At 64.1% G+C, this 56607-nt stretch carries 56 protein-coding genes and 1 tRNA gene (2 of these 57 running past the window's edge); 29 read left to right on the plus strand and 28 right to left on the minus strand.

The annotated features are described in order from the left end of the window. Positions 1–610 (minus strand): IS3 family transposase gene (locus ACVENA_RS06360; protein WP_257546647.1). Its coding sequence is split into 2 segments (ribosomal slippage): positions 1–260 and positions 263–610, totalling 1362 coding nucleotides (it extends 754 nt beyond the left edge of the window); the frame shifts between segments, so codons are not numbered across the junction. Between the two features lie 52 nt (positions 611–662). Then, positions 663–1616: a TonB-dependent receptor plug domain-containing protein gene (locus tag ACVENA_RS06365; RefSeq protein WP_449328069.1), complete on the minus strand. Its 954-nt coding sequence runs from the start codon at positions 1614–1616 to the stop codon at positions 663–665. Between the two features lie 136 nt (positions 1617–1752). Here ACVENA_RS06365 and ACVENA_RS06370 point away from each other — a divergent pair, with 136 nt between their 5' ends. From ACVENA_RS06370 to ACVENA_RS06380, 3 genes are all read left to right on the plus strand, one after another. Next, the gene (locus tag ACVENA_RS06370) at positions 1753–2385 is read left to right on the plus strand and encodes a TetR/AcrR family transcriptional regulator (protein ID WP_449328070.1); all 633 of its coding nucleotides are present in this window, start codon (positions 1753–1755) and stop codon (positions 2383–2385) included. A 153-nt stretch (positions 2386–2538) separates the two neighbouring features. Continuing rightward, positions 2539–3774 (plus strand): NAD(P)/FAD-dependent oxidoreductase, encoded by a 1236-nt coding sequence (locus tag ACVENA_RS06375; RefSeq protein ID WP_449328071.1) that lies wholly within the window; start codon positions 2539–2541, stop codon positions 3772–3774. Positions 3775–3777: 3 nt separating this feature from the next. Beyond that, complete coding sequence (locus ACVENA_RS06380; protein ID WP_449328072.1) at positions 3778–4092, plus strand: hypothetical protein; 315 nt, start codon at positions 3778–3780, stop codon at positions 4090–4092. Between the two features lie 68 nt (positions 4093–4160). Here the strand turns inward: ACVENA_RS06380 and ACVENA_RS06385 are convergent, their stop codons facing one another. Beyond that, positions 4161–5387 (minus strand): threonine ammonia-lyase, encoded by a 1227-nt coding sequence (locus ACVENA_RS06385; RefSeq protein WP_449328073.1) that lies wholly within the window; start codon positions 5385–5387, stop codon positions 4161–4163. Positions 5388–6038: 651 nt separating this feature from the next. Between ACVENA_RS06385 and rlxS the strand changes: the two genes are divergently transcribed. Beyond that, the gene (rlxS, locus tag ACVENA_RS06390) at positions 6039–7910 is read left to right on the plus strand and encodes a relaxase/mobilization nuclease RlxS (RefSeq protein WP_449328074.1); all 1872 of its coding nucleotides are present in this window, start codon (positions 6039–6041) and stop codon (positions 7908–7910) included. Positions 7911–7949: 39 nt separating this feature from the next. Here rlxS and ACVENA_RS06395 read toward each other — a convergent pair whose 3' ends face one another. The 6 genes from ACVENA_RS06395 to ACVENA_RS06420 form a co-directional block, all read right to left on the minus strand. Next, positions 7950–8111 (minus strand): hypothetical protein, encoded by a 162-nt coding sequence (locus ACVENA_RS06395; protein ID WP_449328075.1) that lies wholly within the window; start codon positions 8109–8111, stop codon positions 7950–7952. An 85-nt stretch (positions 8112–8196) separates the two neighbouring features. Continuing rightward, a complete protein-coding gene (locus tag ACVENA_RS06400) occupies positions 8197–8379 on the minus strand; it encodes a hypothetical protein (protein ID WP_449328076.1) in 183 nt (60 codons plus the stop codon). A gap of 162 nt (positions 8380–8541) precedes the next feature. Then, entirely contained in the window at positions 8542–9222 is a 681-nt protein-coding gene (locus ACVENA_RS06405; protein WP_449328077.1) for a hypothetical protein, read from the minus strand. Between the two features lie 50 nt (positions 9223–9272). After that, positions 9273–9899 carry an RES family NAD+ phosphorylase gene (locus ACVENA_RS06410; RefSeq protein ID WP_449328078.1) on the minus strand — a complete coding sequence of 209 codons (627 nt, stop codon included), beginning with the start codon at positions 9897–9899 and terminating at the stop codon, positions 9273–9275. Next, the gene (locus tag ACVENA_RS06415) at positions 9899–10615 is read right to left on the minus strand and encodes a hypothetical protein (protein ID WP_449328079.1); all 717 of its coding nucleotides are present in this window, start codon (positions 10613–10615) and stop codon (positions 9899–9901) included. Before ACVENA_RS06415 ends, ACVENA_RS06410 begins: the two co-directional genes overlap by 1 nt. A gap of 73 nt (positions 10616–10688) precedes the next feature. Beyond that, positions 10689–10985: a hypothetical protein gene (locus ACVENA_RS06420; RefSeq protein ID WP_449328080.1), complete on the minus strand. Its 297-nt coding sequence runs from the start codon at positions 10983–10985 to the stop codon at positions 10689–10691. A gap of 86 nt (positions 10986–11071) precedes the next feature. On the opposite strand from ACVENA_RS06420, the gene ACVENA_RS06425 reads away from it, so the two are divergent. From ACVENA_RS06425 to ACVENA_RS06445, 5 genes are read left to right on the plus strand one after another with little or no spacing between them, the layout of a single operon-like run. Continuing rightward, positions 11072–11920, plus strand: a complete 849-nt coding sequence (locus tag ACVENA_RS06425; RefSeq protein WP_449328081.1) for a hypothetical protein — start codon at positions 11072–11074, stop codon at positions 11918–11920. Beyond that, the gene (locus ACVENA_RS06430; protein ID WP_449328082.1) at positions 11913–12383 is read left to right on the plus strand and encodes an SDR family oxidoreductase; all 471 of its coding nucleotides are present in this window, start codon (positions 11913–11915) and stop codon (positions 12381–12383) included. Before ACVENA_RS06425 ends, ACVENA_RS06430 begins: the two co-directional genes overlap by 8 nt. Before the next feature lie 35 nt (positions 12384–12418). Further along, positions 12419–12709 carry a TonB-dependent receptor domain-containing protein gene (locus ACVENA_RS06435; protein ID WP_449328901.1) on the plus strand — a complete coding sequence of 97 codons (291 nt, stop codon included), beginning with the start codon at positions 12419–12421 and terminating at the stop codon, positions 12707–12709. Then, positions 12597–12872 carry a hypothetical protein gene (locus ACVENA_RS06440; RefSeq protein WP_449328083.1) on the plus strand — a complete coding sequence of 92 codons (276 nt, stop codon included), beginning with the start codon at positions 12597–12599 and terminating at the stop codon, positions 12870–12872. Before ACVENA_RS06435 ends, ACVENA_RS06440 begins: the two co-directional genes overlap by 113 nt. Positions 12873–12875: 3 nt before the next feature. Next, a complete protein-coding gene (locus ACVENA_RS06445) occupies positions 12876–13322 on the plus strand; it encodes a nuclear transport factor 2 family protein (RefSeq protein WP_449328084.1) in 447 nt (148 codons plus the stop codon). A gap of 13 nt (positions 13323–13335) precedes the next feature. On the opposite strand, the gene ACVENA_RS06450 is transcribed toward ACVENA_RS06445, so the two are convergent. The 4 genes from ACVENA_RS06450 to ACVENA_RS06465 form a co-directional block, all read right to left on the minus strand. Beyond that, the gene (locus ACVENA_RS06450) at positions 13336–13611 is read right to left on the minus strand and encodes an SDR family oxidoreductase (protein ID WP_449328085.1); all 276 of its coding nucleotides are present in this window, start codon (positions 13609–13611) and stop codon (positions 13336–13338) included. Between the two features lie 172 nt (positions 13612–13783). Continuing rightward, positions 13784–14437: a hypothetical protein gene (locus ACVENA_RS06455; protein WP_257549432.1), complete on the minus strand. Its 654-nt coding sequence runs from the start codon at positions 14435–14437 to the stop codon at positions 13784–13786. Positions 14438–14445: 8 nt separating this feature from the next. Beyond that, a complete protein-coding gene (locus ACVENA_RS06460) occupies positions 14446–15708 on the minus strand; it encodes a NupC/NupG family nucleoside CNT transporter (RefSeq protein ID WP_449328086.1) in 1263 nt (420 codons plus the stop codon). 285 nt (positions 15709–15993) lie between these two features. Then, entirely contained in the window at positions 15994–16902 is a 909-nt protein-coding gene (locus ACVENA_RS06465) for a ribokinase (RefSeq protein WP_449328087.1), read from the minus strand. 79 nt (positions 16903–16981) lie between these two features. Here ACVENA_RS06465 and ACVENA_RS06470 point away from each other — a divergent pair, with 79 nt between their 5' ends. From ACVENA_RS06470 to fsa, 3 genes are all read left to right on the plus strand, one after another. Continuing rightward, a complete protein-coding gene (locus ACVENA_RS06470) occupies positions 16982–17977 on the plus strand; it encodes a LacI family DNA-binding transcriptional regulator (RefSeq protein WP_257549438.1) in 996 nt (331 codons plus the stop codon). Between the two features lie 182 nt (positions 17978–18159). Further along, the gene (locus ACVENA_RS06475; protein WP_449328088.1) at positions 18160–19104 is read left to right on the plus strand and encodes a carbohydrate kinase family protein; all 945 of its coding nucleotides are present in this window, start codon (positions 18160–18162) and stop codon (positions 19102–19104) included. 100 nt (positions 19105–19204) lie between these two features. Further along, on the plus strand, positions 19205–19855 hold the full coding sequence (fsa, locus tag ACVENA_RS06480) for a fructose-6-phosphate aldolase (protein WP_449328089.1): 651 nt from the start codon (positions 19205–19207) through the stop codon (positions 19853–19855). Between the two features lie 15 nt (positions 19856–19870). On the opposite strand, the gene ACVENA_RS06485 is transcribed toward fsa, so the two are convergent. From ACVENA_RS06485 to ACVENA_RS06520, 8 genes are all read right to left on the minus strand, one after another. Further along, positions 19871–21685 (minus strand): gamma-glutamyltransferase family protein, encoded by a 1815-nt coding sequence (locus ACVENA_RS06485; protein ID WP_449328090.1) that lies wholly within the window; start codon positions 21683–21685, stop codon positions 19871–19873. Between the two features lie 49 nt (positions 21686–21734). Further along, positions 21735–23075 carry an MFS transporter gene (locus ACVENA_RS06490; protein WP_449328091.1) on the minus strand — a complete coding sequence of 447 codons (1341 nt, stop codon included), beginning with the start codon at positions 23073–23075 and terminating at the stop codon, positions 21735–21737. Between the two features lie 5 nt (positions 23076–23080). Beyond that, complete coding sequence (locus ACVENA_RS06495) at positions 23081–25165, minus strand: TonB-dependent receptor (RefSeq protein ID WP_449328092.1); 2085 nt, start codon at positions 25163–25165, stop codon at positions 23081–23083. Positions 25166–25321: 156 nt separating this feature from the next. Then, the gene (locus ACVENA_RS06500; protein ID WP_449328093.1) at positions 25322–26545 is read right to left on the minus strand and encodes an FAD-dependent monooxygenase; all 1224 of its coding nucleotides are present in this window, start codon (positions 26543–26545) and stop codon (positions 25322–25324) included. Next, on the minus strand, positions 26542–27333 hold the full coding sequence (locus ACVENA_RS06505) for an alpha/beta fold hydrolase (protein WP_449328094.1): 792 nt from the start codon (positions 27331–27333) through the stop codon (positions 26542–26544). The genes ACVENA_RS06500 and ACVENA_RS06505 overlap by 4 nt, the downstream gene beginning before the upstream one ends. A 138-nt stretch (positions 27334–27471) precedes the next feature. Then, on the minus strand, positions 27472–28404 hold the full coding sequence (locus tag ACVENA_RS06510; RefSeq protein WP_449328095.1) for a LysR family transcriptional regulator: 933 nt from the start codon (positions 28402–28404) through the stop codon (positions 27472–27474). A 111-nt stretch (positions 28405–28515) separates the two neighbouring features. Beyond that, entirely contained in the window at positions 28516–29520 is a 1005-nt protein-coding gene (locus tag ACVENA_RS06515; protein ID WP_449328902.1) for a bile acid:sodium symporter family protein, read from the minus strand. A gap of 23 nt (positions 29521–29543) precedes the next feature. Then, positions 29544–30032 (minus strand): nuclear transport factor 2 family protein, encoded by a 489-nt coding sequence (locus tag ACVENA_RS06520; RefSeq protein ID WP_449328096.1) that lies wholly within the window; start codon positions 30030–30032, stop codon positions 29544–29546. 130 nt (positions 30033–30162) lie between these two features. Between ACVENA_RS06520 and ACVENA_RS06525 the strand changes: the two genes are divergently transcribed. Beyond that, positions 30163–30573 (plus strand): VOC family protein, encoded by a 411-nt coding sequence (locus ACVENA_RS06525; RefSeq protein ID WP_449328097.1) that lies wholly within the window; start codon positions 30163–30165, stop codon positions 30571–30573. A gap of 43 nt (positions 30574–30616) precedes the next feature. Here the strand turns inward: ACVENA_RS06525 and ACVENA_RS06530 are convergent, their stop codons facing one another. Further along, the gene (locus ACVENA_RS06530) at positions 30617–32356 is read right to left on the minus strand and encodes an N-acyl-D-amino-acid deacylase family protein (RefSeq protein ID WP_449328098.1); all 1740 of its coding nucleotides are present in this window, start codon (positions 32354–32356) and stop codon (positions 30617–30619) included. Between the two features lie 287 nt (positions 32357–32643). Between ACVENA_RS06530 and ACVENA_RS06535 the strand changes: the two genes are divergently transcribed. From ACVENA_RS06535 to ACVENA_RS06550, 4 genes are read left to right on the plus strand one after another with little or no spacing between them, the layout of a single operon-like run. Beyond that, entirely contained in the window at positions 32644–34818 is a 2175-nt protein-coding gene (locus tag ACVENA_RS06535; RefSeq protein ID WP_449328099.1) for a TonB-dependent receptor, read from the plus strand. Positions 34819–34841: 23 nt separating this feature from the next. Then, a complete protein-coding gene (locus ACVENA_RS06540; RefSeq protein WP_449328100.1) occupies positions 34842–36230 on the plus strand; it encodes a spinster family MFS transporter in 1389 nt (462 codons plus the stop codon). Beyond that, positions 36227–36622, plus strand: a complete 396-nt coding sequence (locus ACVENA_RS06545) for a nuclear transport factor 2 family protein (RefSeq protein ID WP_449328101.1) — start codon at positions 36227–36229, stop codon at positions 36620–36622. Before ACVENA_RS06540 ends, ACVENA_RS06545 begins: the two co-directional genes overlap by 4 nt. Before the next feature lie 19 nt (positions 36623–36641). Then, positions 36642–37166, plus strand: coding sequence for a VOC family protein (locus tag ACVENA_RS06550; protein ID WP_257549470.1), 525 nt, complete (start codon positions 36642–36644; stop codon positions 37164–37166). Between the two features lie 33 nt (positions 37167–37199). Here the strand turns inward: ACVENA_RS06550 and ACVENA_RS06555 are convergent, their stop codons facing one another. From ACVENA_RS06555 to ACVENA_RS06570, 4 genes are all read right to left on the minus strand, one after another. Then, complete coding sequence (locus tag ACVENA_RS06555; RefSeq protein ID WP_449328102.1) at positions 37200–37643, minus strand: MarR family winged helix-turn-helix transcriptional regulator; 444 nt, start codon at positions 37641–37643, stop codon at positions 37200–37202. Between the two features lie 190 nt (positions 37644–37833). Next, positions 37834–40206 (minus strand): TonB-dependent receptor, encoded by a 2373-nt coding sequence (locus ACVENA_RS06560; RefSeq protein ID WP_449328103.1) that lies wholly within the window; start codon positions 40204–40206, stop codon positions 37834–37836. A gap of 76 nt (positions 40207–40282) precedes the next feature. Next, positions 40283–42379 (minus strand): PEP/pyruvate-binding domain-containing protein, encoded by a 2097-nt coding sequence (locus ACVENA_RS06565; protein WP_449328104.1) that lies wholly within the window; start codon positions 42377–42379, stop codon positions 40283–40285. A gap of 126 nt (positions 42380–42505) precedes the next feature. Further along, positions 42506–43165 (minus strand): TetR/AcrR family transcriptional regulator, encoded by a 660-nt coding sequence (locus ACVENA_RS06570; RefSeq protein ID WP_449328105.1) that lies wholly within the window; start codon positions 43163–43165, stop codon positions 42506–42508. A 193-nt stretch (positions 43166–43358) separates the two neighbouring features. Here ACVENA_RS06570 and ACVENA_RS06575 point away from each other — a divergent pair, with 193 nt between their 5' ends. Genes ACVENA_RS06575 through ACVENA_RS06595 form a run of 5 tightly spaced genes read left to right on the plus strand, consistent with a single transcriptional unit; the run spans position 43359 to position 49455 of the window. After that, on the plus strand, positions 43359–44576 hold the full coding sequence (locus ACVENA_RS06575; protein ID WP_449328106.1) for an amidohydrolase family protein: 1218 nt from the start codon (positions 43359–43361) through the stop codon (positions 44574–44576). A gap of 32 nt (positions 44577–44608) precedes the next feature. After that, entirely contained in the window at positions 44609–45658 is a 1050-nt protein-coding gene (locus ACVENA_RS06580; RefSeq protein ID WP_449328107.1) for a DUF7065 domain-containing protein, read from the plus strand. A 56-nt stretch (positions 45659–45714) separates the two neighbouring features. Then, positions 45715–47424: a PEP-utilizing enzyme gene (locus tag ACVENA_RS06585; RefSeq protein ID WP_449328108.1), complete on the plus strand. Its 1710-nt coding sequence runs from the start codon at positions 45715–45717 to the stop codon at positions 47422–47424. Continuing rightward, positions 47424–48665 carry a cytochrome P450 gene (locus ACVENA_RS06590; protein WP_449328109.1) on the plus strand — a complete coding sequence of 414 codons (1242 nt, stop codon included), beginning with the start codon at positions 47424–47426 and terminating at the stop codon, positions 48663–48665. The genes ACVENA_RS06585 and ACVENA_RS06590 overlap by 1 nt, the downstream gene beginning before the upstream one ends. Positions 48666–48717: 52 nt before the next feature. Beyond that, complete coding sequence (locus tag ACVENA_RS06595) at positions 48718–49455, plus strand: SDR family NAD(P)-dependent oxidoreductase (RefSeq protein ID WP_449328110.1); 738 nt, start codon at positions 48718–48720, stop codon at positions 49453–49455. Between the two features lie 65 nt (positions 49456–49520). Here ACVENA_RS06595 and ACVENA_RS06600 read toward each other — a convergent pair. Further along, positions 49521–49616 (minus strand) — tRNA-OTHER (locus tag ACVENA_RS06600). Between the two features lie 213 nt (positions 49617–49829). Continuing rightward, positions 49830–50870, minus strand: a complete 1041-nt coding sequence (locus tag ACVENA_RS06605; protein ID WP_449328111.1) for a LysR substrate-binding domain-containing protein — start codon at positions 50868–50870, stop codon at positions 49830–49832. A 70-nt stretch (positions 50871–50940) separates the two neighbouring features. Here ACVENA_RS06605 and ACVENA_RS06610 point away from each other — a divergent pair, with 70 nt between their 5' ends. The 7 genes from ACVENA_RS06610 to ACVENA_RS06640 all read left to right on the plus strand — a co-directional run. Then, positions 50941–52446 carry a 2-hydroxymuconic semialdehyde dehydrogenase gene (locus ACVENA_RS06610; protein ID WP_449328112.1) on the plus strand — a complete coding sequence of 502 codons (1506 nt, stop codon included), beginning with the start codon at positions 50941–50943 and terminating at the stop codon, positions 52444–52446. Between the two features lie 19 nt (positions 52447–52465). Then, complete coding sequence (locus tag ACVENA_RS06615; protein WP_449328113.1) at positions 52466–53254, plus strand: 2-oxopent-4-enoate hydratase; 789 nt, start codon at positions 52466–52468, stop codon at positions 53252–53254. Then, on the plus strand, positions 53247–54047 hold the full coding sequence (dmpH, locus tag ACVENA_RS06620; RefSeq protein ID WP_449328114.1) for a 2-oxo-3-hexenedioate decarboxylase: 801 nt from the start codon (positions 53247–53249) through the stop codon (positions 54045–54047). Before ACVENA_RS06615 ends, dmpH begins: the two co-directional genes overlap by 8 nt. Continuing rightward, complete coding sequence (locus ACVENA_RS06625; RefSeq protein ID WP_449328115.1) at positions 54047–54256, plus strand: tautomerase family protein; 210 nt, start codon at positions 54047–54049, stop codon at positions 54254–54256. Before dmpH ends, ACVENA_RS06625 begins: the two co-directional genes overlap by 1 nt. Then, positions 54253–55173, plus strand: a complete 921-nt coding sequence (locus ACVENA_RS06630) for an acetaldehyde dehydrogenase (acetylating) (RefSeq protein ID WP_449328116.1) — start codon at positions 54253–54255, stop codon at positions 55171–55173. The genes ACVENA_RS06625 and ACVENA_RS06630 overlap by 4 nt, the downstream gene beginning before the upstream one ends. Beyond that, positions 55173–56219, plus strand: coding sequence for a 4-hydroxy-2-oxovalerate aldolase (dmpG, locus tag ACVENA_RS06635; RefSeq protein WP_449328117.1), 1047 nt, complete (start codon positions 55173–55175; stop codon positions 56217–56219). Before ACVENA_RS06630 ends, dmpG begins: the two co-directional genes overlap by 1 nt. A 113-nt stretch (positions 56220–56332) precedes the next feature. Next, positions 56333–56607, plus strand: the 5' end (the start) of a protein-coding gene (locus ACVENA_RS06640) for an acyl-CoA dehydrogenase (RefSeq protein WP_449328118.1). It continues 1474 nt past the right edge of the window; 275 of the gene's 1749 nt are visible here — the first part of the coding sequence; its start codon is at positions 56333–56335; its stop codon lies off the right edge, out of view.

The following is a 56607-nucleotide window of genomic DNA, read 5'->3' on the forward strand; positions in this document are numbered from 1 at the left end:
ATCTCGACGATCTGGTCCCGGATATCGTTGCCGATGCGATTCCACACCCGGCTCGGCGCCGATGGCCGATCCTCCAGCGCCTCCGGCCCGCCTTCGAGGTAGCGGTCATACCATCGATAGAAGGTCCGGCGGGGGATGCCGAGCTGGTCCAGCGTCCGCTTGGCGGGCAGATGCGACTGCTCGACGATCCTGATGATCTCGAGCTTCTCAGATGCGGGATACCTCATTCTTCGTCGCCCCCATCCGCGATCATGCTTTTTTTGAGCAGACGGTTTTCCAGCGTCAGGTCGGCCACGCATTCCTTCAGGGCACGGGCTTCGCGGCGCAGGTCGTGCACCTCGCCGGTGGTCGCAGCTCGGGCGGTATCGCCGGCCAGACGACGCTTGCCCGCTTCCATGAACTCCTTCGACCAGGTGTAATACAGGCTCTGGGCGATGCCTTCCTTGCGGCACAGCTCGGCGATGCTGTCTTCGCCGCGCAGCCCCTCCAGCACGATCCTGATTTTGTCCTCTGCAGAGAAGTGCCGGCGCGTCGCACGCCGTATGTCCTTCACCACCCGCTCAGCTGGGGCCTTCGGCGCCGATTTTTTCAAGGAGGATTTGGGCTTCATCTTCGTTCCTTCGTCACTACGACGAAGCCCAAATCCTCCTTAAATCACAACCTCAAATATGCGCCATTGGTGCTGACGGCGGACAGAATTTTCCGGTGCTCGCGACGCCGAAGCCATCGATGTTGGTGACCTGCCGCAAAAACGTCGCCGTGAGCTTCACCGCGTCGCTCGGCTGGACGAGCAGCGCGACACGCCCGCCCGTCACGCGCTGCTCGCCGATATGGTCTTCGTCGACCGCCTGGCCGTCGATCCCGAAGCTCGCCAGCCCGGCCTTGAAGGCCGAATTCGAGCCGGCGCGCTCGCGGTAATAGCCGCTGTCCATGAAGTCGTAGGCGACCGCGCGAACGGCGACCTTGTCGGTGACAAGTGGGATATTGATCATGCCGCGCAGTTGATAGTTGGTGGATCCGGTGCCTTCGGTGGTCGAGACGCCGCCGCCGACCATGCCCGCCACTGCGCTCGCATCGGGCGCCACCGGGATCGTTCGCACCGCCCCCCCGAGCGATGCATTGCCGAACGCCGTGCCTTGCGGACCGCGCAGGACTTCGACGCGCTCGATGTCGACGAGCTTGATGTCGATGTTGCTCGCCCCCGCGAGCCCGCCCGAACTCGACGTCGGCGTTTCGCCGAAGTAGGTCGCCACAGTGGTGCCCGAATTGGCGTTCTCGAACGACGGCGAGGATTCGATGCCACGGATGACAATGGCCTGACCATATTGCTCCGCGCCCTGGTTCACGCCGGGCAGGCCGCGAAGATAATCCTCCGACGAGACGAGGCCGCGCTTGCTGATGTCCTCGGCGCTAACGACGGAAATGCTCAGCGGCACATCGATCAGGCGCTCGGACCGCTTTTGCGCGGTTACGACAATGTCGTTCGATTGATCATCCGCCGCTGCCTTTGTCGGCGCGGGCTGTGTCTGCGGCTGGTCCTGCGCAGCCGCTGGCGTCGCGATGCCGATTGTGAGCGCCGCCGAACATAGCAGCCAAATCTTCGTCTTACGGTTCATCCTGCCTCTCCTCCCCTGGGCCGCTTTGCTTCGGATGAACAAAGACTGGCGCCGACCGACCGCCCTCTCTACGAATTGGTATCGCGGCCGAATCAAACCATAAGGCTGTCTATGTTTTGTGACAAGAGGGGAATCGATGGCCGACGCCGAGTCCAATAATCGCAAGCGACCGGCACCGCTTAGGCGGCCCAAAAGGCCCGACAAGGCGCCCAAGCGCGAACGCGGCGACTGGCTCGATGCGGCGCGCGACGCGCTTGTCGCCAAGGGTATCGACGCGGTGAAGGTCGAGCCGCTCGCGAAACAGCTCGGAGTGACCACCGGCAGCTTCTACCATCACTTCAAGAATCGCCGCGAACTGCTCGCGGCGCTGCTCGAGCATTGGGAGGCAACGAACAGCGGGCCGATCTACGAGGCTGTGGAATCGGCGGGCGGCGATCCCGACACGCAGTTCGATGCACTGTTCGAAACTTGGATGACCGAATCCGCCTATGATCCAATCTATGACTCGGCGGTCCGCGCGTGGGCGCATGGAGCTGACGAGGCGGCGGCGGCGGTACGCCGCGTCGACGATCTGCGCATCGCGCTCCTGAAGCGAATCTTCCTGCGCTTCGGTTATGACGAGGATCGCGCCTTCATTCGCGCCCGCGTCACCTATTTCCACCAGGTCGGCTATCAGGCCATGGAGATCAAGGAAACCGCCGAGCAGCGGCGTGCGCTGAGCGCACTCTATCGCGAAATTCTTGTGGGCGACCCTCCCGGTAAAACTTGATCCCCGCGAGCGTGCCAGTGACGTGCCAAAAGTGTTGCGCTCTCTACAAATCATAGACTAGTCTATGTTATGACTCGCTTGCCGAGCGGGCGACGCCTTCGTGCGTCTGCCGGTCGGCAGGAAGGCGAGCACGGGGAGGAGAGCCGGAAGTTTATGGGCAAGTCAGCCGACATCGTCATCATCGGCGCCGGGATTATCGGCATGAGCGCCGCCTACCAGATCGCACGGCGCTCGAACCTTCGCGTCGTGGTGCTCGACAAGGGCGAGGGCCCCGGTGAGGGATCGACCGGCGCGTCGTCCGCGGTGTGCCGGTTCCGCTATTCGCATGCAGAGACCGTGGCGCTCGCGCAGGCGGGGATCGGTGCGTACCGGCGCTGGAGCGAATTTCTCGGGACAGCCGAACCCTTCGCGCGCTTCCACGACATCGGCGTGCTTTGGATGACGAGCGAGGCCGGTTGGACGCGTGACGAGGTTGCCCGACTCGGTGCGCTCGGCGTTCGCACCGAGACGATCGACGATCAGGCGCTTGGCGAGCGCTATCCCGCGCTCAATCCGTGCATCGTCGCGCCCGACCTCGTCGGCGGAACGGCGCACGATTGCCGCGGCGGCGGCCTCCATCTCCTCGAATGCGACGGCGGCTACATGGACCCCGTCGACGCGCTTCAGGACATCATCCGCGCGTCGCGACGCGAGGGCGTCGAGATCCGCTTTCGTGCGCCCGTCGCAGATGTCGAGATGCACGGCGGCGCAGTCGCAGGCATTCGGCTCGCGGGTGGCGATACAATCGCTTGTGGTCAGGCCATCATGGCGGCCGGCCCCTGGTGCACAGATTTTCTTGCGCGCGAAGGTCTCGGGCGCTGGCCGCTTGAGCCGACGCGCATCCAGATCGTCCATATAGATCGTCCGGCTTCGGTGCGGGGGGAATTGCCGGTGTGCGTCGACATGCCGGGCGGCATCTATTTCCGTCCGCAGAACCGCGGGCAGCAGATTCTTATCGGTTCGGTGCTCGAAGAGGATGAGCGCGAGGCAATCGACGATCCCGATGCTTTTGCGACCTATGCCGACGATGCGTTCATTCATGCCAAGCTGCACGCGCTCCAGCACCGGCTCCGTCTTGACGATATTCGCGGACCGGTGCGTGGCTACAGCGGCCTCTACACGATCAACCGCGCCGACATGCACCCGATCGTCGGCGCGACGCCGGTTCCTGGCCTGTTCGTCGCCAACGGATGCAGCGGCCACGGGTTCAAGCTCGCGCCGGCGATCGGCAGCCTCCTGGCACAGGCGATCACAGGGGCGCGAGGCGACTTCGACACCAATGTAGATCCTGCGTTTCTCGCGTTCGAGCGTCCCCCGATACCCCTCGCGTCGATGAGCGTGCTGGCATAGCCCGTGTCTGATCAGGATGCAGCAGCCAGCGCCAAGATTCCGCGTGACCGGATCGTCCTGTTGCACATCGAGGCGACGCCTGTCGCGACGCTGTGCGGGTGTGTGCTCGACGCACTGAGGGACGCCGGGTTGCCGCCGGTCGATATCGAGCTTCAGCACGACGGGCGAGCGCTCGCAATCAACATGACTTTCGACGGTCGACGTGCCCTCCCGTCGACTGTGATGCTCCGCCGGCTCGACCGGCTTCCTGCGGTGAAATGGGTCGAAATGCGCGACCGGACCGGAGCGCCATTTGGTAGGCCGAACCGGGGGCGGTAATGCAACCGTTGAGGCGGGGGCACCGCGCGACGCGGCGATGCGCTCGACCTGTGGCATCCCTCGATGCCTCATCCCGCGCGCTTTACGCAGGCGTCGAACCCCTGTGCCTGCAAAGCTACGATCACCGCCTCGCCATGCGCGGCATCGGTTAGTTCCACGACGATATCGAGCGCCGCGCCCTTCGGGTTGAGCGCGAGGCTGAGGCGCTCGTGGCTCACATCGACGATGTTCGCGCCTTCGTTCGCGAGCGCGGTCGCGATCTCGGCAAGCGCACGGGGGCGGTCCGAAATCGGCACGTCGAACCGCATGAGCTGGCTCGAGCGCACGAGATCGCGCATGATCACCCTCGCGAACATGCGGCTGTCGATATTACCGCCGGTCAGCGGGATGCCGACCTTTCGCCCGGCGAACCGCTCCGGGTGCGACAACACGGCGGCGAGCGCGGCCGCGCCAGCGCCTTCGACCACTGTTTTCTCGACCGACTGGAGGAGTGCGACCGCCTGTTCGATCGCGCCTTCGTCGACGAGCAGGATATCGCGGATGTGCTGGCGGACAACCTCGCGCGTGAGGGTGCCGGCCTTCTTGACCGCGATGCCCTCCGCGATCGTCGGACCTGCTGTGGTCACATCTCCTTCGCCGGCCAGTGCGAGCAGCATGGAGGGATAGGCGAGGGCCTGGACTCCGACAACGTCGACATGCGGCGCCAGCGCTTTCACCGCCGTGGCAATGCCCGCGATCAGCCCACCGCCACCGATCGGCACGACGATCGTGTCGATCTCGGGCGCTTGCTCGAGCATTTCGAGCCCCACCGTGCCTTGCCCGGCGATCACCTGCGCGTCGTCGAACGGATGGATCAGCGTGAGCCCGAACGCGCGTGCCTGATCGGCAGCGATCGCCGTCGCTTCCTCGAATGTCGCGCCATCGACGATGACGATCGCGCCATGCTCGCGCGTGCGGCCGATCTTGGTCATCGGCGTACCGCGCGGCATGACGATCGTCGCCGGAATGCCGAGCCGGGCGGCATGATAGGCGACGCCTTGCGCATGATTGCCCGCCGACATCGCGATGACGCCGGCTTTCCTTTCGTCCGGCGTAAGGGTCAGCAGCTTGTTGAGCGCACCGCGCTCCTTGAAGCTGGCGACGAACTGGAGGTTCTCGAACTTCAGGAACAGATCGCAGCCCGCGATCCGCGAAAGCGTCAGGCTCGGCAGGCAGGGGGTGCGCATGATCGCATCGCCCATGCGCGCCGCGGCAGCGCGGATATCGTCGATGGTAGGGAGGGCCTGGTCGGTCATCCGATGTCCTTTCACTTGGATCGCATCGGGAGACGGCTGGTCAGCACCCGCGGGCAGGTTGCCAAATCGGCCGCATCGTCCCCGCCGACGGCAGGAACCACCACCTTTGCGGCTACGGCCGCGAGGTTGGCGCGGACCGCCTGTGCGGCCCGTCTCCAGATGCAGGCGCGCATCGCGCCCGCCGACAAGATGCGCGAACCGCGGATATCCGCACTCGCCGGGCAAAATCTCGCGGACCAGAGCCGGCAGGGCGGTGATAGCGTGCGGCGACCCTCGGGCGCGCGCGGCGCGTGGGATGCGAGAACCGCGGGAGCGGCCGGCTACGAACGCTCCCGCGGCCGGGACGGGTCATGGCGGAACGGGCCAGCAAGGGGCGGCCGAACCGACGGTCGTCCCCGCGCTCCGGAGTGTTGCGCGAGTCCGCATGAACCTGGACGCGATACAGCGATTCACCGCGTCCCCCGCCCCAAGATGCATCGGACCCCGATATCCGCATCGCCGGGCGCTGCTGCGCGCGATGGTTGCACACGCGCGTCGCGGCGCTAGTCTCGCGGATGCCGGCTGAAAGACAGAGCGTGCGCCCGGGATCGCCGCTCCGTCGCGTTGCTATGGAGTGAGACCAATGAGGACCGGATGGGCCTTGACCGGCATGTGCATCGCCGTGACCATTTCAGGCGCGGCCGCTTTGACGGCAGCCGGATCGGCCGCGGCGCGAGCGTCGCACGGGTGCTGCGATCGCGCGACCGCCTGGGCGCGTTCCGGTCGCGCCGCTGCATCGTCAAGATACGGCCCGTCGGACTTGGCGGGAAGGGCATGGGCGGGGCGAAGGCGCACCTTCGCTATATCCAGCGCGACGGCGTGACCCGCGAAGGCGAGCCCGGCCAGCTCTATTCGGCCGACAAGGACGCGGCCGATAGCAAAGCCTTCCTCGAGCGCTGCGACGGCGACCGCAGGCAATTCCGGATCATCGTGTCGGCCGAGGACGGCGACCAATATCCCGACCTCAAGCCGTTCGTGCGCCGGTTGATGAGCGAGATGGAGCAGGATCTAGGGACCAAGCTCGATTGGGTCGCGGTCGACCATTTCAACACCGGCCATCCGCACACGCATATCGTGGTGCGCGGCGTGAACGATCGCGGCGACAATCTGCTGATCGCGCGCGAGTATATTTCGCATGGCGCGCGCCAGCGCGCGATCGAGATCGCGAACCTCGACCTCGGCCCGCGCACCGACCTCGAGATTGAGGAGCGGCTTCGCAGCGACACCGGCGCGGAGCGGCTGACCGCGATCGACCGGCGGCTGATCCGCGACATGGGGACCGCGCGTCTCGTCAGCGCGAGCGATGCCGATCCCTTCCAGCAATCGCTTCGCGTCGGCCGCCTGCAGAAGCTCGGTCGCATGGGCCTCGCTTCGCATATCGGCGGCGACACCTGGCGGCTCGCTCCCGACCTTTCGGGCACGCTGCGCCGCATCGGCGAGCGCGGCGACATCATCCGCACCATGCAGCGCGAGCTGACCGCGCGAAACGTGGAGCGGGCCGCCGCCGATCGCGCCATCTACGACCCCACCGCCGAAGGTGCGGCGCCGATCGTCGGGCGCGTCATCATGCGCGGGCTCGCCGATGAGTATAACGACCGGCATTATCTGCTGGTCGACGGTATCGATGGCCGCACGCATTATGCCGAGATCGGCAAGGGCGAACTGGTCGATCCGATCCCCGAAAACGCGATTGTCCAGATCGCGCCGCGCAGCGGCGGCGTCCGGCCCGTCGATCGCTCGGTCGCCGAGGTCGCGGCGACCAATGACGGGCGCTACACGATCGACGCGCATTTGCGGCACGACGCGACCGCAAGCGAACGCTTCGCCGAAACCCATGTCCGCCGGCTCGAAGCGATGCGGAAAGCGTCGCACGTCGCCGAGCGCGAACCCGATGGAAGCTGGATCATCGCGCCCGACCACCTTGCCAGGGTGGAGCGGTTCGAGGCCAAGCAACTTCGCGACCATCCCGTTGCCATCGAAACCTTGTCGGCGCTGCCGCTCGACAAGCTGCCGTCGGCCGAGGCCGCGACCTGGCTCGATCGTGAGCTGGTCGCGGAGACGCCGACGCCGGTGCGCGATGCCGGGTTCGGCAGCGAGGTACGCGCCGCGCAGACGGCGCGGCGGCAATGGCTGGTCGCCGAACAGCTTGCCGAGGAGCAGGACGGCCGAACCGTCTATCGGCGCGGGATGCTCGCGGCATTGCAACGGCGCGAGCTCCTGCGGGTCGCCGGTCAGCTATCGGACGAGCTGGGCGTTCCGTTCGCGGAGGTGCGGCCGAACGAGCAGGTCAACGGGCGCCTGGTCCGCGCCGTCGACATGGCGAGCGGGCGGCACGCGCTCATCGAGCGGTCGCGGGATTTTACGCTGGTGCCATGGCGTCCGGTGCTCGAGCGCCATATCGGAAAGCCGGTGTCGGGTATCATGCGTGACGGCGGGATCAACTGGACGATCGGCCGCCAGCGCAGCGGGCCGAGCATTTCGTAAGCCCGTGCAAGTGCCTCGAATATCGTCCGGATAAGGCTCCTATGGGGAGACGGCCTCTTCGAGCGCGGCGCGAATGACATCGAGGGCGTTTTCCAGTTCCTCGGATCGCCACGTCTCCATGTCGGCCAGGCGATCGAACAACACGCCTTCGTCATCTTTCTCGACAAGCAATTGAAGCGCGATGCGCAGATTCTCATCCATATGCGAGTCCTATTGCGATCGGCTGACGGTCGGCGATCTGCGCGGATTAATTGCAGGTATTCTCGGGGCAGCGCGGAGACATCCGTCAGGTCGATGAAGGCCGCGCCGGTCCGTCATCGGCCGCCCGGCAGAAATCCCAATATTCGTCGATGTCCGCGAGACCGGGCTTCTTCGCCTTTCTCGAAACGTCCATCGCGAGCAGCATGAGACGCATCGTGTCGTCAGCATCGGGCACGGCACTCGGCTGATAGACAACTGGCAGGTTCATTGCGAGGATCCCAGTCAAAGCGCTTCCATCTCTCTTTTCGAGCGTGGCGATCGATTGCCGCCCGATCGCAGCGTCCGAGACGCTCAGACTACATCCCTGCGCTCCCAATGCCCAGCATGATTGGCAACATGGCAATGCGGCGACGCGGACGGAGGCTGAAGATCACGCCTTGTCCGGCCTCAAGCGAACAATCCCCTTTGCGCGGATCAGCTCGCGCGGATGCGGGAGCCTTACGTTCATTCCCGCGAGTTGTTCGTCGGTCATGCCAATGCAATGGCGATTGGGCTGGCCGGGATAGATTTCCGACACCGACGCATCGGTCAGGCCATGGATCGACACATAATAGACCCGCTCGAATTTGGGCGGCTTGGCGGTCAGCAGGCGGCGCACCCATTCGATCGCGAAGGGATCGAGCCAGAAACCCTGTTCGGTGACATAGAGAAGGAGAAAGCGGTTCTCGCCGCCCTGATGCCCGGACTTCTTCTCCACGAGCGCGGCCGCAAGCTTTCCCTTTTCCTGGGGCGGGAGCGATTCCGGCGCGGCCTCGAATTTCGGGCCATGCTCGGCGAGCGGGGCAAATTCCGCCAGCTCCATCAGCTTGTCGCCGAGCCCGGTCGAAATCGTGAAGTCGAGATCATTCTCGGCATTCTGCTTGGGCGGCCCGAACGGCTTCAGCGACGGCTCGCTCTCGCCCGCCACCCAGCGCTCGAAGCCCTTGACGAAGAGGTCGGCAACGAGTTGCTCGCGTTCGGCTTTGTCCGCCGGGAACTTGGTCACCAGCCATTCGGCACCGGCAGCGCCCATCTCGACGGGTCCATCCTTGCCCTGCGGTTTGTCGGTCATCGTCAAGGCCTTTCCACATCGGAGCCGAGGAAATGGGTGCGATCGGTCGGCTATGGCTTGGGCGCGGCGTCGGTGAACGCGACCTCGAAGCGATCGAGCACCGCTCCGATCCCCGGCGCCCGGTCGAGATCATATATGTCTTTCGCCGCGAGCTTGGCGACGGCACGATCGTAGATGGCGAGATTGGTTTCGTTGTTGAGCCGCGAGGGATAGACGATCCCGTCGACCGCCGCGGGATGCTCGTGGATCGCTACCGACCATTTGCGCGCGAGCGCCTGATTACGGCCACGGGCAACGTCGGTCGGAATCCCCATCTGCAACAGGCCGTCATCGCCAAGGTCGACGAGGCGCAACTGCTCGCGGACCGAGATTTCCGAATAGTGGCGATCGGTCAGCTCGCTTTCGGCAATCTCGATTTCGCCGACAAGTCCATCGCGCCGATCGCGCAGGATCGTCTCGACGAAACAGACCTTGAGCGATGCCCCGAGATAGAGAACGCCGAAGCGATTTTCGGGCTTGCGGCGGCGCGGGTCGCTGAACCGCGTCGCATTTTTCCCGAAGCCGAGCGGATCGGGATACGCCTTGCGGTGAATGCGGCCGAAAATCTCGCCGACGTCGATCGGCGCAAGGACCAGATCGACGCGGGCAAAATCGGGAGTCGGCGGCGAACCCGTCACTAGGAGAAATCGCCTCGCGCAAGGCTTTCGGCAGCGTCGAGCACCTTGTCGGCCTGGCCGCGCAGCAAGGCATCCCTGGCGGTCGCACCGCCGAGCACGTCATGCCGCTGAGTGAGGAAGCGATACACGCCCCACGGGCTCGGGCCGAGCAGCTCGAACAGCCGCGGCAAGGCCTCGATCGCATTGCCGTCGTCGTCGACCTGCCAATCGGGGAACCGGAACCCGCGCTTAGCACCGTCGAGCCCGAGCAGCTCATGGCGCTGGCGGCGCGCATTCACGGTCACGCGCGAGACGCCGAGGCGTTCGGCCATGTCGTCGGCGCTCAGCATGTCGTCGCCGCTCAGTATCTCGGCCGCGCGAATACGTCCGCGATCGCGCGCGCGGGCGAAAGCCTGCTCGCGCTCATCCTCTTCGGAGAGCGGAGCAGCCGTCGCATCCTCTTGCGGCAGCGGCGCGATCTCGGGATTGCCCTTGGCGTCGATGACGACGGTGAAGCCGCCCGATCGGCCGCTTTTCCGTGACCGGGCGATCCCGCGACCGAGCGATTCCACGACCGCCTTGACCACGGCCTCCATCGGGGAAAGGGTGGCGAGCGTTTCTGGCGCGATCGCGACGGCGAGATTACCCGCCTTCGCACGCGACTTGCCGAGGACGAGCTGTCCGCTGCCGGCGCGCTGCGCTTTCTCGCGCGTGGGGATGGGCTTCACATTTCCCATGGTGAGTCTCCTGTCGACCCAACATGGCGATGAATTGTAAATCCGTCAATCCCGTTAAGTTGGTAAAGTATGCTCAGCCGGTTCGGCCGATGGGACCGAGGTCATTCGGGAACAGGCACGCCTGGGCGCCCACCGGCCCTGCATCGTCATCGCTGCGAATCTCGAAGCAGCGCAGGCGATCCACGAGTTGCCGCGCAATCTGCCCAACCGCCGCATGGCGGCGGCGACGATCGGAATCGGTCAGGCCATCGAGCAGCGCAGGCGGGGCCGTGGAAAGCGCCACTTCGAGGTGCAGCGAAAGGGTTTCATCATCGACTCGGGACATAGCTCCGGCAAGGGAACAAAATAAGAACGAATAGTCAATCGCCATCGCGCTTCGCCGCGGCGAGCGGTGAAAGAGCGGGAGCAGGACAGCCTAGCGTCACTGTACGCGAAATGTGGATTCTTGCGGCGCGCATGGTCACCGGGCGCGGAACGAGCCGTGACTACAGCCGCGCCGACTGGTATTTCGAGGCGCTGTTCGCCAATCCGGCGCTGACCGCCGGGGGGATGCTTTCCCGCTCGCTCGATCCCGCCGCCTGCAGCCACCCCAAATGGGATAGCGAGCTCGAAGCTGGGCAGGGCGCGCTTGCCGGGGGCTGGTATATGGCGGCACCCCCGGTACCGCCCCAACCGCGCCTCGACAGTCAGGTCTTCGCATGGCTCAAGCGCGCCTTCTATTTCGAGCATGCCGAGGGGGATGCAGCGCTTGAGCTCGGAGACCCAGAAGCGGCAGAATTCATGATGCTTCTGGTCGGCGTCCAATCCGGGCGCCAATCAGTCCGCATGATCGTCGATGCAATCAATGCTGCTTATTGTCCGCCGCGATTTTCCGGTCGCGAGCACCATCTCTACCTCTGGTCTGGGCATCGCTTTCACGAGCAGCCGTCGCGGTCTTACGTCGCGAGCGAGCGGATCGCTGCCGACGATCTCCGACTCGAGATACCGAGGCTTCCTGCGACGACCACGGGCGCATTCACCTTCCTCGGCGATCACCTGATGCTCGCGCTGGCTGACGGGGGGCCACGGTTGCGCATCGATTACCCGCTCTTTCGCACGCTGCGCCGACTTGGCCGGGGTCTTCCGCGCAAGCTCGTCCCCGAGCGCGAAATGCATCGCCTGGATGCGTTTCTCGAAACGCTGACCAAGGATCGAGCAGGCGCTGGCGACACCATATGGTCGGTTCACCTCGAACATATGCAGGTTCTCCAGATCGGGCTCAGCCCCGACCGCAAGATGTTCGAATCGGTGCGCGCTCATGACTGACGCCTCGACCCCTTCGAACCGCGAATCCGCCGCGGCGCAGCGGCGCATCCATGGCGCCGCGCTTGGCTATCAGCCCATGCGGATGAAACCGGTGCATCTGGCCACCGGCTTCATTCGGGTTCTTACGCAGAAATGCTATCGCCTTGAAATTCTGAATAAAGCCTCCGTTCCTCGCGTCGCGCCCAAGCTGGGAGCTCGCGTCCCCGACGAATATGTCGCAGAAGTGCTGCTGCCGATCCTGGTCGGCGAGGGGCGGGTCAACGCGGTGTCGCCCAGCCTCGCGATGCACGCATCGCTGTCGAAGGTAACACCGCCGGGGCTGCTCGAGGAACTGACCGAAAAGGAAGCCTTCGGCCGCTATGCCGAGCCATGGGAGGTGGCGAACGTCATGCTGTTCCTTGCCAGCGACCTCTCTTCCTATATGGCGGGCGAAGTCGTCGCCGTGTCGAGCCAGCAGGCATGAGCGCGCGCGTCTTCGCCAACTGGAGCGACGACATCATGACCTATGTCCGTGCGAGCACGGGCTACAAGGCGGGCGGCTTCAACGCGCGTGCGGCGGACAATAACGGTTTCGATCCCGAGGATCTCACCTCCTACGAGATCGGGTTCAAGAGCGAGCTGTTCGACCGCCGCCTGCGCTTCAACGTCGCGGCTTGCCGAACTGCTCGAACGCTTCATGGCGGTGCGCAGCCAGGTCGGGGGACAGAATTTCATCGACGTTCGCTACGCCGATCTGCTCAGCGATCCGATCGGCGAGGGCACGCGCGTGCTCGAAGCTGCGGGGGTTGAGGTAACGCCGGACGTTCGGGCGGGGATGGCCGAATGGGTCGAGGCCAACAAGCGCGAAGATCGCGCGCCGCATAAATATGCCCTTGAAGATTTCGGCTTGGTCCGCTCCGATGTCGAACAGCGTTTCGCGGCCTACCGAGCCGCCTTCCTGGAGAGGACATAAATTGTGACCGAAGCCGTCAATCTCGCCGCAATCGAGGAAATCCGGTTGCTCAAGGCGCGCTACCTGCGCGCGCTCGATACCAAGGATTGGGCTCTGTTGCGCAGCCTGCTGACCGACGACATGGTCGGCGATTTCCGCGAGATGCCGGGCGAGACGGACGAATCCCTGTTGACCACCGGCGCCGACGCCTTCGTGGCAGGAGTCGCCGCCGCGCTCGAGCACGCCACGACGGTCCATCATGTCCACAGCTTCGAGATTCGTTTCACCGGCGCGCGCGATGCCGAGGGCATATGGGCGATGGACGACCATTTCTGGGCGGGCGAAGGGAGCGACCTTGCCGGTCGCTCGCACCACGGCTTCGGCCATTATCACGACTGCTATCGCAAGGCGCGCGGGCGCTGGCTGATCGCCAGGACCCGGCTCAGCCGCATCCGCGTCGAGCGCGACTGACGCGCCCGCCGGTTCATTCGGGCATCGGCGGATAGCTGGCGAGGAAGCCCGCGTCGGCGATGATTTCCTGCCCGTTGATCCCGCCCGAGCGCGGGCTTGCGAGAAACAGCGCGAGTTCGGCGATATGCTGCGGCAGCAGCAAGCCATCGGCGCCGGGAAGCGCGAGCGCGTCCGCGGGCTGGAGCGGCGCCTGATCGGTCACGCCGAGGATCGCGGTCGCGACCGGCCCCGGACAGATCGCATTGACCCGCAGTCCGCGCCGCGCAAAGCTCTGCGACGCCGAGCGCACGGCGCCGACGACGCCGTGCTTCGCGGCGCTAACCGGACGCTCCGTAATGCGCTCAGGTAAAGAAGCGCCATGGCGTCGTCGATCCCGGGATCGGTATCCAGGATGACCGTCTTTGTGTCTTCGGTCGCCATCGGAACTCCGCTCTCGCCTGATGATGTCGGCATCGGGCCGTTCAGTCGAACACGGCGCGGCAGACGGCTTCGCATTTGCCGAGGTCGAACCGGCCGTCGGTGCGAACGCCCGATTCCATGTCGATCCAATATTGCGCACCTTCCGGCGCTGCGATCGCATCGACGACGGAGCGGGCATTTTCCGAACGGATGCCGCCGGAAAAGCCGCAGAATGGACCCGAGGTGGCGGGCAGAGGGGGCCAGGCGTCCGGTGTTTTTCCCGTGCCGAAAGATGTGTCGAAGAGCCAATCCAGCCGTGTGTCGTCGGGGAAACGGTCGAGAGCTTGCAGCATGGTTCGGATCGTCCGCGACCGTCCGAAACCTATGCAGTTTTCGACCTGCTGCAGGGAACTGCCCGAAAAGCCGTGATTGACCTGAAGACGCTGAAATCGGGTGAGGTCGATCGTTGCATGGTCCGGCTCGTTCGCGATCAGGCCAGCCTGTTCGCCGCAAACATGGGCGGCAAAACGAAGCCCGGACGATTCGAGAAGGCGCGCACGGATATCGACGTCGGCGAAAAGCGGATCATCCGATTTCGCATCGTCGATCAATATGCCCCATTCGATCGGATAGTGCCGCGACAGCGTCTGCATATCGCTGATGAGCATTGCGGAATCGACACCCGTGAAAGCGACGAAGCTCGGTTTGGCAGACATGAAGGCTCCTAGAATAGAATGCTGAGCAAGCCGACGATCGTGCCGGTCATGCAGGTGGTGAGAAAGGCCGCGAGCAAGGCCTTGAGGCCGAGATCGACGATTTCGTCGCTTTTTTCGGGTGCCATGGCGGTGAGCGTGCCGATCAGGATGGCGACGCTGCCGAAATTTCCGAAACTGCACAGCGAATAGGTGGCGATCAGCGTGCCGCGCTCGGTCAGCGTGCCGGGCTTCAGGTCGGCCAATTGACCATAGGCGACAACCTCGTTGAGCGTCACTTTGGTGCCGAGCAGGCCGCCAACGGTCTGCAGATCGCTCATCGGGACACCCATCAGCCAGGCCACGGGAGCCAGCAGCGCCCCGAAGATCGACGTGAGCGTGATAGGCGCCCCTTGGTGGGGAAGGAGGGCCAGCAGCGCGTTCACGATAGTGATCGAGCCGACGAATACGATCAGCAGGGCGACCACATAGGCGGCGATCCGCACCGCATTGATCGTTCCGTGAGTCATGGCATCGAGGCTGCTCTTGTAGCTGCTCTCGAGCGGGATGCGCTCGGATGAGCGCACGACCTCGCTGGGGATCATGATCCGGGCCATGGTGATCGCCATCGGGGTGCTGATCAGCGAGGCCGTGAGGAGGTGGGTGAAGGCGTTGGGAATCTTGCCTGCGAGCATGGCACCCAAAAGGATCATCGAGGATCCGGCGATCACGGACAGGCCATCGACCATGATGATGAAGAACTCGCCGCGCGAGAGGCGCGGCAGCAGCGGTCTTACGAGCAACGGCGATTCAATCATGCCCAGAAAGATGCAGGCGGACGTCGATACGCCCACCGGTCCGCTGACGCCGAAGAGTCTGCCGAAGAGCCAGGCCGAACCGCGCACGATCCAGCGCAAGGGCCCCCAATGCCAAAGCAGCGCGGCGAGGGCGCTGACCAGCAGAACGGCCGGTATCACCTGCGCGGCAAAGATGAAGGTGGACGCCTGGGGGTTGGTCCGGACGAACGGCTGGGGGCCGCCTCCGAGATAGCCGAAAACGAACATCGCACCGCTTTCGGCGGATCGCTGCAGATGGTCGACGCCGTGTGCGACGCTGCCCAGTGCATCGACTACCTCGGGAACCTTCGTGAGCAACAGCGCGATCAAAATCTGCGCAACGAGCCCGCCAGCCATGGCGCGATAGTGAATTGCACGCCGGTTCTCCGAAAGGGCCCACGCGATCGCAAGGAATATGAGCAGGCCCAGGCACCCGCGGAGAAAGTCGGCATATGGCATATCGTCTCCCTGCTCCGAGGCGTTTTGCCGCTCGTTTCGAATATGCGGCGGCTATTCGTGAAACGTTTCATATGTCTTGATGCCAAAGATGGCAAGCAAACTCCGCTTCGGCGATCATGTCGTGTGCAAACAGCGTCGATCCTTCGCCCGCTCCTTGCCATCCGAACGCGCTTCAGGAGCCATGCCATGTCCTTGAATCAAGCATGCCGCCAATCTGGATTTTAGGTTGGGGATACTGAAACAGCGCCCCTATCGCACAGCCGGCATGACGCCGAGGACGAATTGTCAGCCGTTCGATACGGCTTCGATTTCGTCTTTCAGCGGCATGGCGGGTGCGGCGCCGGTCCGCCCGACTGCAATGCCCGCGGCGACATTCGCGCGGCGGACGGCATCGGGGACGGACGCTCCCTGCGCCAAGCTTGCCGCTAGCACGCCGCAGAAGCAATCCCCGGCACCTGTTGTGTCGACGGCGACCACGGGAGCGGCGGCAACATGAAAGGATGACCTGGAATCGACAAGCTGCGTGCCTTTGGCTCCCAAGGTGACGATCAGTATCTGATCATCGCGCACCATGAGCTTGCGCGCGGCTTGCTCGATCGCCGCGTCATTGCCGGCAGGGCAGGGGACACCGCTGAATTGCGCCAATTCATGTTCGTTTACGATGATAAGGTCGGCGTCCCCGAAAAGACTCCTGGCTGCTTCGATTGCCGGTGCCGCGTTCAGGATGGTTCTTGCCCCTGCCTGCCGACCTTCGCGCAGGAAGCCTCCTACAACCTCGATATCCATTTCGAGTTGGGCGAGCCAGACAAGCGCCTGCAAACCTGCCGTCGCCAACCGATCCGCGGGTACGGCCCGGTTGGCGCCGCTCGCGACGATGATGGAATTTTCGCCGTCTCGGTCGACGACGATATGAGCAACCCCGGTCGGCGCATCGGCAAGGGTTACGACCCCGTGCGTGAGAATATCTTCGCGCTTGAGAAAGCTCAGCAGCGCGTCACCGCTGGCATCGGCACCGACCGCGCCGAGCAAGCTCGTCTCGGCGCCCGCGCGCCGTGCCGCGACAGCCTGATTGAGCCCTTTGCCGCCGGGGCCGGTCGCGAAGTCGTCGCAGAGGAGCGTTTGCCCCGGGATTGGGAGCGCTTCGCAGCGAAACACGACGTCGAGGTTCAGGCTTCCCAGCACGGCGACATTCACGGAAAATCTCCTATGAAACGTTTCATTATCATTCACTGGATATAGCCGAACGCTTCGGATAAACAACGGCAAAACGCGGGTGTGGAAAGGGAAAAGATCGTTGGCAAGGAAACGGGCGACATTGAAGGATGTGGCTAAAACGGCGGGCGTATCGCTTGCCAGTGCTTCCTATGCGGTGAATCGCACCGGTTCGCTGGGCGAAGATACGCGCGCCCATATTCTCAAGGTTGCGGAGGAACTCGGCTATCGGCAAAATCTTGCCGCGCGGGCAACGCGAACGGGAAAAACCGGGGCGATCGGGGTGGTCGTGCCGGACATGACCAACCCATTTTTCCCCAGTCTGATCCAATCCATCGTTCAAAGAGCGCGGGCCAATGGATATAGCGTCTTCGTTACCGACAGCGAGGGTGATCAGGCGCAAGAGGCCGAGATCGTCCGCCAGATGGTCGATCGCGGCGTCGACGGCATCGTGTGGTTTCCGGTCAACGATGAAAACAGCATCGGCGCCGTGGCGAAGGACTTGCCGATCATCGTCATCGACCGGACGGTGGCTGGGTTTGAGTGCGTCCAGGCCGATTATGCGGAAGGGGGGCGCCTTGCAGCCGAATATCTTGTTTCGCGTGGTCATGAGAGGATAGGCGTGATTGCCGGCCCCATGGACGTGAAGAGTATGCGTGATCGCTGCGAAGCCGCCCGCGATGTGGCCGAACGGGCCGGAGCATTGGCCTTTTTCGTCGAAAATGCTTTCTCGCCCGAGTTGAGCGGAAGCGTCATCGAAGCGCTCGAGAGTCGCGCCGCCGACGCGGTGTTCTGTGGCGCCGATCTGATCGCGATCGGCGTCCTCAAACATATGCGCAAAGCCGATATCGCGGTCCCGCAGCAATGCGCGATCATCGGCTTTGACGATATCCCGTGGGCCGAGCATTGCACCCCCGCTCTCACCACGATCGAGATGCCGGTGGACGAGATGGCGGCAGAAGCGGTCGACGCCCTGCTGCGCAGGATCGAAGGCGAGGACGAAAGCAGCCGCCGGGTCGTTTTCGGGATCAACCTGATCACGCGCGAATCGGCCTGATATTTTCGACAACGCTGGGTTTTGCCGATATTTGACAGATAGAATGAAACGTTTCATTATAGCCTCGGATGGAAAGGATGGGGCCATGGTGAACGGGGGACGAAAGGCTTTTCGCGGGCGAGCGCGTTCGGCGGTTCCGGGGGCGGTCGGCGCAATGTTGCGCTTATCGATCCCGTCCGGCCGTGCTATCTCGGCGACGCCCCGCTGAGCGTTCGCGCACGGCCCTAAATTGCTCAGCGGAGTTTGAGGTTATGGAACCCAAAAAGGTCGTTGTTTCCGGTTATGCGACGCTCGACTATGTCGTTCAGCTTGCCGAATCCTTTTACGGCACCGGAACCGTTTTCGGCGAGCTCGGCGTATCGGGGGCATGGCCGAGGGCTGGTGGGGCGGCTCTTTATGCCTCTCGCAGGATCGCGGCTGCCGGGCACCGTGCATTCGCGCTGACCTGGGTCGGGGATGATGGCGATGGCGGCCATTATCTGCGGGCCTGTCAAAGGTCACAGATATGCTGCGATGCGATCGATCGCCAGCGAGCGACCAAAACGCCGCGCTGCATCCTGGTCTATCGCCCGGATGGAGATTATGGCTGCCTTCTCGATACCGGATCTGGCGATGGAGAACGCCTGTCCGAAAGGCAGGTCGAAATCATTCGTGAGGCCGAGCATATGTGCGTTGCGGTGGGACCGCCTGCAGCCACGAGGGCGATTGTTGAAATCTGTTCGCCTGCAATTCCGCTCAGTTGGATCGCAAAGCTTGATCTTCCCTCCTATCCGTCCGACCTCCGCGCCCGTCTCGCACAGCGCGCGAACCTCATATTTTGCAATGCGAGCGAGCGGGAATTCATCGAAGCGGCGTTCGAGGGATCCAGACCCGACAATCAGGTCATCATCGAAACGCTCGGCAGTGCAGGTGTTCTGATCGACGGTCCCGACGGTCGGCGGGTCTTGCCAGCCAATGCCATACGGGCTCACGATACGACGGGCGCCGGGGATACGCTTGCAGGCGAGGTGATCGCGCAACTCATGGGCGGACAAGTGTCGATCGATGTCGCTGTGGAACGCGGGATGAAGGCCGCCCGCGATTTGCTCGCGAGCCGCATTCCGGACCAAGGGCAAGAGATATTATGACCATCGTGAAACTTTGCGGCAAGGATGTGCTCGAGAGTTTCGGGTTCGCCGCTGCGGGTGGAAAAACGCCCTTTCATTCCGCCTTGCAGGAGACGGTCCCATGAAATTCTTTGCCGACACCGCCGAGATTGCCGACATTCAGGAGCTGGCCGCGACCGGGCTGCTCGACGGGGTGACGACCAACCCGTCGCTGATCGCCAAGTCGGGGCGCGACTTCAAGGAAGTGACGAAGGAAATCTGCGCCATCGTCGACGGCCCGGTGTCGGCCGAGGTCGTCGCGCTCGACCATGAAACGATGATGAAGGAGGCGGAGATTCTCCGCCGGATCGCCGACAATGTCTGCATCAAGGTGCCGCTGACGATCGACGGGCTCAAGACGTGCAAGGCGCTGACCAGCGACGGCACGATGGTCAACGTCACCCTCTGCTTCTCGGCGACGCAGGCGCTGCTGGCGGCGAAGGCGGGCGCGACCTTCGTCTCGCCCTTCGTGGGCCGCCACGACGACAATGGCTTCGACGGGATGCAGCTCATCGCCGACATCCGGCTGATCTATGACAATTATGCTTATGGCACCGAAATCCTGGTGGCGAGCGTGCGCCACGGCATTCATGTCCTGGAGGCCGCGAAGATCGGCGCCGACGTGATGACCGCGCCGCCGTCGGTCATCAAGGGGCTGTTCAAGCATGTCCTCACCGAAAAGGGCATCGAAGGCTTCCTCGCCGACTGGGCCAAGACCGGCCAGTCGATCTGACCTGCAGAGCGGCGTTTATCTCGCTATCGCATAGCCCTGCATGCCGCGTGGGTTCGCCGCGGCGCGCAACAGGCCGCGACCGTCTTTGAAATCATGGGCGCAGGCGGACAGCCGGCCTTCGGACCAAGGACCCCCGACCGTCAGCGCGTGGCCGCGTCGTCGGAGTTCATCGACCGTCGTTTGCGGAAAGCGACTTTCGACGATGAGCGACCCCGGGTGAACCTCGCGGGGCCAGAAGCTGGCGAACATATGCTCGGTGTGAAAAGCGGGCGCCTCGATCGCGGCCTGGAGCGGGCGGCCGTGCACGACATGCGCGAGCCAGAGTTGCAGCGACCATTGATCCTGCTGATCGCCGCCAGGAGTCCCGAAAGCGAGGTAGGGGCGCCCGCCCCGATAGGCGAGCGACGGGGTGAGCGTCGTGCGTGGGCGCACGCCAGGGGCGAGCGAGCCGGGCAGGCCTCCGGCAAGCCAGAACATCTGCATGCGCGTTCCGAGCGCGAAGCCCAGTCCGGGGATCGCCGGGCTCGATTGCAGCCAGCCTCCGGACGGGGTTGCCGAAACCATATTGCCCCAGCGATCGACAACATCAACATGACAGGTATCTCCGCGCTGATGCGCGTCGATGCCGACCGGCAGCGCGAGTTCCTTCGCCATCGTGGGTTCGCCGCCGCCGACAGCCGTTTCACCACGGCTGCCGCCGCAGGCCGGTGGCAGGCGGGGCGCGAGGCCTGCAGGCGCCCCCGGTCGCTGGTCGTGGCTGGCGGTGTCGCCGATCAGCGTGCGTCGCTCGGCCGCATAGGCTTCGCCGAGCAATGCCGTCAGCGCACCGTCTGGCATCGCCTCGCCGTACCAGGCATCGCGATCGGCCATCGCCAGCTTGATCGTCTCGCACACCGCATGAACATAGTCGGCCGAATCGAGCGGCATCGCGCCGATATCGAGGCCCTTGGCGATCTGCACGGCTTGCAGCAACGCCGGTCCCTGGCTCCACGCGCCGCATTTATAAAGGCGATGCTCGCCGTGATCGACGCCGATGGGACGTTCGATCGGAGGGCGCCAGCCCGCCATGTCATCGGCGCACAGCAGCCCGCGATGACGCCGGCCGCTCGTGTCCATTGCTTCGGTTCCGCGCATGAATGCATCGATTGCTTCGGCCACCGGACCTTCATACCAATAGGCGAGCGCCGCCTCGATCTGCGCCGCGCGGCCGCCGGCGGCGGCTTCGGCATGGGCGAGCAACCGGTCGTAGAAATCGGCGAGCAGGGGGTTCGCGAACAGCGATCCCGCCGCCGGAGGCACCCCGCCGGGCAGGTAGAGCTGGGCCGAACTGGTCCATTCGTCGACGAACAGTCGCTCGACCGACGCGATCGCGGCGACTGCTCCCGCAAGCACCGGATGACCGGTCCGTGCATAATGGATCGCGGGTTCGAGGACGTCGCGCAGCGCCACCGTCCCGAAATCGCGAAGCAGCACCAGCCACGCCCCGAAAGCACCGGGGACGCAGGCGGCGAGCAAGCCGGTGCCCGGGATCATGTCGAGGCCGCGATCGGCGAAGGCCGCGATGGTGGCGGCCGCCGGCGAAGGCCCCTGGCCGCAGATCACCGTGGGTTCGGGATCGCCCGCGCGAGCAGCGAGGATCGGTGCATCGCCGCCGGGGCCGTTGAGGTGCGGCTCGACGATCTGGAGCGTGAAGCCCGCGGCGACGGCGGCATCGAAGGCATTGCCTCCCATCTCGAGAAGCCGCATCCCGACCGCGCTCGCGATCCAGTGTGTCGAGGCGACAGCACCCACGGTGCCGCACAATTCGGGGCGTGCGGTAAATTCCGCCATAATTTCAGTCCTTTGAATGCATCACGTTCAGGGGAGGGGTGCCGGATCGCTATCCGGACTTGATCGGCTTTCCGTGCGCGATCGGTTCGTCGCGGCCGGCCACCCGTCCTGTTCGCAGGAAGGGCAGGAATGCACTGAGCCAGAGAAACGCCCAGAATGCCGCGCCGGCGACGAACCAGCCGAGCGCCGGGCCAGTCGCAGCATCAGTGCCGCCCATCCAGCCCTTGAGAAGGGCAACGCCGCTCGGACCGAGTGAGGCGCCGAGGGTGCCCGAGACGAGAAAATTGACCGCCACCGCCCGTGCGCTGAACATCGCGGGGAAAAGGGCCTGAAATCCGAAAACCCCCACGCCGACGAGCGCCCCGACGCCAAGCATGGCGAAAGCGAGGAAGACGATCGCGACAGTGCCGTCGGGCGCGTGCGCCGCGAACAACAAGGCGATACCGATCAGGACGCAGGCGAAGCGAAGCAGCCGGACCACCGATCCCGCGGGTTCGCTCGACCGAAGCCAGGGAACGGCGCGGCCGGCGATCAGCGCTCCTGCGCCGCCGCCGATCATGTAGACAGCGCCGAAAGCAAGGCCGGTCTGCTGTGTGCTCCAGCCATGATTGCGCATCAGCATAGCGGGGGCCCACGACATTACGGCGTAGACGATCGCGTTAAGCGCGATGCCTGCGGCGAGATAACAGACGACGGGTGCGCGGCGCTCGGATACGAAGGCCAGGAAATTGCGGAAGGAAGCCTGGGTCGATGGCGTGGCCGGCCGTTTCGGCTCGCGCATCGTCGTGACAAGGCCAAGCCCGACGACTCCGATCGCAAAGCTGCCGAGAAACAGAATGCGCCAGGGTGAGAGGCCAAGCGGCGGCGCGTCCATGGCGGCGAGGGCATCGAGCGCCGGGCCGCCGACGAGCATCGAGAGACCGCCGCCGGCATAGAGGCTGAACGCGATCCATGCGACCGCTCCGGATTGCTTTTCGGGCGGATAGATTTGCCGGATGATCGAGATCGCGGCCGGGGTGAGGCCGGCTTCCCCGATCGCGAGACCCATGCGCGCGACGAGCAGCATGCCGAAGCTGGTCGAGAGTCCGAAGACGAGCGTCATCGCATTCCAGACCAGCAGGCTGACGAGGATCACCGCCTTGCGATTGAAGCGATCGGCGAGGATCGCGACGGGAAAGGAGGCGAGGCAATAGACCGCCGAAAATGCCATGCCCTGCAACACGCTGAACTGAAGGTCGCCGATGCGCAGATCGCGCTTGATCGGTTCGACCAGGATGTTGAGCATCTGGCGGTCGAGAAAGGCAAGGATCGAGGCAAAGAACAGCACAAACAGCGTAAAGCGTGCGCCGCTGCGCCAGCCTGCGGACCCGGAGGGAGTGATGCCGGTCACCGGCATCACATTTTGAACGACAACGACGCGAGAATCCGCCGCGGCATCCCCGGCGCCCCGAGCCCTTCGCCGACGGTGAAGACGTCGGCGGTGAACTCGTTGTAATATTTCTCGTTGAAGAGATTTTCGCCGCGCAGGGCGATCTGCCACCGGCCCTCGGGGTCGCCGATCGAAACGCGCAGGTTGACGAGATCATAGGCCGGCTGGAACGACGTATTCTGGATGTTCCAATAGAATTTGCCGACATGGCTGTAGTCGCCGCGCAGTCCGAGTTCCAGATCGCTGGAAAGAGGCACGCGATAGTCGATGCTGGCGTTGGCGGTGAAGGACGGCGAATTTGGCACGGTCAGCCCATCGATCGGCACGAATTTATAGACCGCGGCCGCGTCGTCCCAGCGCGAGTGCAGCCAGCCTCCTGATGCCGCGAGCGTCAGCCCGTCGATCGGCCGGTAGGAAAGGCCACCCTCGATTCCATAGCTCACCGACGTGCCGATATTGGCGACCTCTTCGGCGATCGTGCCATCGTCGTTGACGAATTGGGTTTCGAACTGGCGGCGCTTGTAATCGATATAATAGCCGGCAAGCTCGAAGGAGAGGCGGCGATCGAGCACCGATCCCTTGATTCCGGCTTCATAGCTCGACGCCCGTTCGGAGCGATAGGCGCCGCCGGTGCCGGTGGTCACATTGACGCGGCCCGGTTCGCTGCCGATCGCATAATTGGCGTAGAGCATGACATCGGGGGCGATATCATAGGATAGGGTGAGTTTCGGAAGCACCGTCGTGTCGTTGACATCGACCGAGATGGGAACATTGTAATCACGGCCGGTGAACTGGCTTCGGGCCACGCGCAAGCCGGCCCCGATCCGGAAGGCGTCAATGCGATAGTTGGCGGTGCCGAAAAGCGCATATTGCCGTTCGATCGTGTCGCCATTGTTATAATCCTTGATGAACAAGGGGCCATCGGCGTCGGGGCCGAGGAGCAGGTCGACGTCGTTGGTGAGACCGCGATTGTCGATGGAGGCATAATAGGCCCCGACGAGCCAGTCGAAGGGGCCCCCGTCGGCTGAGGTGAGCCGCAGCTCTTCAGTGAACACGGTCGACGTGTTGCGATCGCCGGTGAAGGCGGTGACGGCGTCGGCCGAACTGTAATCGAGATCCCAGAGCAGGTCGTTCTTGCGCCGCGTCCACGACGTGATGTTGGTCAGCTCGACGCCCCCCATGTCCCAGGACAGGTTGCCGATGATGCCGTCGACGCGGCGCTTGTTCATCACATCCTCGCTATAGTCCGCCGTGCGCACATAGTCGGCACCAGAGGATGTCTCGGCGGCGGTCACATAGACGTTACCGCCGTTGTGGAGCTCGTTATGGCGATAGCTGAGCTGGATATCGACGGCGTCCGACGGCTGCCATCCGATGGCGATGCGCGTGCCCCATTCGGTGCTCGCGTCGGGATGGCCGCCTAGCAGCGTGTTGCGGACAAAGCCGCCCATATGATTGTAATAGCCCGAAACGCGGGCGGCGAAGTCATCGGCAAGCGGCGCGTTGACGGTGGCGAAGGCGTTGACGGTATCGAAGGTGCCATATTCGACCCGAGCCTCGCCGCCATAATCGGCCGTCGGCCTTTTCAGCACATATTTGATCGCGCCGCCGATATTGCTGCCGCCATAAAGCGTGCCCTGCGGTCCCTTGAGGATTTCGATGCGCTCGACATCTTCGACGGCGGCCGATTGATCGGTGAAATTCTGGACGTCGTCGATGTAGAAACCGACGCCCTGCGTATTGCCGAAGGCGCCGACGCCGCGGATCACGACATTGGGCTCATTGTCCTGGCGCCGGTTGAGGATGATGTTCGGAGTCTGCCGCCCGACGTCGTTGAGCGACGAAATGCCGGCGCTGCGGATCGTATCGGCGGTGATCGCGCTGATCGTTTCGGGAATATCGATCAGCCGCTCGTCGCGCTTGCGCGCCTGGACGATGATTTCATCGGGATAGATGCGATCGCTCTGGCCGGCGGCCTTGTCGCCGGCCTCCTGGGCCTGGACCAAATGCGGCGCCAGCAGAGCCGCGACGGCGGTGGCGTTCAGGATCATCGTTCGCTTTTGCATAATCATCCCCATCCCTTGGTTCGTATCTTTCCGGAAGGAGCTGCCCGCGGGCAACACGCCTCCGTGCCGTCGGGGACCATCCCCGCAGCCAGGCCTTGCTTGTTTCAATCTGCGATCTTCCGACGGCTTCGCCGCCGAAGATCACGCCATGGCCGGTGTCGGCGCCGGCGCCGGGTAATCCTCTATTTCCAATGCGCTGTTGAGCTGGCGAGACTTGCGCCCGACCAAGCCGAGCCGGGTCAGGATCGGCGACAGGTCCATCATGCGGTTGCGTGTCCAGATTTTCGTCCGGGTTGCCGGGACCATGATGTCGGAGCCGCCCAGCGCCGTGGCCTGATTGTCCTCGACGAACCGGCGTGCGGTGCGGTCATAGGCAGCGAAAGCGTCTTCATGATGCGTCTTGGTGGCAAGTTCGCCGGCGAGCACATAGGCACCGACCAGCGCCAGGCTGGTGCCCTGACCCGAAAAGAAGGACGGACCATAGGCGGCGTCGCCGACCACGGCGACGCGCCCGTTCCACCAGCGCGGCATGTGGATTTGCAGCATCGAGTCGAAATAAAGATCGTCGGCCGCTTCCATATCGTCCAGCAATTCGGGCACGATCCAGCCCTCTCCGGCGTAGCGGGCGCGCAGATCGCGGCGCAGGCCATCGACATCGGCATATTCGGCGGAGGCGGGTTTCGGACGGCGATAGGCGAGGAGGCCGTTCATGCGCTCGCCTCCGGTCTCATAGACAGAGGCCATCAGACCGGGCGCGTTGTAGATGACGGCCTCATGATCGAAACCGTGCCGATTGGGCAATGAAAAGCCGGCGAAGCAGGAGCCGAGATAGCTGTCGAACTGGGCTTCGGGGCCGAAAGCCAGCGCCCGCGTCGTCGAATGCAGACCGTCGGCGGCGACGACGAGGTCGTAACGCTCCTGTCGGCCGCTGCGAAAGCCGACGTCGATCCCGTCGACCTGGTCATCGATCACGGTCACGCAGTCGCCGAACCGATAGGCGATCCGGTCGCGGGTCAGATCATAGAGAAGGTTCGCCAGCACACCGCGCGGCACCTCGACATCGCGCCCGACGACGCCGCCGGTGATGTCTTCCTGCCGCAGACTCGTGATGACGCGGCGGGCGTTGCGAAAGGTCCAGCAGCGCGTCCGGATATGCGCGTCGCGGAGTGCGGGCAGCATGCCCATCCGCTCACTGACGTCGATCGCGGAACCGCGGATGTCGATCGCATAACCGCCGCTGCGAACCGTTTCGGCCCGCTCGACCAATGTGACCTCGAAACCATAATGGTCGAGCCAATAGGCGAGGGCGGGTCCGGCGATACTCGCGCCGCAGACCAATATCTTGCGAGCGGTAGGCCGGCTCACGCGCGCGCGCCTTGGGAGTGGGCAAACACGAAGTCGCGGATGAGGCGGGCGGTGCGCTCGCGATATTGCAGCGTGATGCCGTGGCGGCTCTCGGGCAATAATTCGAACCGCGCTCCGGGAATGGCGGCGGCCATCTGACGCGCTTCGTCGGCGTGCGCGATAGGGTCGTGATCGCCGCACAGGACCAGCGTCGGTGCCGTGATCCGATTCAACCGATCGGTCACGTCATGACCGTCGATCGCGGCGGCACGGCGGGCAAAGGCGCCAGATTCGCGGATGAGGAGAATGGAATCGAGCTCGGCCACCAGATCGGGCTCGTCGTCGATGGCATCGGGTGTAACGACCGCGGCGAGCATGAAGCGCCGCACCGCCGCCGGATCGTCATCGCGGATCGCGCTGAGATCGGGCGTATGGAAACGTGCGCGCTCCGACGCCGTTGCGCCGAGGATGAGGCTCTGAACCCGATCCGGAAAAAGCAGCGCGAACGTCATCGCGACCGCTCCGCCATAGGAAGCGCCGAAGACATGTGCTCGCTCGATCCCGCGCTTGGTCAGGAAGGCGGCCAGATCGCGGGCGTGATCTTCCATCGCATAGGGCCGCGGTTCGCACGGGCTGTCGGGCGAATCGCGCTGGTCGGGCGCAAGAGCGCGAATGCCGTCACCGAGCAGCGGCAGAAAGCTGCCGAATTGCCGGCGGTCGGCGTTGCTGCCGTGCAGCAGGACGAGCGGCTCGCCTTGCCCGGCCTCGTCGAAACATAATGTGACTGCGTCTGCTATGGCCTGTCTCATGGCGCAACCTCCAGTTACGGGCCGCCGCAGCGGCTTCGGGCGTCACCTCGGGGGCATGCATAGGAAGCGATGCGGCACGCTGTCCAAGACTGTCTTTTCATCGATGCCATGCCTGTGCGGTATGCAGGGATGAAAGCCTTATTCCTCTTCGCTATCGGCGCTTCGGGCGGTCGGCCAATCATTTTGCGCGATCAGTTCGGCGACGAGCGCGAGCAGCATCTCCTGTATTTCGCGGATCGCCCGAAACCCCTGCCGGTTCCAGTGGGTCGCAATGGCCCAGGAGGCCCGGAGCCCCGCGATGGGCACGAAGTCGAGCCGTTCGCTACGCCCGGGGCTCATCACGCAACTGGGGGCGATACCATAGCCGGCACCCCGCTCGACGAGGTCGCCGACGAGCGCGGAACTGTTGACCTCGCTTCGCACGACGAGCTTGCGCACGACTTCGGGAAAGGCATCCTCCATATAAGCGAGCGTGCTTTGCGGATAGCCGGCCATGATGAGCGGCAGGCCGACGAGGTCGGGTACCTCGACCTCCGCGCCGAAATCCGCTCGTCGATCCTTGGGGCAGACGAGGCAGAAGCTTTCGCTGACCAGCGGGATCATCATCACGCCGCTTGCCTCGGCGGTGTTGGAGATCAGCGCGACGTCGAGGTCGCCGTCGGCGATGCGGTCGCGCAGATAGGAACTCGACCCTTGCACCAGGTCGACGCGGCAGTCGGGATAGCGCGCGAGAAAACCGGCCATGACCGGAAGCAGCAATTTCATGTGGATCGACTGTGGCGCGCCGAGCGCGACCGTTCCTGAAAAATCGCCGCCTTCGGTGGCCATTTCGTCGATCAGTTGCCGAACCGATTCGAGAATGTCCGATGCACGCCGATAGAAGCGCTCGCCCGCGTCGGTCAGCGACACACCCTTGGCGTGCCGCACGAACAGGGCTTGGCCGATTTCATCCTCCAGCTTCGCGATCGAACGGCTGAGCGCGGGCTGCGCGACGTTGAGATAATAGGCGCCGCGTACGAAGCTCGTGGCATCGGCGACCGCCTTGAAATAGCGAATTTGCCTCAGTTCCATGGCGCGCATCTCCCCAGGCAATCAGGCCGGGGTAAAGGAGAGCCGTTCGCCCGACGCAGCCCGCTCCCCTGATAGCCTTTGCGCGAAGCAGGTCAAAATGGCCGCCAACAATCAGGCGTCCGCCAATTGTCGCCTGGCTTCGGCCACCTCGTCTTGCGGTTCGTCGTGCCTCGCATAATAGCGGGCCAGGATCGCGCATGCAAAAAGCTGGATCTGATGAAACAGCATCAAAGGCAGCACCGCGAGACCGACCTGGGACGCGGGAAAAAGAATGCCCGCCAGCGGCACGCCGGAGACGAGGCTTTTCTTCGACCCGCAAAATTGCAGCACGATGGCATCGGCCCGATCGAGCTTGAGGAGTCGGCCGAGCAGCCAGGTCGCGATCAAAACCGACACGAGCAGTCCGATACAGCAGGCCGCGAGCAACAGCAGTTCCGCGGGCGCGACGCTGTGCCACAGCCCTTCGATCACTGCGGCACTGAAGGCCGTATAGACCACGAGCAAGATCGAGCCGCGGTCGGAGGCCATCACCAGTTGTTTGTGCGCCGTCACCCAATCGCCGATCCTGGGCCGCAGCAGGTGTCCGGCAATGAAGGGCAAGAGGAGCTGGAACAGGATCGTGCGTGCTCCGCCCCACGACATGGTGACGCCGCCGGCGCGCATCATCAGGCTGGCGAGCAGCGGGGTCAACGCGATGCCGAGCAGGTTGGAGAAGGAGGCGCTGCATACCGCCGCCGCGACATTGCCGCGTGCCACCGATGTGAAGGCAATCGACGACTGCACCGTCGACGGCAGCAATGTGAGGAACAGCAAGCCCGCCGCCATCGTCGGGTCGAGCAGACGGGACAGGCTGATCCCGAGGCCGAGCAACGGAAAGAGGAGAAAGGTCGAGGCCAGAACCGCAAGGTGCAGTTTCCATGCCCCAGCGCCCGAGAGCAGCGCCTGGCGCGAAAGCTTGGCGCCCTGCAGAAAGAAGAGCAGCATGATCGCGGCGTCAGTGAGCATGTCGAATGCTCCGACACCCGCGCCATGCACAGGCAGCAGCGTTGCGAGCCCGACGGTCGCGATCAGCGCGAAGAGGAAGGGATCTATGGCGGCTTTCAGGTAACGGGACATTATCTTCCCTTCTCCACGCCCGATCAGCCGGCGTCCGGGGCGATCAGTGTGCTCTGGTGAAAGAAATTGCGCCATCCGTCGGCGTGCAGGCTGTAGAGCCGCACATGGCGCCCGGACTTGTCCCGGGTCGTGCCGTCGGTGGCCTCGAATCGATTCTCGAAGCAACCGTGAACGACAGCGAGATCGTCGATCAGCCTGACGTGATTTTCGGTGACCCGATAGTCGACATAGCGTCCGGCCCGGGAACAGACGGCCCCCAGATAGCCGGCCTTGTCGCGCAGCGCGCCGTCGGCATCTACGTGGATATAATGCTCGTCGACCATCGCCGCGAGCAGCGCGAGATCGGCCCCGACAATGGCTTCGGCGCGCCGGGTTTCGAGCACATCGATTTCCGATTCGATCGACGGCATGGCGGAATATCCTCCTGGACTGGATTCGGCCCGCGCCTTTAGCCTCGGTCGTCGGCGCCGCGCAAAGTCCGATCGATCATCGCCGCCATGCAGGTCCGGCATGAAGGCGGCCGCGATGATCGAGCCATGCCGCGTGGACATGGGCGTCATGACAAAAGACTAGTGGCATCGATCCTGCGGCAATGCCAATCAGGGGTGGATCCCGCCATTCGGGCCCGAAGGAACTTGCGCCATGGCCGATGATGCCTCCCCGTCTCTTGTCGCCCGATTGTCTCACGTCAATCTCGCCATCCGCGACGAGCAGGCTTCGCGCGATTTCTACGTCGGACTGCTCGGTCTGGAAGAAGTGTGGCGGATGCCACAGCCGCAGCCCGGCCTCTGGCTTCGGATCGGGACGAAACAGATCCATTTGCTGCGGCCTGTCGACGACGCCGAGCTTCCGCCGCAACGCATTCTCGACAGGACGCCCATGGCGCCGCATCTCGCCTTTTCGGTCGACAGCGTAAAGCAGGTCGCCGCGCGGCTTGAGGCGGCTGGCGTGCCGGTGGTGTTCAGCGAATTCATGGAAGGCCAGGCTTTCTTCACCGATCCTTCGGGCAATATCCTCGAAATTATCGAAGACGGCGACTCCGCGGAAGATTGAACCCGCGACCTGGGTGCGCCGAACACTCCCGATCGAGTTCCCGTCAGGCGGCGCGTTCGAGCGGCCGCGCAAGGGACCGCCGTACGAGCCGTCCCGGCAGTGCGCCGGTATGCTCGCCGTTCAGGTAGGTGATCTCGCCCGACACGATCGTCGCGACATAACCATCCGACGCCTGCTGCATCCGCTTGCCCCCCGCGGGCAGGTCATAGGCGACGCGCGGGACGTGCAGCCGCAGTGCGTCGAGGTCGATGACGTTGATGTCGGCCTTCCAGCCTTCGGCGATCCGTCCGCGATCCGCCATGCCGACGGTCGCCGCCGCCTTGCTCGTCAGTTCGGCGATCGCCAGCGGCAGCGGCAGGCGCTGGTCGTCGCGCGCGTCGCGCGCCCAGCGCTGGAGCAGATAGGTGGGAAAGCTCGCGTCGCAGATCAGCCCGTAATGCGCGCCGCCGTCGGCCAGCCCCATGACGGTGTTCGGATGCCCCAGCATTTCGCGCACGCTGTCGAGATTGCCGCCCGAATAATTCGCCGCGGGCAGATAGAAGACCGCGCGGCCTTCGTCGCCGAGAAGCAGGTCGTAGCTGTAATCCTCCAGCGATCGTCCCGCGGCGGCGGCCAGCGCTTCGACGCGGTCGTCGCGAGCGGGCTCATATTGGGGCGTGTCGCCCCACGGGCAGGTCGCGCGAAAGGCCGCGACGAGGTTCAGCGTGACCGGATTGCTGTCCTCGGGCTGTTCGGACAGGAGCTGGCGGCGGAAATCCGGATCGCGCATCCGCGTGACCCGCTCGGCGAGCGGCAGATGCGCGATCGCCCGGTAGCTCGGATGGCAGGAGAAGAGGTGCAGGCTGAAGTCGAGCCCGAAGAACATGCCGACCGGCCGCGGTGCAACCTGTCCGCGCATTTCGACGCCGTCGGCGGCGGCGCGTTCGAGCCCTTCGAGCATATGTCGCCAGCCGCCGCCGGGCTGACCCGCGACGTCGAGCAGCGTGAAGGAGAGCGGACGGCGGCCATGTTCGGCCACGGTCCTGAGCACATCGAACTCGACCCCGGCATCGCCGTCGGGCGCCGGGATGATTTGGAACACGCCGGCGTCGGCATCGGTCAGCCCGTCCATCAGCGCGCAAAGCTCGTCGACGTCGGAATGGAGACTTGGCGCGAGTTCGCCCGCCTTCGTGCGGTGCATCATGTTGCGCGAGGTGGTGACGCCGAACGCGCCGGCCTCGATCCCCTCGGCAACGAGCGCGCGCATCTTTGCCAGATCGTCCGCCGTGGGCGCCTCGCGGCGCGCGGCGCGCTCGCCCATGACATAGATGCGCAGCGCCGAATGCGGGATCTGCGCGGCGATGTCGATGTCGAGCCGCCGTTCGTCCAGCGCGTCCAGATAATCGGGAAAGCTCTCCCAATTCCAGGGGAGGCCATCGACCATCACCACTTCGGGAATATCCTCGACCCCCTCCATCAGCTTGACGAGCATCTCGCGCTGGTGCGGGCGGCACGGCGCGAAGCCGACGCCGCAATTGCCCATCACCACCGTCGTGACGCCATGGCCCGACGAGGGCATCAGCCGCTCCTCCCAGGTGACCTGGCCGTCATAATGGGTGTGGATATCGACGAAGCCGGGGGTGACGATCTTGCCCCGCGCGTCGATCTCGCGCTTTCCCGTCTCCGGCACATCGCCGACCGCGATGATCAGCCCGTCGCGGATGGCGACGTCGGCGGTGCGCGGCGGGCTTCCCAGGCCGTCGTGGACGGTTCCGCCGCGGATAACGAGATCGTGATCAGCCATGTCCGTTCCTCTTCCCGATTGCCGCTGTCTGCGGGTTGTCTTTTGCAACTGGTTTAGCCGATTCCCCGTCTGTCCGAAAGCCTGAACCGGAAGGGTCGGCCGCGCGCCGGGTCTCCGGGCAATCCCTTATCGTCAGTTATATTGACGTGTCGGCACGAAAAGTCGTCATTTTATTTGACAAGATTGGATTCATAGATAGCTTACTAATTAACCGTCGACGAAGATCGGCGGCACGACATGGGAGAGGGATGAATATGGGCAAGCGCTCCATTGCATGCTGTGCGTCGTTGCTGGCTGTCGTCGTCACCACCGGAGCTTCGGCGCAGGTCGAAACTGCCCCGGCGGAGCAAAGTGCCGGGTCCGCGGATCAGGTCGCCGAGATCATCGTCACGGCGCAGCGCCGCGAGCAGAATCTTCAGGACGTTCCGGCTTCGGTGACCGCGTTCGACAGCGCGAGCCTGGAGGCACAGTCGGTCCTCAATCTGACCGACCTCAATTCCAAGGTGCCGAACGTCGTCCTCGCGCCGGTGGGTGCCTATCCCTATGCCAGCGCCTTCTTCATTCGCGGCCTTGGTTTCGCCGACGTCGAATCGACCTTCGAGCCGTCGGTCGGGGTCGAGATGAACGGCGTCTATCTGGCGCGCAACAGCGGCGCGCTTCAGGATTTCTTCGACATCGAATCGGTCGAGATTCTGCGCGGACCGCAGGGCACGCTCTATGGCCGCAACACGATCGGCGGCGTCGTCAGCGTGCGGACCAAGCGGCCGGGCGATACCTTTGCGGGCGAGGGGCAATTGACCTTCGGCGATCGCGGTCGGGTCGAGGCTCGCGCGGCGCTCGAAACGCCGCTGGGCGACAATCTCGCGGTGCGCGCCTCGATGCTCTACAAGACCTACAACGGCTACAACTACAATGCGACGACCGGCGAAAAGGTCGGCGACAACGAGGTCTGGTCGGGCCGTCTGACGCTGGTCGCGCGGCCGTCCGACAATCTCGAAGCGACGCTCGTCGCCGATTTCGACCGCGAGCGCGGATCGGGCGCGGCGTTCCGCAACGCGTCGCTTCCCGGCGACGTCTATTATAATTTCAGCCCCGATACCGGCACCCCGACCCCGGCGGTTCCGGCGGGCAATTCGGACCCGACCGATCCCTATACCATCTATTCGGATACGCCGCTGTTCGCGGACCTCGACACCTGGGGGCTGGCGTTCAGCCTCGACTGGGCAGTCGGCGGCGCGAAGATCACCGCGGTCACCGGCTATCGCGAGTTCAAGGATCGCGTGCAGAGCGATTATGACGCGAGCGCCTTGCCCTTCTTCTCCGCGCTGCGCGATCAGAAGCACGAGCAGTTCAGTCAGGAAATTCGCATCGCGTCGGACGGCAAGTCGCGCCTCGACTATGTGCTCGGCGCCTTCTTCATGCACCAAAGCTACGACATCACCAATGCGCAGAGCGGGCTCATCTACGGCGGCGCGACGGTCCCGCAGATCGCCAGCCAGAGCAACACCGCCTGGGCAGGCTTCGGCCAACTCGACTTCCACGCCACCGATGCGCTGACGCTGACCGCCGGCGGGCGCTACAGCTATGAGAGAAAGCGCTTCACCAACCAGCCGCTCTTCTATCCGACATCGATGACCTATCGCGACAATTGGGACAATTTCTCGCCCAAATTGGGGATCAGCTATCAGGTCGATCCCGATGTCCTCGCCTATGTGACCTGGTCGAAGGGGTTCCGCAGCGGCGGCTTCAACGGCCGCGCGGCCAGCTTCACCTCGGCGGGCCCCTATGATGCCGAAACCGTGTCGAGCTTCGAGGGCGGGCTGAAGACCGAATTGTTCGACCGCCGCGTGCGCTTCAACATCGCGGCCTTCTCGTCGACCTACACCGACATGCAGGTCGGTACGCAGGGGCTGACCTCGGGCGGCGTCTATGAATCGATCGTCACCAACGCCGGCAAGGGGCGTATCGACGGCGTCGAAAGCGAATTGCAATGGGTCCTCGGCGGCGGATTCAGCATCAACGCGAACGCCGCCTATCTTAACGCGCGGTTCAAGGAGAATTTCACCGATCTGACCAGCGACGGCGTCGACAATCCGACCGACAACAGCGATCTGCCATTCGCCTATGCGCCGAAATGGTCGGGCAGCCTCGGGCTTTTCTATGACGCCGATGTCGGGATCGGAAAGCTGAACGGATCGGTCAACGCGGTCTATATGGACGATCTCTATACCAGCGGCGGCGCCGCCAACCGGACCAGCGACGTCCAGTTGCGGCCGAGCAATGTGCTGGTCGATGCGACGCTCGGACTGCAGAGCGAGCAGGGCTGGCGGATCGGTGTCTGGGTCAAGAACGCCTTCGACAAGACGGTCATCAACAACACCTTCGGCCTTGGTCCGCTCGGTTTTCTGCGCATCTATTCGCCGCCGCGCACGTTCGGCGTCGATCTGGGTTATAAATTCTGATGCTGGAATCGGGCGGCGGACCCGTGGAGTCTCCCCTGCCGTCGCCGGATTCCTGGACCGGCGCCGGGGCGGGGCAGGGGACCGCGATCGGCGTGCGCGACCGGCGCTATGCGGTCTTCATGCTGCTGGTGGTATCGACGATCGCCTTCATCGACCGATCGATCCTCAACACGGTGGGGCAGGCGATCAAGACCGATCTCCACCTCAGCGACACGCAGCTCGGTCTGCTCGGCGGCGCGGCCTTCGCGATCCTTTACGGCGTCCTCGCCATTCCGGTCGCGCGCCTCGCCGAACGCTATAATCGCGTGCGCATCATCGCGGTCTCGATGGCCGCCTGGTCGGCGATGACGGCGCTGTGCGCCGCTGCCAGCGGCTTTGGCGGGCTGATGCTGGCGCGGATCGGCGTCGGCATCGGCGAAGCCGGATCGGGGGCGCCCTCGCAGTCGCTGGTGGGCGACTATTTCCTGCCCGAAAAGCGTGCTTCGGTCTTCGGCATTCTCGGCCTCGCGACGCCGATCGGGATCATTCTCGGCGGGATCGGCGGCGCGGTCGTCGCCGAAAGCCACGGTTGGCGTGCCGCGTTCCTGCTGGTCGGGCTTCCCGGTATCGCGCTGTCGGCGATCGTTTGGCTGACCCTCAAGGAGCCGGCGCGCGGCCTCTCCGACGGCCGGATCGCCTCCGACGTCACTCCGCCGCTCGGCGCCGTGCTCCGGCGCCTTGCCGGAAGCCCCGCGTTTCGCAACCTCGTGCTGGCGGGAACGGTGGTGAGCTTCGTCGGCTATGCCGGCATGACCTTTGCGCATCCCTTCTTCGTGCGCAATTTCGACGTCGGCTATACCGAGGCGGCGATCGCCTTCGCGGTGATCAACAGTCTTTCGCTCGGCAGCGGCAGCGTGCTCGGCGGGATCGTCGCCGACCGGCTGGGGCGCCGCGACATCCGCTGGTACGGCTGGCTTCCCGCCATCTGCATGATACTCGCGGCCGCGACCTATATGCTCGGCTTTTCGCAGACGAGCTGGTTCTGGACGATCCTGCTCCTGACCCCGCCGGGCTTTTTCGCCGGCGTCTTCACCGGGCCGACCTTCGCCGTCACCAGCAACCTCGTCGAGCCGCGTATGCGGGCATCGGCGACCGCGATCCTGACGCTGACGATGAGCGTGCTCGGCATGACTCTGGGCCCGATCACCGCCGGCTGGTTCAGCGACATCTTCGCGGCGCAGGCTTTCGCCGGCGATTATGCTGCGCGCTGCGGCGAAGCGACGACGGCCGCGGCCTGTGCGGCGGCTTCGGCTCAGGGGCTCCGGACCGCGCTGGTCACGGTCTGTTCCTTCTATGTCGTCGCGGGATGGCTGTTCTTTCGCATGGCGGCTTACCTGCCGCGCGAGCTGGCTCATATGGAGAAAGGTCGATGACCGAGGCGGAGCAAATCGCGGCGGTTGCCGATCGCTTTTTCGGGGCGGTCGAGGCGGGTGACGCGAACACGGTCGAGGCCTGCTACGATCCCGCGGTGGTCATTTGGCACGGTCATACGCGCCAGGCGCAGGACCGGGCGGCGAACGTCGCGACGCTGACGCAGTTCATCGCGCTCACGCGCGAGCGGCGCTACACCGACCGCAAGATCCATATCTTCGACGGGGGTTTCGTTCAGCAGCATCTGCTTGTCGCGATCGCCAACGGCGGCGCGCGCCTCGAACTTCCGGCGGCGCTGATCTGCGCGGTGACGGGCGATCGCATCACCCGGCTCGAGGAATATTTCGACAATTCGGCCGTGATCGAATGGGCGAAGGCGCCCGATTTCGCGTGACGGCTTCAGGAGAGACCAGATGAAGACAATGGGGATCAATCACATCGCGCTGGTGGCGCGCGACATGGCCGAAACGGTCAAATTCTATACCGAGGTGCTGCAGATGCCGCTGGTCAAGACGGTCGAACTGCCGACCGGCGGCCAGCATTTCTTCTTCGATTGCGGGGGGGGATCGGCGGTCGCCTTTTTCTGGTGGAAGGATGCGCCGCCCGCAGCGCCGGGCGTCGCGTCGGTGAAGAAATTTCCCGGCGACGATAAGACCGCGGTCGGATCGATGAACCATCTCGCCTTTCATATGGAGGAGGACGAGCTGGAGGCCGCGATCGGCCGGCTGGTCGAGGCGGGAGTCGAGGTCATCCCGATGGTCGTGAACCACGACGACAGCGAGACGACGGTGAGCATGACGATGCACGACGGCGTGTTCATCCGCTCGGTCTATTTCACCGATCCCAACGGCATCATGATGGAGTTCGCCGCCAACACCAAGGTGTTCGGCCCCGAGGATGTTCGCCACGAACCCCAGCGCGTCGAGGCGGCCGCCTGATCAGGGGAGCGCAGCCGGCACAGGCAACCTGTTTCAGCGCCTGATCGTCACGACCGGCGGCTCGCCCCAATCGGCCTCGAACGCGCCGCGCAATGCGCGCACGCGGCGCTTGCCGATCCGCTGTTCTAGCAGCGCGCCCAACTGTTCGACGATCGCATTGGCGTCTTCGTGCATCTGCGCGCCGCGTTCGGCGAGCGTCACGATCTTGATCCGCCGATCCTCCGGGTCGGGTTCGAGGGCGAAAAAGCCCGCCTTGACCAGACTGCCGATCGTCGTGTGCACCGCCTGGCGCGACAAGCGAAGCGCCCGGGCGATATCGGCCGGGCGCCGCGTGCCGACGAGGACGTGCAGAATGACCATCGATTCGGCGCGCGTGACCGGCTCCCAGCCTGCGGCCTTGAGGCTGCGTTGCAGCGCGTCGTCGAACCATTCGAAGCCCTCGAGCAGGGGAGCGATAAGGTAGTTGGTCGACTGCATTCCCGGTGTCTATGCATAGGACTTGCCGATAGGCAAGCGGCGAGCGGATGCGGAAGCACGGGATGTCGAGAAGCGCCGGTGATGGGGCTTTCGGCACCTCTCTGCACTCGCCGCGATCGGGCCGCGCAAGGCAGCGGCGGTGCAGGAAAAGGCGGAGCAGGGGAATAAGCCGCTCCACCGTTCCCGAAGGTCAGAAGCGATAGCGCGCTTCGAGCGAATAGGTGCGCGGCGCGCCCGGAAGCGCCGAGTTGAACTGGAGCAGCGCCGCGAGCGGCATACCGCCGACATAATAGACTTTGTCGAAGGCGTTCTTGAGGTTGGCCGCCAGCGACCAGCCGGCCGCTTCATCCTCGATGCCGATCCGGAAATTGGCGATCGAATAGCCGGGCAGATGCGCGGTCGGGTTGAGGTTGCCCGACGCGATATAGAAGGTGCCGGTCTGCGAATAGAGGTCGCCGCGCAGCGATGCGGTGAGGCGGCTCGACACCGGCGCCGAAATCTCGCCATAGACGGTGCCCGACCATTCGGGGGTATCGGGCACCGTGCCGAGCAAGATCGTGCCGCCGAACGCCGGGGTCAGACCGTTGGTGAAGCGTGCGTGCGTATAGTTGAGATTGCCGCCGATCCGCAGCCAGTCGGTCAGGCGCACGTCGCCGTCGAGCTCGAACCCATAGACCTTGGTGCGCGGGACGTTGACGGCCAGAGAGGCGGGGCCGTTGATGTCGGCAAAGGCGTTTCGCTGCCCGTTCTTGATCCACATATTGTAGAGCGCGATGTTGAACCGCGCGGGCATGGTGCCGAGAAGGCCCTGGAATTTGGCGCCGGCCTCGACATCGGTGACGGTTTCGGTGCCATAGCTGTTGCCGTTCACTGTGGCGTCGCCGACGATCGGCGGCGAACTGCCGTTGAAGCCGCCATTGCGATAGCTGCGGCGGGTAACCGCATAGAGCAGGACGTCGTCGCTGATCTGGTTCTGCAATCCGAAGGTCCAACTGAGGTTGCGGATCGTCTTGCGCTGGTCGTTGTCCGCCACGCCGCTATCGATCTGCGCCGGGGTCGCATAGCTGTTGTCGATCGGCAGCGTCCGTCCGCGCACGGTTTCGCTGGTGTAGCGCAGCCCCGCCGTCACCCCGAACCCGCCGCCGAGTTGATAGGTGCCCTGGCCGTAAAAGGCGTAGCTGTTGTTATAGGCGACGTCCGAATTGACCGACAGCGGCGACAGGCCGAGATCGCCGAACACGTCGAGGAAGGTCGCCTGGCGGAACACGTTCGACTTCTCGCTCGATAGATAGAAGCCGAGGGCATAGGTGAGCCTGTCGGCGGCGAGCGTGCCGAGAAGTTGCAGCTCCTCCGACAGGATCGTCGTTCGCGTATGGCCGCCGGGCCGTCCGACTTCGTCGATTTCGCCGTCGCCCGCGACGCCGAAGGGCGAACCGTCGGTGTCGCCGCGAACATCGGTCTTCAGATGCGCATAGCCGATGATGTTCTTGAGCTTGGTCGTGTCGTTGAGATCGACCGATGTCGAGTTGGTGACGATCAGATTCTCGGCGCGATAGAAATTGGCGTCGTTGGTCGCGATCGTGAACGGCCCGCGCGCTTTCTGGATCGCCAGGAAGTCGGCAAGGCCGCCGGCGGGGATCGTCGGGTTGGTGTGCCGGCTGAGATAGCCGTCCCATGCACCGGGGCCGAAGACGAGATCGAGGCCGGGAGAATAGAAGAGAGACACCGCCGCCGCGGTGGGCTGCGTCGGATCGAGCGCATAGAGGACCGACTGGGTGCTGGTTCCGTCGGCCTTGTAGTAATCGACGACCAGATCATTCTCGAAGCCGCCCTCGCCGCGCCAGGTCAGGCTGCCGCGTACGCCATAGCGTTCGATCGAGCCGGGCCGCGACCCGTCGTAGAGATTGTGCTGGAATCCGGTCTGGTCGCTGTAGAAGCCCGCGACGCGCGCAAGCAACCGGTCGTCGACGATCGGCAGGTTCAGCGCGCCTTCGAGCTGCACCGTGTCGTAATTGCCGTAGCGCGCGCTGAGATAGCCCCCGAATTCATTGGTCGGCTTGGCCGAGGTGAACAGCACTGCGCCGCCCGTCGCGTTGCGGCCGAACAAGGTGCCCTGCGGTCCCTTGAGCACCTGGACCGATTGCAGGTCATAGAAGGAGGTCGCGCCGCTGCCGCCGCCGCTGTTGCTGCTGATCTGCACTTCGTTGAAATAGGGGAGGACGCCGGGACGGGTGCCGGTGAACTGGTCGACCGATTGCCCGCGAAGCGAGAAGTTCACTTCGTTCGAGGTCGCGCCCGCGCGCACCGACAGGCCGGGCGCGGCGAATTGCAGGTCGGCCTCCGACCGCACATTCTGTTCGGCCAGTTCCTGCATACCGACGACATCGACCGCGACCGGCGTGCGCGACAGGCTTTCGTCGCGGCGCTGCGCGGTGACGATGATGTCCTCATTTCCCGCTGTCGTTTTGCTGGCGCTGTCCGCCGTCGTCTGGGCGAGGGCCGGCGCGGCACCTCCCAGCATCGCGGCGGCCATCGCAAATCCGCTGATCCCGTGCCTCGGCATCGTCTCTCTCCCCAGGCTCCGCACCTTCGGGTGCGTGTTGTCTGTAATTAATTACTTACATGAGCAATTGCGCCTGTCAACCGGCTTCCTGACGGCCCTCGGCTTCGGCGCGGGTCATTCCCGCCAGGCGGATGAGATATTCGTGCAATTCGAACCAGATATTGTGATAGGAATCGATTTTCGGGGAGGCGAGATAGGGGGTTTCTCCCGCTTGTAACCGGGCGAAAGCCGCTTCAAGGCGGGTGCGGAAAAAGGGGAGCGGCCCGCGCGGCTCGATCGCCTCCAGCCACGCCATTGTGTCGCGGTGCAGCCCGGACATCCGGCCCAATATGGCGGCGTCATAATCGGGGTCGCTATGGTCGTTGAAGACCGGGGCGCCGTCTGACGGCCGCATCTGCCAGCCGGTGACGAGCGTCTTGAAATCGTCGTTGAGTATGTGAAACGCAGCGAGGCGCTCGCGCGCGGCGTCAAGTCCCATCGCATCCCTATGCGTCGCGACCATCTGATCGCCGCGTGCCTTGCCTGAGTCGGTCGCCTTGATGAAACGTGGCGACGAGGCATCGAGAAATTCGTCCAGCCCGGCGAGCTTCGCCGCCAGCGCGTCGCTGTCCAATCGCCCGATTTCGATCGCGGCATCGCGGGGACAGAATCCCTTCAGCGCGACGAGGAGGACCAGTTCGTCGTCGGACAGCGCCGACTGCGCCGCGCCGCTGCCACCGTCCGCGGGGCCATCCCGCCAGCCCATCATGACCACGGCCTCGGGCGTAAGATGCGTCTCGCAGGCAAGCGCACCAGCGAATATCTCGCCGGTCTCGCCGTCGATCGACAGGATCGCACCCTCGTCGATCCGCATATCGTCTACCAAAATGCCGCCTTCGACGAATTGCATCGCGTCCCAGCCGACCACTGCGGGCTTGCCCCAGCCGCGCGCGACCACCGCCGCATGGCTGGCGAGCCCGCCGCGGGAGGTCAGCAGCCCTGCGGCGGCGGCGATGCCTTCGATATCCTCGGGCGAGGTTTCGGGGCGCGCTAGAATTACCGCTTCGCCCTGCGCCACAAGGTTGACGGCGCGCTCGGCGCAGGTCACCAGCTTTCCCGAAGCAACGCCCGGCGACGCACCAAGGCCGGCGCCCAAGGCGCTTTCGTCGCCGGCAATGCGCCGCGAACGCGCTGCGGCGCCGAGCAGATGCCCGACCCTGTCCAACGCTTCGCTCCGTGTCAGGGGAAAGTCGGGGTCGAGCGCCATGTCGTGCGCGATCCGGATCGCCGCTTCGGGCGATCGCTTGCCGGGGCGCGCCTGCAAAATCCATAGCTTTCCAGATTCGATGGTGAATTCGACATCGACCAGATCGCGATAGTGACGCTCGATCGCGTCGAGGCAGCGGTCGAGCGCTGCGGCGGCGTCGGGCAGCCGGCTCGGCAATTGGGCAATGTCGATCGTCTGGTGGGCGCCCGATACCACGTCCTCGCCCTGCGCCTGAAACAGAATGTCGCCGAAGATCCGCGGTTCGCCGTCGGAGGGATTGCGGCTGAAGACCACGCCCGTCCCCGACATCGCGTCGCGATTGCCGAAGACCATCGCCTGGATATTGACCGCGGTCCCGGCGTCGTCGGCGATTGCCTCGATCCGCCGATAGGCTTTGGCGCGCTCGCTGTTCCACGACTGGAACACGGCCTCGATCGCCGCGCGCAACTGCGCGCGCGGCGCATCGGGCGGCGCGTGACCCACTGATTTGACGAAGGATTCGTGGAGGCGGTGCAGGCAATCGCGGGCGAAATCCTCGTCGCCGCCGCTACAGGCCGCGAGCCCCGGCACGATATCGGCGTTGAGCCCGACGTTGAGCACCGTGTCCATCATCCCCGGCATCGACGCTGCGCCGCCCGACCGGACGCTGAGGAGGAGGGGATTGACCGCATCGCCGAAGCGTCGCCCCAGCATCGTCTCGATCTGCGCGAGATGCGTCTCGATCGCCTCGTCGAACGCGGGCGACCAGCCCGAGCGCAGATAGTGCCGGCACGCGCCGGTGCCCAAGGTGAAGCCCGGCGGCACAGGCAATCCCATGGCGCGGGTCATGTCGGAAAGACTCTTGCCCTTGCCGCCCAGCAGTTCGAGGCGTTGGGCGTCCGACAGCGCGTGGGGTGCATCGAACATGAAGGCGATCGCTTCGCTCATCTCCGGCGATCCGTCACCGTCGAGCGCGCCGCTGGGCAGTCCGCCATGCCAGTCTCCTCTTCCCGGCCGATCTTGCTCGACCGGCTTTTATGTAAGCAAACACTTACTTCTGGAGGCCGGGATAAGTCAATCGGGCTTTCTGTCCGTGCCGTCGCCGCGATGTTCGAACAGCGGTAGCATCATCTGCGCGAGTTGCTTGGCGCTTGCCGCGGTATCGAGCCGGGTGCCGCGAAAATGCGCGTTGGCCGCGACGAAAAAACTGATCCCGATTCCTGCGATCGCCAGAAAATTCTGGTCGAGCTTGCTGCCGGGGGCATCCGACGGCATGGCGGTCGCGGTCCGCCGCGCCCAGCCTTCGATCAGCGGAACGATGCGTTTGGCATAGAATTCCGGGCCATAGCTGCCGCTGCCGAACAGCGCGATGCCCAGCAGCGGAAACACCTCGTCCATATGGCTGAGATATTGCTCCGCGCCGCGTTCGAGGAGCTGAAGCTGGGTTTCCGCATCGGCCGCAGTCGCGACCAACCGTCCCGCATGATTATAGGTTTCGAGCCAGCTTTCGAGCGGCTCGATCACCGCCGCGTCGAACAATTCTTCTTTCGAAGCGAAGTGGCGATAGATCAGCGCTTCGTTGATCTTCGCCTCGACCGCGATGTCCTTGGTCCGGGCGCCCGCATAGCCGCAGCGGATGAACACTTCGGTCGCAGCCGCCAGGATCGATTCGCGGCGTTCCGCAGATGAAATGCGGCTCGTCGCTTTCTTCGGCCGGGCTTGCGCTTTGGTCACCACCATCCCTCGATCTTCGGTCCGTGCAGTACGGCAAATAGCGTGATGGCGCCCCCGAATGCAAATCCGACCGGTTTCGGCGCCCGATCCCCCCAACCTTTGCGGAGTCAGGCCTGGCGCCAAGAGGATTGACGCTCCCCGAATCCAGATGTAAGCATTTACTTACTTATAAAGCGAGAGAGGAATTTCATCGATGTCCCGTGCCCCGCGCCTGATTTCGCCGGACGATCATCTGCAAGCGCCCGCACATCTGTGGCGGACGCGCCTGCCGGCGCGGCTTCGGGATCAGGGGCCCTACGTGAAGCGGATGACCGGCGCCGCCTATGATGCCGGCGGCGGCAATTTCCGCTTTCGCGAGACACCCGACGGCGCGCTCGGCGATGTCTGGCATTATGACGGAAAGCAGGTTCCGATCGTCAAGATCGCGGCGGCGGCGGGCTTCTATCCGCGTTCGTCGGTGAAGTTCGGGCCGAACACCTTCGACGAGATTCGCGAAGGCTGCTACAACGGCAAGGCGCGTCTCGCCGACATGGATCAGGCCGGTATCCTCGCCTCGGCCAATTATCCCAACATGTTCGTCATGTTCGCGGGCGAGCAATTCAGCTTCGCCTCGGACAAGCTGCTCGCGCTCGAATGCATCAAGGCCTATAACGACTTCGTGATCGAGGAATGGTGCGCGGGGTCGGGCGGCCGGCTGATCCCGATGGGGATCGTTCCGCTCTGGGACGCCGACCTCGCGGTCGCCGAAGCTCATCGGCTCGCCAAGCTCGGTTTCAAGACCATCTCCTTTCCCGAGGCACCGCATCGGAGCGGCCTGCCGTCGATCTCGTCGCGCTATTGGGACGGGTTGTTCGAGGCGATCGCCGATGCCGACATGGTGCTCTCGGTCCACATCGGCACCTCGCCGATGACGCTCGCCGCGCCCGATGCGCCGGCAGCGGTCGCGCATGTCGGCGCCTCCTATTATGTCATGCACTGTCTGATGGAGTTCCTCTGGTCGGGCGTCTTCGTGCGCTTTCCGCATCTTCGGGTCTCGTTCGCGGAATCGCAGCTCGGCCTCGTGCCCTACACGCTCGACCGCTGCGACTTCATCTGGGAGAATATCGTCATCGACGGCGTCGCCACCGTCGACCAGCGCGCGCTGCCCGAGAAGCCGTCGCATTACTTCCGGCAGAATTGCTACGTCTCCTATTTCCGCGACCCGGTCGGGCTGGAAATGACGCAGCATATCGGGATCGACAACATCATGTTCGAAACAGACTACCCGCATCTCGACTGCGACTGGCCCGATTGCCTGACCGAGGCTGAGCAGATGGTCGCCCATCTGCCCCACGATGCGCAGGACAAGATCCTGTTCGGCAACGCGCACAGGCTGTTCCGGCTCGACATCAAGGAACCGGCGCTCGCCTGAGCCCCGCGAACGGATCAAGACAGGAGAGGGCGATGAAGTTCACCGCGACCGAGCGGATGGCGCCGCACCATATGCCGGATGTGGACGAATATTTTCACAGGCCACCTGATCCGCTGCCCGAACGGTGGCAGGAAAATACGATGCTCGCGGCGTGGAACATCGACGAAGGGCACGGCTTTCTGGTTCATACCAAGCGCTGGCCAGCGAAGGGCGACCATGAGGCGCATATCATCGTTTTCGTCGACGGCGTCGCCTCGTCGGCGATCCTCCACCGGCCGACCGGCGACACCCTCCGCATCAACGATGAAATCCCCGAACTGCTGTTCGAGCCCGAGGTGCCGTGGAGCCGCTGGCGGCTGTGCGCCGAAATTCAGGGCGCGGGCGGCATCGGTCCGCACGGCTTCCTCGCGCATGCGCCCCGCGGCGATACGATCGGCGCGATCGATATCGTCATGGAAAGCGATCTTCCTATTGCCGATTTCAACGCCGCGCTGGCCGAATGGGCCGAGACGCTGAGCGCGGCGGGGTCGCATTCGCACAATTCGGCGCAGGCGCATTATGAGCAGGGCGGTCGTTGGCACGGCACGCTGCGCGTCGGCGGCCGGACAGTGAAGACCAGTGGGTTGTTCGTGCGCGATCATAGCTGGGGAGAACGCGTCGAGCGCGGGTTCGACTCCGGGGTGTTCTGGACGGCGTCGTCGCTCGATAACGGCAATATCTTCTGCAACGCGATCGGCTTTCCGCAGCCCGACGGTTCGGCGATCGGCACCGGCATATTGGTGAACCGCGACGGCGCGTTCCTGACCAACAAGGTCGGGGGGCGCTTCACCCCCGAGCCGGGCCTGCTCAGTTACGACCGATCGGAGTTGACGTTCGGGTTCGATACGCCGGTCGTGCTGACCGGCGAAACCCACGTCCACGTACCCAAATATCTGCCCGGGTCGGGCTTCCGCCGCTATGACAATAATGCGATCTCGCGGGTGCGGATCGGCGATCGTGTCGGCATGGGGTGCCTGGAATGGGCGGCGGTGCTCGAAAAGCATCAGGCCGACGATCTCGATCGCCTGCTCGAAGACGCATAAGAAACCGACCCGCCGACCGGCAAAATGCCGGCGACTGGATCGGGGGAGAGGATTGCATGACCGTCGATACGTGGCTGCTTCACGACACGCCGTCGAAGCGCTTCCCGATTTATACGCGTTCCAACGCGGCCGAAGTGATGGGCGCACCGGTATCGCCGCTCGGCTGGTCCTATGTCTGGCGCGAAGCCTTCGGTCCGGGCACGGTGCGCGGCTATGTCGATTTCGGCGGTTTCGACGCCGACGAGTTCGACGGGCCCGAGGATGTCTATGGGATCTTCGGGGGCTATTTCTACCTCAACATCTCGGTGATGTTCGTCGAGATGGAGCGGATGATGCCGGGTGGCGCGGCGCGCATGGCGGCGATGTTCGACAGCGGCCCGGGAATGCCGCCGCATATCGCTGAGGATTGGCACGCGAATGCCGCCTGCGGCGCGCGGGTCGCGGCGAACGTCGGGCGCTTCATGGCGGGCGAGGTGCATCCCGACCTGGACGTTCTGCACGAAGCGGCGATCGCGCTTCGCGCGGGGCGTCCCGATCTCGCGTCGATTTCGCCTGCCGAGATCATCGCGCGGCTGCGGTCGATCACGCCGCTCCTCGACCGCGCCGGATGCATCCATGTGCAGATCGGGCAGGCGGGCATGATCGCGATGGGCCAGCTTTCCGAGCTTCTGGCGGCCGTCGGCCGGGCCGGGGACGTGGCGCGGCTCGGCACCGGCATCGGCGATGTCGAGTCCGCCGACATCGCTCGCCGGCTTTGGACGATCAGCCGCCTGGTTCGCGGCTCGCCCTCGCTCAAGGCCGCTTTCGCGCCGGGCATCGATGGCGTGCTGGGTCGCATAACCGACCGCCGGTTTCACGACCTCTTCCGCCATTTCCTCTATGAGCATGGCGCGCGCGCGACGAACGAATGGGACCTGATTTACGATACCTATGAAACCGCGCCGCAAACCGCGCTGGCGTTGATCGACGCGATGGCGAAGCAGGGGGACGAAGCCGATCCCGAGGCGGCGCTGAATCGCAACGCGGCGCTGCGACGCGAATGTCTCGCCGATATTCGTGCGCAGTTTCCCGGTCAGGCCGATGCGATCGACGCCGCCGCCGCGGCGCTCGCGACATGGTTCGTCGCGCGTGAGCGGTCGAAGAATATGTGCGTCCGCCTGGTTCACGAGGCCCGGATGGGCTGCGAAGCACTAGCGGCGCATGGCATCGCCGTCCGCGCCCTTGACGAACGCGCGCAATTCTACATGCTGCTGTCGAGCGAACTCGATGCATGGACGTCCGATCCCGCGCGCTTTACGGGCACGCTGCGCCAGCGGCTTGCCGATTATCATGCGCTCGACCGCCTCGAGCCGCCCTTTTTCGTCAATGGCGAATGCCCGCCGATCGCCGAATGGCCGCAACGGGCTGTGCGCGACATTGCCGCAGCAGCCGATGGCGACCGGCTGACGGGCGTCGCCTGCTCTCCGGGACAGGTGACGGGACGGGCGCGGATCATCCTGGATCCCTCCGACCCCGGCGCGCTCGAACCCGACGAGATTCTCGTCACAACGAATACCAATCCCAGTTGGACGCCCCTGTTCCTCGTCGCCGGCGCGGTGGTGACCGAGTTCGGGTTGTTCAACAGCCACGCCAGCATCGTCTCGCGCGAACTGGGAATTCCATGCGTCGCGTCGGTCGACGGGGCGACCGACCGGATCAAGGACGGCATGCTGGTGTGCGTCGACGGCGCCGCGGGCACGGTGGAGATATTGGCGGGGGCGGCGTGATGACAGCGACCGGCGACGCCATCGTCTCGCCCTGCACCTATGCCGATCCGGGGGCGATGGACGCGCTTTTCACGCAGCTCCGCCGCGACGATCCGGTGCACCGCGTCGAGCATCCCGATTATCGCCCCTTCTGGGCGGTCACCAAATTCGCCGATATTCAGGAGGTCGAACGGCAGCCCGATCTCTTTCTGAATGCGCCGCGCACTTTCCTGCGCACTCTCGCCTATGAGGAGCGCGCCCGCGCGGCGACCGGCGGCAATCCCGCGCTTCTGCGTAGCCTCGTCTTCATGGATGCGCCCGATCATGCGCAATATCGCAAGCTCACGCAGGCGTGGTTCATGCCGGGGCGGATCAAAGTGCTCGAAGCCGATATCCGCCAGCTCGCGGCCGAGGTGATCGATGATATGGCCGACCGCGGTGGAGCCTGCGATTTCGCCGCCGACGTCGTGCCCTATTTTCCGGTGCGGGTCATCATGCGCATCCTCGGCGTGCCGCGATGCGACGAGCCGTTGATCCTGCAACTGACGCAGGAAATCTTCGGCTCGGACGATCCCGACGTGCAGGCGGCGCGGACGATGACCGCGAGCCTGGCCGATACGGTGAAGGTCTTCTCCGACTATTTCCGCGACCTGACCGCCGAGCGCCGCCGCAATCCTTCGGACGATCTCGCCACATTGTTCGCGCAGGCCGAGATCGACGGCCGGCCGATGGCGGACCATGAAAGCGTCTCCTATTATATTCTCGTCGCGACGGCCGGGCACGACACGACCAGTTCCACCACAGCGGGCGGCCTGCTGGCCTTGATCGAGAACCCTGATGCGCAGGCACAGCTAAGGGCCGATCTTTCGCTTCTGCCCGGCGCCGTCGACGAAATGGTGCGCTGGGTGTCTCCCGTCCGCCATTTCTTTCGCACCGCGACCCGCGATCATGAGCTGCGCGGCAAGGCCGTTCGCGCGGGTGACAGCCTGATGATGTGCTACCCCAGCGCCAATCGCGACGAGGAGATATTCGACGATCCTTTCGCGTTCCGGATCGATCGCCCGGCGAACCGGCACATCGCCTTCGGCTACGGCCCGCATCTGTGCCTGGGCATGCATATGGCACGGATGGAAATCCGCATCTTCTACGAAGAATTGCTGCGCCGCGTTGCCTCCGTCGAGCTGGCGGGCGACCCGGCCTGGCTCGCATCGACCAACGTCGGCGGGCTCAAGCGCCTGCCGATCCGTTTCACGCTCGCTTGACAGACGGGGCTCGTCCCGCCGATCAGGCAAAGGCGGCCACCGGGGAGGAACTATGATCGCCGACACCGATTTTTCCGGAAAGACCATCCTCGTCGTCGGCGGATCGAGCGGCATCGGCAACGGCATTGCGCACGGCTTTCGCGAACGTGGCGGGGCGGTGCATGTGTGGGGAACCCGCGCTGCGGCGTCCGACTATGATCCTGCCGACGGCTCCGATCTGGCCGGGCTCGGCTATGATGGCGTCGATGTTGGCGATCCCGTGGCGATCGAAGCTGCCGCGACGCCCTTCGACCGGCTCGACGTGCTTGTGCTGTGCCAGGGCGTCGTCGTCTACAAGCGCGGCGAGTTCGAGCGCGAGGGCTGGGACCGGGTCATGGCGGTCAATCTCGACAGCCTGATGCATTGCGCGCGTAAATTTCGCCGCCAGCTATCCGGGACCCGCGGTTCGATCGTCGTAGTCAGTTCGATTTCGGGTTTGCGGGGAAATATCGGCAACCCCGCTTATGCCGCGTCCAAGGCGGGCGCGATCAGCCTGACCAAGACGCTCGGCCAAGCGTTCGCCGCCGACGGTATCCGCGTCAACGGCCTGGCGCCGGGGCTCGTCGATACGAAATTGACCAAGGCCACGACGCAGCATCCTGATCGCCTGGCAGGCCGCCTGGCGGCGATCCCGCAGCGGCGAATGGGGACGCCCGAGGATATGGCCGGCGCCGCGATCTTCCTCGCGTCCCCGCTCGCATCCTACGTAACCGGCCATACGCTCGTGGTGGACGGCGGTCTCTCGCTCTAACACTGGCTGTACCGTCCTTCCGTTGCTGGAAGGACAGCGGGGTGTTATCCTAAGTCTCTGAAAAATGGTGGACGCACTAGGGCTCGAACCTAGGACCCGCTGATTAAGAGGCCCCAATTCTGGGGAATAAATCATTTTATTCGAGCAACTTAGATGCATCCGTTCATATTATTTGATGATGTGCAATACCATATCTGACACTGCTCAACCTTTGCCGACGTCACATATTCACTCACATTGTGCTACAGCGGTGATGTGGGCACAGATCTGTCGTCATCTTGCTTTTGGCCAATTGCGTGGTCGCAGGCATGTGAATGATCTGATAGGCTGAAGGCTTACCTTTGCGCTCGAGTTTTTATCCTCTAAGAAGAAAATCATGTAAAACTAGGATCTGATTGTCCGACAGTTTTAGCAGTTCTGACAAATTCTTCAATAATTGGCTTTTGATTATCTGCGCGTTTTATCAAGCAAAGATCAAATGTTGTCGTATCTTTCTCGGTAAATGGGGTATAAGTGACGCCTGGGATATTGAGGTTGCGAACGGAATCTACGCCTAATGCAATGCCAAATCCGCTCGATACTAATGAAACTGCCGTTACAACATCTTCAACATTTTGAGCAATATTTACAGAAACATTACGCTCATGCAGCATTCTGAGTAAGAAATTGCTGAATCCACCTGGCCTTTGAATTGGTGGATAAAATATTATCGGCTGATGATTTAAATCTCTCAAAGACAGATGTTGTTTTTTTGCAAGATGATTCTCTGTAGGAATTGCGGCAACCATTCGTTGGCTTGCGATCGTTTGCCAGAACAATCCCGGATAATCACTGAAAAAGCGGTTGAACCCCACATCGATGCGGCGTTCGGCCAACGCCTTTACCTGTTCCTCCCGCGACATGGTGTGGAGCGAGACCTCGACGTCGGGGAACTTTTCGCGATATGCTAGGACGATGCGCGGGATGAGGTCGAAAATGGCCGATCCGAAGACACCCACATCGATCCGGCCCATCTGACCCTGGCCGATCGCGTTTGCCCGCGTCGCACCCTGATCCACAAGTGCAAGAATATTGCGCGCATCGGCATAGAAGGCTTCCCCGGCGGCAGTGAGTGTAATGCCGCGGCTGTTCCGCTCGAGCAGGCGCACGCCCAGGATTTCCTCAAGTTGCTGAATCTGGCGCGTGAGCGGTGGTTGCGAGACGTTGAGTTCAGCCGCCGCGCGGCGAAAGCTGCGGTGCGTGACCACGGCCACAAAATACCGCAGGTGTCGCATATCTATGGATGACGAATAGCGTACCATCGGGATGCTCTCTCCGTTCTTCTTATCGCGTTGATAGCGCGAACGGCGTATCGTTGAAAGCCGCGCGATACGGGTGAGGTATCCCAAAAGCGCGGAAACGGTATTGGACCGCATCACGGCGCGGCTTTAACACGGTTGGGTTGCTGACCCGCTCCTAAGGATGCGGTGCAAGCGCCTGCGGAGGATGACCTTGAACGACCCTGTTGCAACCAGCGGCGCGCGCGGCGCATTACCGGAGATCCGGCATTTCATCGATGGCGAATATCGCGCCTCGATAAGCGGCAAGACATTTCCGAAGCATCGACCCTATGACGGCCGGCACATTCTCGACGTGAACGAGGGTGGGCGTGAGGAAATCGATGCTGCCGTAAGTGCTGCCCGCGCGGCACTGCATGGTCCATGGACGAAGATTTCAGTCGACGACCGCGCCGATCTGATGCGTGCGATCGCGGACGGCATCACCAAGCGGTTCGACGATTTCGTCAGCGCCGAGATGAACGATACGGGGCAGCCCATCTCGGCAATGCGCCATGCCTTCGTCCCTCGCGGCGCCGCTAACTTCAATGCCTTCGCCGATCTGGTGAAGTCGGTGTCGACCGAATGCTTCCACACGGAAACGCCAGATGGACGAGGAGCACTCAATTACGCGATCCGCAAGCCCAAGGGCGTGATCGGCGTGATCAGCCCCTGGAACGCGCCGTTCCTGCTGATGACCTGGAAAGTCGCGCCGGCGCTGGTCTGCGGCAATACCGTCGTGGTCAAGCCATCGGAGGAAACCCCGTCAACGGCGGCGCTGCTGGGCGAGGTGATGAACGAGGTCGGCGTGCCGAAGGGCGTCTACAACGTGGTGCATGGTTTCGGTCCCGATTCCGCTGGAGCCTATCTGACAGAGCATCAAGGCGTCGATGCGATCACCTTCACGGGTGAGACACGCACGGGCACGGCGATCATGCAGGCGGCGGCGCGGGGCGTGCGGGATGTGTCGTTCGAGCTCGGCGGCAAGAACAGCGCCATCATTTTCGCGGACGCCGACCTCGAAGCGGTCCTTGAAGGTCTCATGCGATCGGTGTTCCTCAACACCGGCCAGGTCTGCCTTGGCACCGAGCGAGTCTTCGTCGAGCGGCCGCTGTTCGACAGCTTCGTCAGCGCACTTGGCGAACGGGTTAAAGGCCTCAGGCCGGGGCATCCGGAAGGTGCTGGCACCAACTTCGGACCGCTGATCTCGCTCGAGCATCGGGAGAAGGTCCTCGGCTATTACCGTCGGGCGCAGGCCGATGGCGCCATCATCGTCGCCGGGGGCGGAGTGCCCGAATTGCCGGCCGAACTCGGCGGTGGTTCGTGGGTCGAGCCGACCATCTGGACCGGCCTGCCCGACGACCACCCGGTCATCCAGGAAGAGATTTTCGGTCCCTGCTGCCACGTTCGTCCGTTCGATACCGAGGAGGAAGTGATCGGCCTTGCCAACGATACCTCCTATGGCCTCTCCTCCGTGATCTGGACCCAGAACCTGTCGCGAGCCCACCGCATGGCCGCAGCGATCGATGTGGGCATTACCTGGGTGAACTCGTGGTTCCTGCGCGACCTGCGCACGCCATTCGGCGGCACCAGGCAGTCGGGCATCGGCCGCGAAGGCGGGGTACACAGTCTCGAATTCTACAGCGAACTGCGCAACGTCTGTGTGAAGCTCTGACATGGCCCTTGAAACCAACATGATCGAGCGCCTCGGCGACGAACTCTTCGAAGCCCTGTCCGAAAACCGGACCGTGCCCAACCTGCGCGACCGCAATCCGGGGATGGACATTGTCGACGGCTATCGCGTGCAGGAACGGATGATCGCGCGCAGGCTTGCTGCGGGGGAAACCATCGTCGGCAAGAAGATCGGCGTCACGTCCAAAGCGGTGCAGCAGGCAATCGGCGTTTTCGAGCCCGACTTCGGCCAGTTGACCTCGGCCATGGTGGTCGAGGACGGCGCGGCGATCGATCTCGACACGCTGATCCAGCCCCAGGCCGAGGGCGAGATTGCCTTCGTGCTCAAGCAGGATCTGATCGGCCCCGGCGTCACCGCCACCGACGTCCTGCGCGCCACCGACTATGTCACCGCGTGCTTCGAGATCGTCGATAGCCGGATCGACAATTGGGATATCCGCATCCAGGACACGGTCGCCGACAACGCCTCGTGCGGTATCTATGCGCTGGGGCGTGAGCGCTTCGATCCGCGGGATGTCGATCTGACGCTCGCGGGAATGGTTCTCGAGCGCAACGGCGAGCTTGCCGCTACCGGGGTCGGCGCGGCGGTGCAGGGCTCTCCGCTTAATTCCGTCGCCTGGCTCGCGAACACGCTTGGCCGCCTCGGCATTCCATTCCGGGCCGGGGAGGCGATCCTGTCGGGATCGCTCGGTCCGATGATCCGCATCGCCGATGACGATCGCCTGTCGGTGCGCATCGGCGGCCTTGGCAGCTGTTCGCTTTCGTTCATCCGGGGAGGCTGGAATGCTTGAGACCGCCACGATCCAGGCGATCGCCGATATCGTCGTCGGGGCGCAGGACGGCGCCCACACGATCACCAAGTTCACCGATGATCATCCCGAGATGACGATCGAGGACAGCTATGCCGTGCAGGACGAACTGCTGCGGCGCTGGCAGGCGCGGGGACGCAAGCTTGCCGGGCTCAAGGCCGGTCTGACGTCGAAAGCCAAGATGGACCAGATGGGCGTCCATGTTCCGAGCTTCGGCATATTGATGAACGACACGCTTGATTCCGACATGGGCGTGGTGCCGATGGACAAGCTGATCCATCCGCGCGTCGAGGCGGAAATCGCTTTCGTGATGAAGAACGCGTTGTCCGGCCCTGACGTATCGATCGAGCAGATCATCGCCGCGACAGATTTCGTTCAGCCGGCCGTCGAGATCATCGACAGCCGCTTCGAGAAGTTCAAGTTCGACCTCGTCAGCGTAGTCGCCGACAACGGTTCATCGGCCCGCTTCGTGATGGGCGGCCGCGCCCGCCGGCCCCAGGAGCTGTCGCTCGATACGATCGGGATCGTTTTCGAGAAGAATGGCGAAGTCGTCGCCACGGCCTCTTCCGCCGCCGTGCTCGGTCATCCGGCGCGGGCGATCCAGATGCTGGTGGCCTGGCTCTACGAACGGGGCCGTACCTTGCCCGCCGGAACGATCGTGCTGACGGGCGGCGCGACCGAAGCCGTGGCGGTCGCGCCCGGCGACTACATTTCCGCGCGGTTCCAGGATCTGGGCACCGTGAGCTTCCGCATGGGTCAGAAGGACGCCGAGTGATGCCGATCATATCCGTCACAATCGCCGAGGGTCGGCCCGTCGAGAAGCGCCGCACGCTGATCAAGGCGCTGACCGAAGCCACGGTCAATGCCTTCGATGTCCGTCCCGACCAGGTGCGGGTCATCATCAACGAAGTGCCACTCGAAAACTATGCCGTTGCCGGCGTCACGTTCGCCGAGCAGGCCTTACTCCCAGGAGCAAGCAAATGACGAAAATCAGGTGTGCCATCATCGGCCCCGGAAATATCGGGACCGACCTCCTTTACAAGCTCCTGCGTTCGGACCTGCTCGAGCCGGTGTGGATGGTCGGGGTCGATCCCACTTCGGATGGCCTATCGCGCGCAAAGGAACTGGGCCTCAGGACCACCGCCGACGGCGTGGACGGGCTGCTGCCGCATGTCGTCGAGGACAAGATCCAGATCGCGTTCGATGCCACGTCGGCCTATGTCCATCCGGAAAACAGCCGCAAGCTCAATGCGCTTGGCGTGCTCATGATCGATCTCACGCCCGCCGCGGTCGGACCGCTCTGCGTTCCGCCGGTCAACCTGGCCACGTTGGCTGACCAGGCCGTTATGAACGTCAATATGGTGACCTGCGCGGGGCAGGCGACAATCCCGATGGTCAAGGCCGTCAGCCGCGTTCAACCCGTCGACTATGCGGAGATCGTCGCGACGGTGGCCTCGAAGTCGATCGGTCCTGGCACGCGCAAGAACATCGACGAATTCACCCGCACGACATCGGGCGCCGTCGCCAGGGTCGGGGGCGCGAAGGTCGGCAAGGCGATCGTTGTCGTCAATCCCGCCGAGCCGCCGCTGATGATGCGCGATACCGTCTATTGCGAGACGGCCGAGGATCCCGACCAGGAGGCGATCACGCGTTCGGTCCGAGACATGATCGCCGAAGTGCAGAAATATGTGCCTGGCTACCGTCTGAAGAACGGCCCGACCTTCGAAGGCCGCAAAGTGTCGATCTTCCTCGAGGTTGAGGGCCTTGGAGACTACCTCCCCAAATATGCCGGCAATCTCGATATCATGACCGCCGCCGGAGCGCGCACCGCCGAGATGTTCGCGCACGAGATCCTGGACGGAACGCTCAAACTCAAGCACACCGTCGAGGAGGCCGCATAATGACACTCGAAGCGCAAGTCCGGGGCCGCAAGGTCAAGATGCATGATATGTGCCTGCGCGACGGCATGCACTCGATGCGCCATCAGATCACGATCGAGCAGATGATCGACATCGCCACGGGTCTCGACGAGGCCGGCGTGCCGCTGCTGCAGGTTACCCATGGCGATGGCCTCGGCGGCTCCTCGCTCAACTACGGGCGCGGCCTCCATACGGACAAGGAATATATTACCGCCGTCGCCTCGCGGATGAAGAACGCAAAGGTCTCGGTGCTCCACGTCCCTGGGATCGGCACGCTCGACGAGCTGCGCATGGCGGCGGACTGCGGCGCGAAATGCGTGCATGTCGCCTCGCATTGCACCGAGGCGGACGTCACCGAGCAGCATATCGGCCTCGGGCTCAAGCTCGGCATGGACACCGTCGGCTTCCTGATGATGGCGCATATGACGCCGACCGCGAACATGGTCGAACAGGGCCTGCTGATGGAAAGCTACGGCGCGCAGACCGTCTACTGCGTCGACAGCGCCGGCTACATGCTGCCCGATGACGTGACCGACCGTATCGCTTCGCTGCGCGCGGCGCTGAAGCCGGAAACCGAGATCGGCTTTCACGGCCACCACAATCTCGGGATGGGCGTGGCGAACTCGCTCGCGGCGGTCGCGGCGGGCGCTGACCGCATCGACGGTTCGGCCGCCGGTCTTGGCGCGGGCGCGGGCAACACCCCGCTCGAATTGTTCGCCGCCGTGTGCGATCGCCTGGGCGTCGAGACCGGGGTCGATACGTTCAAGCTGATGGACGTGGCGGAGGATCGGGTCCTGCCGATCATGCCCCGGCCGCCGCGCGCCGACCGGGATTCGATCACGCTGGGCTATGCCGGCGTCTATTCGACCTTCCTCTACCAAGCGAAGGACGCGCACAGGAAATACGGGATTTCCGCGCGCGATCTCCTGCTGGAGCTGGCCCGCAAGAAGATGATCGGCGGGCAGGAGGATATGATCGAGGACACCGCGCTCACCATGGCCAAGGAGCAGGGCCTGATCCCCGCATAATCGCACGGATTACCGGCCTGCCGACCCGCCCGCTGCCATCTCTCCCGGCGGCGGGCGGGTTTTGTTTGCGGGCGCGAAGCGCATGCATTTTGCCATCGACCAAGGATTGCCCCATGGATTTCTTCCCGCCCGTCGCCGAACAGATCTTCGCGCTCGAGCATGCCGCCGGTCTCGCGCGGATTGCAGAGCATGCGCGCTTCGCGGAAGCAACGAGCGAGACGGTCGCAGCCGTGCTGCAGGGTATCGCAGCGCTTGCGGCCGGGGAATATGCGCCGACCAATCGCGTGGGCGACACGGCCGGGCCGCGCTGGATCAACGGGCGCGTCGAGATGCCGGCGGCCTTTCATACGGCCTATCGTTCGTTCGTCGAAGGCGGGTGGGGCGGCAT

Source organism: Sphingopyxis sp. 550A (assembly GCF_053569535.1).

Coding starts and splice junctions, on each gene's coding strand:
- ACVENA_RS06365 (WP_449328069.1), bottom strand. CDS start 1,616: ATGAACCGTAAGACGAAGATTTGGCTGCTATGTTCGGCGGCGCTCACA.
- ACVENA_RS06370 (WP_449328070.1), top strand. CDS start 1,753: ATGGCCGACGCCGAGTCCAATAATCGCAAGCGACCGGCACCGCTTAGG.
- ACVENA_RS06375 (WP_449328071.1), top strand. CDS start 2,539: ATGGGCAAGTCAGCCGACATCGTCATCATCGGCGCCGGGATTATCGGC.
- ACVENA_RS06385 (WP_449328073.1), bottom strand. CDS start 5,387: ATGACCGACCAGGCCCTCCCTACCATCGACGATATCCGCGCTGCCGCG.
- ACVENA_RS06395 (WP_449328075.1), bottom strand. CDS start 8,111: ATGGATGAGAATCTGCGCATCGCGCTTCAATTGCTTGTCGAGAAAGAT.
- ACVENA_RS06400 (WP_449328076.1), bottom strand. CDS start 8,379: ATGAACCTGCCAGTTGTCTATCAGCCGAGTGCCGTGCCCGATGCTGAC.
- ACVENA_RS06405 (WP_449328077.1), bottom strand. CDS start 9,222: ATGACCGACAAACCGCAGGGCAAGGATGGACCCGTCGAGATGGGCGCT.
- ACVENA_RS06415 (WP_449328079.1), bottom strand. CDS start 10,615: ATGGGAAATGTGAAGCCCATCCCCACGCGCGAGAAAGCGCAGCGCGCC.
- ACVENA_RS06420 (WP_449328080.1), bottom strand. CDS start 10,985: ATGGCGATTGACTATTCGTTCTTATTTTGTTCCCTTGCCGGAGCTATG.
- ACVENA_RS06425 (WP_449328081.1), top strand. CDS start 11,072: ATGGTCACCGGGCGCGGAACGAGCCGTGACTACAGCCGCGCCGACTGG.
- ACVENA_RS06430 (WP_449328082.1), top strand. CDS start 11,913: ATGACTGACGCCTCGACCCCTTCGAACCGCGAATCCGCCGCGGCGCAG.
- ACVENA_RS06435 (WP_449328901.1), top strand. CDS start 12,419: ATGACCTATGTCCGTGCGAGCACGGGCTACAAGGCGGGCGGCTTCAAC.
- ACVENA_RS06440 (WP_449328083.1), top strand. CDS start 12,597: ATGGCGGTGCGCAGCCAGGTCGGGGGACAGAATTTCATCGACGTTCGC.
- ACVENA_RS06455 (WP_257549432.1), bottom strand. CDS start 14,437: ATGTCTGCCAAACCGAGCTTCGTCGCTTTCACGGGTGTCGATTCCGCA.
- ACVENA_RS06460 (WP_449328086.1), bottom strand. CDS start 15,708: ATGCCATATGCCGACTTTCTCCGCGGGTGCCTGGGCCTGCTCATATTC.
- fsa (WP_449328089.1), top strand. CDS start 19,205: ATGAAATTCTTTGCCGACACCGCCGAGATTGCCGACATTCAGGAGCTG.
- ACVENA_RS06485 (WP_449328090.1), bottom strand. CDS start 21,685: ATGGCGGAATTTACCGCACGCCCCGAATTGTGCGGCACCGTGGGTGCT.
- ACVENA_RS06495 (WP_449328092.1), bottom strand. CDS start 25,165: ATGATCCTGAACGCCACCGCCGTCGCGGCTCTGCTGGCGCCGCATTTG.
- ACVENA_RS06505 (WP_449328094.1), bottom strand. CDS start 27,333: ATGAGACAGGCCATAGCAGACGCAGTCACATTATGTTTCGACGAGGCC.
- ACVENA_RS06510 (WP_449328095.1), bottom strand. CDS start 28,404: ATGGAACTGAGGCAAATTCGCTATTTCAAGGCGGTCGCCGATGCCACG.
- ACVENA_RS06515 (WP_449328902.1), bottom strand. CDS start 29,520: ATGTCCCGTTACCTGAAAGCCGCCATAGATCCCTTCCTCTTCGCGCTG.
- ACVENA_RS06520 (WP_449328096.1), bottom strand. CDS start 30,032: ATGCCGGACCTGCATGGCGGCGATGATCGATCGGACTTTGCGCGGCGC.
- ACVENA_RS06525 (WP_449328097.1), top strand. CDS start 30,163: ATGGCCGATGATGCCTCCCCGTCTCTTGTCGCCCGATTGTCTCACGTC.
- ACVENA_RS06530 (WP_449328098.1), bottom strand. CDS start 32,356: ATGGCTGATCACGATCTCGTTATCCGCGGCGGAACCGTCCACGACGGC.
- ACVENA_RS06545 (WP_449328101.1), top strand. CDS start 36,227: ATGACCGAGGCGGAGCAAATCGCGGCGGTTGCCGATCGCTTTTTCGGG.
- ACVENA_RS06550 (WP_257549470.1), top strand. CDS start 36,642: ATGAAGACAATGGGGATCAATCACATCGCGCTGGTGGCGCGCGACATG.
- ACVENA_RS06555 (WP_449328102.1), bottom strand. CDS start 37,643: ATGCAGTCGACCAACTACCTTATCGCTCCCCTGCTCGAGGGCTTCGAA.
- ACVENA_RS06560 (WP_449328103.1), bottom strand. CDS start 40,206: ATGCCGAGGCACGGGATCAGCGGATTTGCGATGGCCGCCGCGATGCTG.
- ACVENA_RS06565 (WP_449328104.1), bottom strand. CDS start 42,379: ATGAGCGAAGCGATCGCCTTCATGTTCGATGCACCCCACGCGCTGTCG.
- ACVENA_RS06575 (WP_449328106.1), top strand. CDS start 43,359: ATGTCCCGTGCCCCGCGCCTGATTTCGCCGGACGATCATCTGCAAGCG.
- ACVENA_RS06580 (WP_449328107.1), top strand. CDS start 44,609: ATGAAGTTCACCGCGACCGAGCGGATGGCGCCGCACCATATGCCGGAT.
- ACVENA_RS06585 (WP_449328108.1), top strand. CDS start 45,715: ATGACCGTCGATACGTGGCTGCTTCACGACACGCCGTCGAAGCGCTTC.
- ACVENA_RS06590 (WP_449328109.1), top strand. CDS start 47,424: ATGACAGCGACCGGCGACGCCATCGTCTCGCCCTGCACCTATGCCGAT.
- ACVENA_RS06595 (WP_449328110.1), top strand. CDS start 48,718: ATGATCGCCGACACCGATTTTTCCGGAAAGACCATCCTCGTCGTCGGC.
- ACVENA_RS06605 (WP_449328111.1), bottom strand. CDS start 50,870: ATGCGGTCCAATACCGTTTCCGCGCTTTTGGGATACCTCACCCGTATC.
- ACVENA_RS06610 (WP_449328112.1), top strand. CDS start 50,941: ATGACCTTGAACGACCCTGTTGCAACCAGCGGCGCGCGCGGCGCATTA.
- ACVENA_RS06615 (WP_449328113.1), top strand. CDS start 52,466: ATGATCGAGCGCCTCGGCGACGAACTCTTCGAAGCCCTGTCCGAAAAC.
- dmpH (WP_449328114.1), top strand. CDS start 53,247: ATGCTTGAGACCGCCACGATCCAGGCGATCGCCGATATCGTCGTCGGG.
- ACVENA_RS06625 (WP_449328115.1), top strand. CDS start 54,047: ATGCCGATCATATCCGTCACAATCGCCGAGGGTCGGCCCGTCGAGAAG.
- ACVENA_RS06630 (WP_449328116.1), top strand. CDS start 54,253: ATGACGAAAATCAGGTGTGCCATCATCGGCCCCGGAAATATCGGGACC.
- dmpG (WP_449328117.1), top strand. CDS start 55,173: ATGACACTCGAAGCGCAAGTCCGGGGCCGCAAGGTCAAGATGCATGAT.